The sequence below is a fragment of the Flavobacterium sp. C4GT6 genome, from assembly GCF_036347315.1.
Classification (GTDB): domain Bacteria; phylum Bacteroidota; class Bacteroidia; order Flavobacteriales; family Flavobacteriaceae; genus Flavobacterium.
The window spans coordinates 1-57,671 of sequence record NZ_JAZGZU010000005.1 but is presented as its reverse complement, the minus strand read 5'-3'; the positions used below and the strand labels follow the sequence as shown (position 1 = coordinate 57,671).

General features: G+C 39.0%; 36 protein-coding genes. 15 read left to right on the top strand and 21 right to left on the bottom strand.

The window, feature by feature from the left end:
• Positions 1-195: 195 nt before the first annotated feature.
• From mltG to dapF, 3 genes are read right to left on the bottom strand one after another with little or no spacing between them, the layout of a single operon-like run.
• A complete protein-coding gene (gene mltG, locus V3Z67_RS07875) occupies positions 196-1,233 on the bottom strand; it encodes an endolytic transglycosylase MltG (protein ID WP_330442785.1) in 1,038 nt (345 codons plus the stop codon).
• Positions 1,234-1,246: 13 nt separating this feature from the next.
• Positions 1,247-1,780: a GNAT family N-acetyltransferase gene (locus V3Z67_RS07870; protein WP_330442784.1), complete on the bottom strand. Its 534-nt coding sequence runs from the start codon at positions 1,778-1,780 to the stop codon at positions 1,247-1,249.
• Complete coding sequence (gene dapF, locus V3Z67_RS07865; protein WP_330442783.1) at positions 1,774-2,556, bottom strand: diaminopimelate epimerase; 783 nt, start codon at positions 2,554-2,556, stop codon at positions 1,774-1,776. The genes V3Z67_RS07870 and dapF overlap by 7 nt, the downstream gene beginning before the upstream one ends.
• A 114-nt stretch (positions 2,557-2,670) precedes the next feature.
• On the opposite strand from dapF, the gene V3Z67_RS07860 reads away from it, so the two are divergent.
• From V3Z67_RS07860 to V3Z67_RS07850, 3 genes are all read left to right on the top strand, one after another.
• A complete protein-coding gene (locus V3Z67_RS07860) occupies positions 2,671-4,065 on the top strand; it encodes a Do family serine endopeptidase (RefSeq protein WP_330442782.1) in 1,395 nt (464 codons plus the stop codon).
• A gap of 122 nt (positions 4,066-4,187) precedes the next feature.
• Positions 4,188-4,553, top strand: a complete 366-nt coding sequence (locus V3Z67_RS07855) for a hypothetical protein (protein WP_330442781.1) — start codon at positions 4,188-4,190, stop codon at positions 4,551-4,553.
• Positions 4,554-4,659: 106 nt separating this feature from the next.
• Positions 4,660-6,684 carry a T9SS type A sorting domain-containing protein gene (locus V3Z67_RS07850; RefSeq protein ID WP_330442780.1) on the top strand — a complete coding sequence of 675 codons (2,025 nt, stop codon included), beginning with the start codon at positions 4,660-4,662 and terminating at the stop codon, positions 6,682-6,684.
• Between the two features lie 54 nt (positions 6,685-6,738).
• Here the strand turns inward: V3Z67_RS07850 and V3Z67_RS07845 are convergent, their stop codons facing one another.
• Positions 6,739-8,796: a T9SS type A sorting domain-containing protein gene (locus V3Z67_RS07845; protein WP_330442779.1), complete on the bottom strand. Its 2,058-nt coding sequence runs from the start codon at positions 8,794-8,796 to the stop codon at positions 6,739-6,741.
• A gap of 343 nt (positions 8,797-9,139) precedes the next feature.
• Between V3Z67_RS07845 and V3Z67_RS07840 the strand changes: the two genes are divergently transcribed.
• Complete coding sequence (locus V3Z67_RS07840; protein ID WP_330442778.1) at positions 9,140-10,588, top strand: glyceraldehyde-3-phosphate dehydrogenase; 1,449 nt, start codon at positions 9,140-9,142, stop codon at positions 10,586-10,588.
• 150 nt (positions 10,589-10,738) lie between these two features.
• On the opposite strand, the gene V3Z67_RS07835 is transcribed toward V3Z67_RS07840, so the two are convergent.
• The 11 genes from V3Z67_RS07835 to V3Z67_RS07785 all read right to left on the bottom strand — a co-directional run bounded on the left by V3Z67_RS07835 (position 10,739) and on the right by V3Z67_RS07785 (position 33,929).
• The gene (locus V3Z67_RS07835) at positions 10,739-13,006 is read right to left on the bottom strand and encodes an aconitate hydratase (protein ID WP_330442777.1); all 2,268 of its coding nucleotides are present in this window, start codon (positions 13,004-13,006) and stop codon (positions 10,739-10,741) included.
• 282 nt (positions 13,007-13,288) lie between these two features.
• Positions 13,289-13,657, bottom strand: a complete 369-nt coding sequence (locus V3Z67_RS07830) for a hypothetical protein (protein WP_330442776.1) — start codon at positions 13,655-13,657, stop codon at positions 13,289-13,291.
• A gap of 152 nt (positions 13,658-13,809) precedes the next feature.
• Positions 13,810-14,763, bottom strand: a complete 954-nt coding sequence (locus V3Z67_RS07825; protein WP_330442775.1) for an AAA family ATPase — start codon at positions 14,761-14,763, stop codon at positions 13,810-13,812.
• Positions 14,764-14,861: 98 nt separating this feature from the next.
• On the bottom strand, positions 14,862-16,274 hold the full coding sequence (locus tag V3Z67_RS07820; protein ID WP_330442774.1) for a peptidylprolyl isomerase: 1,413 nt from the start codon (positions 16,272-16,274) through the stop codon (positions 14,862-14,864).
• The gene (locus tag V3Z67_RS07815; protein ID WP_330442773.1) at positions 16,258-17,109 is read right to left on the bottom strand and encodes a hypothetical protein; all 852 of its coding nucleotides are present in this window, start codon (positions 17,107-17,109) and stop codon (positions 16,258-16,260) included. The genes V3Z67_RS07820 and V3Z67_RS07815 overlap by 17 nt, the downstream gene beginning before the upstream one ends.
• The gene (locus tag V3Z67_RS07810; protein WP_330442772.1) at positions 17,109-19,088 is read right to left on the bottom strand and encodes a peptidylprolyl isomerase; all 1,980 of its coding nucleotides are present in this window, start codon (positions 19,086-19,088) and stop codon (positions 17,109-17,111) included. Before V3Z67_RS07810 ends, V3Z67_RS07815 begins: the two co-directional genes overlap by 1 nt.
• A 208-nt stretch (positions 19,089-19,296) precedes the next feature.
• Positions 19,297-21,240 carry an OmpA family protein gene (locus V3Z67_RS07805; protein WP_330442771.1) on the bottom strand — a complete coding sequence of 648 codons (1,944 nt, stop codon included), beginning with the start codon at positions 21,238-21,240 and terminating at the stop codon, positions 19,297-19,299.
• 12 nt (positions 21,241-21,252) lie between these two features.
• Positions 21,253-22,185, bottom strand: coding sequence for a PorP/SprF family type IX secretion system membrane protein (locus V3Z67_RS07800; RefSeq protein ID WP_330442770.1), 933 nt, complete (start codon positions 22,183-22,185; stop codon positions 21,253-21,255).
• 73 nt (positions 22,186-22,258) lie between these two features.
• Positions 22,259-28,840: an Ig-like domain-containing protein gene (locus V3Z67_RS07795; RefSeq protein WP_330442769.1), complete on the bottom strand. Its 6,582-nt coding sequence runs from the start codon at positions 28,838-28,840 to the stop codon at positions 22,259-22,261.
• A gap of 66 nt (positions 28,841-28,906) precedes the next feature.
• Positions 28,907-31,435, bottom strand: coding sequence for an immunoglobulin domain-containing protein (locus tag V3Z67_RS07790; RefSeq protein WP_330442768.1), 2,529 nt, complete (start codon positions 31,433-31,435; stop codon positions 28,907-28,909).
• 52 nt (positions 31,436-31,487) lie between these two features.
• Positions 31,488-33,929 carry an immunoglobulin domain-containing protein gene (locus V3Z67_RS07785; RefSeq protein ID WP_330442767.1) on the bottom strand — a complete coding sequence of 814 codons (2,442 nt, stop codon included), beginning with the start codon at positions 33,927-33,929 and terminating at the stop codon, positions 31,488-31,490.
• A gap of 211 nt (positions 33,930-34,140) precedes the next feature.
• Between V3Z67_RS07785 and V3Z67_RS07780 the strand changes: the two genes are divergently transcribed.
• The 4 genes from V3Z67_RS07780 to V3Z67_RS07765 all read left to right on the top strand — a co-directional run bounded on the left by V3Z67_RS07780 (position 34,141) and on the right by V3Z67_RS07765 (position 38,284).
• Positions 34,141-35,727 carry a peptide chain release factor 3 gene (locus tag V3Z67_RS07780; RefSeq protein WP_330442766.1) on the top strand — a complete coding sequence of 529 codons (1,587 nt, stop codon included), beginning with the start codon at positions 34,141-34,143 and terminating at the stop codon, positions 35,725-35,727.
• Between the two features lie 122 nt (positions 35,728-35,849).
• The gene (locus V3Z67_RS07775) at positions 35,850-36,677 is read left to right on the top strand and encodes a sensor histidine kinase (RefSeq protein WP_330442765.1); all 828 of its coding nucleotides are present in this window, start codon (positions 35,850-35,852) and stop codon (positions 36,675-36,677) included.
• A 5-nt stretch (positions 36,678-36,682) separates the two neighbouring features.
• Positions 36,683-37,351: a response regulator gene (locus tag V3Z67_RS07770; RefSeq protein WP_330442764.1), complete on the top strand. Its 669-nt coding sequence runs from the start codon at positions 36,683-36,685 to the stop codon at positions 37,349-37,351.
• Between the two features lie 459 nt (positions 37,352-37,810).
• Positions 37,811-38,284, top strand: coding sequence for a hypothetical protein (locus V3Z67_RS07765; protein ID WP_330442763.1), 474 nt, complete (start codon positions 37,811-37,813; stop codon positions 38,282-38,284).
• Between the two features lie 74 nt (positions 38,285-38,358).
• On the opposite strand, the gene V3Z67_RS07760 is transcribed toward V3Z67_RS07765, so the two are convergent.
• The gene (locus tag V3Z67_RS07760) at positions 38,359-39,810 is read right to left on the bottom strand and encodes an alpha-amylase family glycosyl hydrolase (protein WP_330442762.1); all 1,452 of its coding nucleotides are present in this window, start codon (positions 39,808-39,810) and stop codon (positions 38,359-38,361) included.
• 123 nt (positions 39,811-39,933) lie between these two features.
• Between V3Z67_RS07760 and udk the strand changes: the two genes are divergently transcribed.
• From udk to V3Z67_RS07725, 7 genes are all read left to right on the top strand, one after another.
• Complete coding sequence (gene udk, locus V3Z67_RS07755; RefSeq protein WP_330442761.1) at positions 39,934-40,542, top strand: uridine kinase; 609 nt, start codon at positions 39,934-39,936, stop codon at positions 40,540-40,542.
• Between the two features lie 65 nt (positions 40,543-40,607).
• Entirely contained in the window at positions 40,608-40,955 is a 348-nt protein-coding gene (locus V3Z67_RS07750) for an FtsB family cell division protein (RefSeq protein WP_052123490.1), read from the top strand.
• Positions 40,956-40,965: 10 nt separating this feature from the next.
• Entirely contained in the window at positions 40,966-42,348 is a 1,383-nt protein-coding gene (locus V3Z67_RS07745) for a methylmalonyl-CoA mutase subunit beta (RefSeq protein ID WP_330442760.1), read from the top strand.
• An 8-nt stretch (positions 42,349-42,356) separates the two neighbouring features.
• Positions 42,357-44,486: a methylmalonyl-CoA mutase gene (gene scpA, locus V3Z67_RS07740; RefSeq protein ID WP_330442759.1), complete on the top strand. Its 2,130-nt coding sequence runs from the start codon at positions 42,357-42,359 to the stop codon at positions 44,484-44,486.
• Positions 44,487-44,583: 97 nt separating this feature from the next.
• Positions 44,584-45,042, top strand: coding sequence for a YciI family protein (locus V3Z67_RS07735; protein WP_330442758.1), 459 nt, complete (start codon positions 44,584-44,586; stop codon positions 45,040-45,042).
• A gap of 11 nt (positions 45,043-45,053) precedes the next feature.
• Positions 45,054-45,680, top strand: coding sequence for a carbonic anhydrase (locus V3Z67_RS07730; protein ID WP_157483421.1), 627 nt, complete (start codon positions 45,054-45,056; stop codon positions 45,678-45,680).
• 55 nt (positions 45,681-45,735) lie between these two features.
• Positions 45,736-48,237, top strand: a complete 2,502-nt coding sequence (locus tag V3Z67_RS07725) for a cation-translocating P-type ATPase (RefSeq protein ID WP_330442757.1) — start codon at positions 45,736-45,738, stop codon at positions 48,235-48,237.
• A gap of 348 nt (positions 48,238-48,585) precedes the next feature.
• On the opposite strand, the gene V3Z67_RS07720 is transcribed toward V3Z67_RS07725, so the two are convergent.
• From V3Z67_RS07720 to V3Z67_RS07700, 5 genes are all read right to left on the bottom strand, one after another.
• Entirely contained in the window at positions 48,586-50,391 is a 1,806-nt protein-coding gene (locus V3Z67_RS07720) for an OmpA family protein (RefSeq protein ID WP_330442756.1), read from the bottom strand.
• 95 nt (positions 50,392-50,486) lie between these two features.
• Positions 50,487-51,377: a PorP/SprF family type IX secretion system membrane protein gene (locus tag V3Z67_RS07715; RefSeq protein ID WP_330442755.1), complete on the bottom strand. Its 891-nt coding sequence runs from the start codon at positions 51,375-51,377 to the stop codon at positions 50,487-50,489.
• Positions 51,378-51,435: 58 nt separating this feature from the next.
• Positions 51,436-52,671, bottom strand: coding sequence for a gliding motility-associated C-terminal domain-containing protein (locus V3Z67_RS07710; RefSeq protein WP_330442754.1), 1,236 nt, complete (start codon positions 52,669-52,671; stop codon positions 51,436-51,438).
• Positions 52,672-52,708: 37 nt separating this feature from the next.
• Positions 52,709-56,047, bottom strand: coding sequence for a hypothetical protein (locus V3Z67_RS07705; RefSeq protein WP_330442753.1), 3,339 nt, complete (start codon positions 56,045-56,047; stop codon positions 52,709-52,711).
• A gap of 56 nt (positions 56,048-56,103) precedes the next feature.
• The coding region (locus tag V3Z67_RS07700; protein WP_330442752.1) for a beta strand repeat-containing protein at positions 56,104-57,671 on the bottom strand (1,568 nt) is incomplete at its 5' end.

Genomic DNA, 57,671 nt, shown 5'->3' with positions numbered 1-57,671 from the left:
GCTTTAAATTTAACACTAGATTAGCAGGTTTGATTAAGACAGAATTTTCTGTAACACCTGCAAACACTGGTGTTGCGGAAAAACCACACCAAACTGCTCTTAAGAGAATATTTTTTTGATTTATTAATAATAATTAACCCCGAAAACGTTTTATTGCTTTCGGGGTTTTATGCTTTAAAATCGGTAAATGTATCGTTATTTAATTCCCATTTTATTTACCCATGCTACATATTTTTGCCTGTTTTTAGCATGTTGAGCCCCTGTAACGGCAAACTCATGATAACCAAAATTAGTTACACTGGCACAAAAATAAATGTAATTATGCTGCTCTGGGTTAAGCACTGCATCTATGGCAGATATATCGGGCATAGCAATAGGTCCCGGTGGTATACCGGCATACATATAGGTATTGTATGGCGAGTCCGTTTCAAGGTGTTTAAAATACACACGTTTAATTACCTGCTCATAATCGCCTGATTCTCTTTTTACTGCATAGATAACCGTAGGATCGGCCTCCAGTTTCATTCCTTTTTTCAGTCTGTTAAGGTAAACTCCCGCCACTCTTGGTCTTTCATCTACCTTTACAGTTTCCTTGTGCACTATAGATGCCAGTGCCGAAACTTCCAGTGGTGTAAGCCCTAAAGCCTCTGCTTTTGCAAGCCTATCTTTATTCCAAAACTTCCTGTATTCTTTTGCCATCCTTTCGCGAAACTTGCCCGGGCTAACATCCCAAAAGAATTCATAAGTATTAGGAATAAACATACTTAACGCATTGTCTTCATTAAAACCGTTATCCGCTAAAAACTTCTTATCGGTAAAAGCAGTGTATAAAGAAAGGCTGTCTGGCTCTATTTGTTGTGCTATCCTTCCTACCACATCAGAAAGTGTTTCCTGGTTGTTAAACGACAGTTTTACAGGAACTGGCTGGCGTAATGAGTTTATTATCTCATTACTGTTCATTCCTCTTCTAAAGAAAAACTTACCGGCTCTAACATTCCTTACATACGATTTTTTTTCGGCCACCATCCTAAAGCGCTCCATATCTTCAATATAAGGCTTTACAAGCGCTTCAACTTCTTCATAAGTAGAATTGGTTGGCACATATATCGCTACGCTGTTTTCAGAAAAAGCAGTATTAGGCGAAAAAATATCCTTGTAAATAGAATAGGCATATATACTGGCAGCAGTAACAGCCACAAGGGAGAATATCCCTATTATTTTTCTTAGTTTCAATTTAAATAGCTTATTATTGTTTGTTGTTTATTAACTGATAAAGAGCTTCGTCCTTATACTGGCCATGTATTTTGTTCCAGTCTTTTTTAACCCCTATCTGTTTGAAGCCAAAATTAGTAAAAAGAGAAATACTTGCCGTATTATCTGTACCAATATTTGCATACAACTGATGCAGTTGTAATTTACTGAATGCATAGTTAATAAGTAAGCCTAAAGCTTCCTTACCTACGCCTTTGTTTCGGTTTTCGGCATCGCGTATTATAATACCAATACCCGCCCTTTGGTTTACCGGATCAAAATCAAACAAATCTATAAGCCCCAAAGCTGTAAAGCCGTCTTTCTCACAAATTGCAAGCCTTAACTGTTTAGCCTCATAAATGTCCTGATGGGCATTTTCAAGATACTGTCGTATTAAAAAACGACTGTATGGTGTTTGGGTATTGCTTACTTCCCATATTTCCTCATCATTCTCAATACTGTATATAAACTCAAGGTCCTCTGGTTCGAGAGCCCTTAAAAATACCGTATCTCCCTGAAGTGTTACCATTCTATCTCTCCTTTAAATACAAATGTTGCAGGCCCTGTAAGGAACACATCACTAAAATGATCTCCCACATGTTTAAACGAAACCTTAAGCTCACCGCCTTCGGTATTAAGAGTTACTTCATTTGCACTTGTTTTTCCGGTTACATTCATGGCTATTGCTACTGCTGTTACTCCGGTTCCGCACGAAAGTGTTTCATCTTCCACTCCCCTTTCGTAAGTACGAACATCAAAAGTGTTTTCTCCGGCCGGACTAACAAAGTTTACATTAGATCCCTTATCACCATAAAGTCCGCTGTAACGAATGGATGAACCTACTTTCTTCACATCAAAAGCGTCAAGCCCTTCCACAATTTCCACATGGTGTGGTGATCCTGTATCCATAAATACATAATGCTCATATACCGACACCGAATTAACATCCTTCATTTGCAACGAAACAATACCTTCATCATTCACCGTTGCATAATGCAGACCATCGGTCGCTATAAAATTAGTTTCATCGTCAATTACACCCAGCATCTTTGCAAATGCTACCAGACACCTTCCGCCATTACCGCACATAGAGCTTTCATTTCCGTCGGAGTTATAATACACCATACGAAAATCAACATCTTTATCGTTCTCTAGTAAAATGAGACCATCGGCACCAATGCCAAATTTGCGGTCGCATAGTCTGGCAACGAGTTTGGTATCATTTTTGGGAAATAAATTATTGCGATTATCAATCATCACAAAGTCGTTACCGGTCCCTTGGTATTTGTAAAAGGTGTATTGCATTTTTACAGGTGTTTTGACAAAAATACGAATATTAACGACAACACGAAAGGCTGATTCTCGCTTATATAACACAATAAATTTTTACCACAAAAATTAAAAAAACTGTTAAGGATTATGAAAAGAATTTCAGGTTTATTCCTTGTGGCACTTTTAAGCGGTGCCATGACCTTAGGAGCTTACAAACTGGTATTTGAAGAAAATACACCGGTTGGTTCTGAATTATCTGTAGCTCCTTCGCAAACAAATTTTGCTAAAAATGTTAACTACCTGCCGGAAACAGGCGACTTTACCGCTGCGGCAGAAAAAGCTGTACACACCGTTGTTCACGTTAAGAACGTTTCTTACAGCAAAGCTCCGTCTAACCCCTATAGTTATTTCTTTGGCTACGATCAAAGAGAAGCACAACCACAGGTAGGCACAGGATCGGGCGTTATTATTACCGAAGACGGCTATATTGTTACCAATAACCACGTGGTTCAAAACGCCAGCGAACTGGAGGTAACACTAAACAACAACAAATCGTACAAAGCCAAACTAGTAGGAACCGACTCTAATATGGATATTGCCCTACTTAAAATTGATTCCGAAGAAAAACTGCCGTTTGCCACTTTCGGTAATTCAGATGATATTAAGGTGGGCGAATGGGTATTGGCTGTAGGTAACCCTTACAACCTTACCTCTACCGTTACTGCCGGTATTGTTTCGGCTAAGGCACGTAACCTTAGTAACGATGGCATACAGTCATTTATTCAAACCGATGCTGCCGTAAACCCGGGTAACAGTGGCGGTGCACTGGTAAATACCAGAGGGGAACTTGTAGGTATCAACACCATGATCTCGTCAATGACAGGATCGTATGTAGGGTACTCTTTTGCAGTACCTTCAAACATTACACGTAAAATTATTGAAGATATTATGGAGTACGGTAATGTACAACGTGGTGTGCTGGGTGTAAAAGGTGGTGAGCTGAACAGCTATGCTTCAAAAGAGCTTGGCGTTAGCGAAACTCAGGGCTTTTACATTAATGATGTTATTAAAGATTCGGGCGCTGATAAGGCCGGACTTAAAAAAGGCGACATTATTGTAGAGGTAGATAACCGCACTATTAACAGCTTTGCCGATTTAAACAACGCAATCGGCACAAAACGCCCTAATGATGTGGTTAATGTAGGCGTTCACCGTGACGGGGAGTTACTTACTCTTCCGGTTAAGCTTTCTAAAAACGACATTAACACCTTTAAATACAATGGCCTTGAGCTGGAAGATATAAGCAGTGGCGAAAAACAACAGTATAAAATAAACTATGGTGTTAAGGTTAAGGAAATTAATGACGAAAGCCTTATGCCTTACTACAACGAACTTAAAGACGGAATCATTTTAAGCATTGGTAACTACAAAGCAAAAGACATTGAAACCGTTTCTAAAATTCTTTCTTCTAAAAAAGCTAACGAAAGAGTTCGTGTAGAAATGATTACTAAAAGCGGCGAACTGGTTAGATTCCTTATTTAACCGTCTGCCCGCCAAATAAACAGAAGCCTCTGTTTTAACAGGGGCTTTTTATTTACTTAAATACAACCCTCACATAACACTAATCAAACACCACCTGAGTTAATTTTGGACAAACCAAAAACATGAAGAAAAAAGTACTCAGGAAAACAGAAACATTCCTTCACTTTCTAACAGCTGCCATAATACTTATTAAAGGTTATGATGAGCTAACGAAACACATTTTCTTTCCTGCTTTTATACTCCTTAGTTTCGGTCTTCTGGTTTTGGTAACATTGCTATTATGGCGTCCGCTTAGAATAAAACCAAAAGAAGCCCGAAGATCATGCTACTTTATAGAAGCCCCGGCACTACTGGTAATATCTTATGTTGTTTACCTTGAAGGACGACACACTGTTCCCTATATTTTTTTAATAGCAGCATTTCTCTATCCGGCTATGGGTTTTATATCTTCTAAAAAATGGAAGAAAATCAACAAACAGCACTTTTAGGTTTTTGTCATAAAAATTAAATCTTTCATCATAAAAATTCACTTTTACGCTAAAAGTTTAACATCATAGTTTATTTTTGCTTTAACTATTTAAAAACTACTAAACTATGATAAAAAAATATGCTGCTGCTTTATGCTGTTTTGCTGTGCTTGCCGTTTGCCATAATACAAATGCACAGGATAAAAAAAACAGGCAAAAAGCTTATTTTGGTAAAACCTTGCCGGCAGACACAAACGGACACATACCGTGTGTAGCAGACGAGTACCAAAACTACTTAAAGAAAACCCACCCTACCCTGCAATCGCGTGAGGAGTTTGAAATTAATATGGCTGCTAAAATTGAAGCTTCAAAAAATAATTTTCAGCTAAAAAACACCAATACAATAATCACATTACCTGTTGTTGTACACGTTATTCATAACGGAGATGCTGTAGGAACCGATGAAAACATAACAGATGACCAGGTAATTTCACAAATACAGGTACTTAACGAAGACTTCAGGAAAATGCTGGACACACCTGGTTATAACAATCATCCAGATGGTGCCGATATGGAAATAGAGTTTTGTCTGGCACAAAGAGACCCTGGAGGAAGCCCCTCCACAGGTATAGAACACATAAACCTTAGCAGGGCAAGCTGGGACAACTTTGAAGATATTGATTTAGTACTTAAAGCCGAAACCCAGTGGGACCCTGAGCGCTACCTTAATATCTGGGTTTGCAAAATGGGAGGAGAAATGAGTGGTATTGGCGGTTATGCTTACTATCCGGAACTATCAGGTCTTGAAGGCCTTGAAGGTTCTGAAGGGTTTGCTGAAATTGACGGAGTTATCCTTTCTTACCAATGCATGGGAAGCGAAGACCTTTACCACGAAGGTGATTATATTTTCGGGCGTGATAAAGGCAGAAGCGCTACTCACGAGGTAGGACATTTTTTTGGACTTATACATATATGGGGAAATGAAGACAGTTGTGATGCTACTGATTTTTGTGAAGACACCCCTCCTGTAGTTGGACTTCACTTCTCCTGTGCAGAAGTAGACACCTGTACAGAAGATTTAAAGAGTGACATGATTGAAAATCACATGGACTACACACTGGACGAGTGTAAAAATGTTTTCACTAACGATCAGAAAACACGAGTATGGACCGTACTTGAAAATTCACCAAGACGCATGTCACTCGCAACATCAAACAGCTGTGTTTACCCTGAAGATGTTGAGTTTGACGGCTCTCTTAATATAGACAATATAGAAATGGCATGTTCGAGCCCGTTTAGTGTTCAGCTAACATTAACCAACATAGGTAACACAACAATGACCGAAGCTACCATAAGCTACATTATTGATAACGGAGCAGTACAAACATACACCTGGACAGGTGAACTGGCTACAAGTGAATCTGAACAGGTTACCATAACCGGGTTAAATTCAACTGCCGGTTCTCACACCCTGTTTGCCGATGTTGCTACAGTTAATGGTAATGCCGATGTTTATGAATTTAACGACACCAAAAACAAAGACTTTGTTGTTGCAGACAACCAAAGCTATGCAACTGAAAGTGTAACTCTAACCCTTCAAAATGATATATGGGGAAGCGAAGTAAGCTGGGAACTTAAAAACGGAGAAGGTGATGTACTATATAGTGGCGGACCTTACGAAGATACCGATGAAATGCCGGGAGCCATTATGCAGTTATTTAATGTAAACATCAACGAGTGTTACCTGTTTACTATTAAAGATGCTTTTGGTGACGGTATTTGCTGTTTATCAGGAAACGGATACTACACTCTTACAACAGATGACAATACTGAAATCGCTTCAAACGGAGATTATGGTTTTGGAGAATCTGTTGGATTTACTATTACAGAAGAACTTAATCTAAATGATTTTGCTTTACAGGGAATAGGTATATACCCTAACCCTACAAGCGACAAACTTTATATCACATCAAAACAATCTCTTGATGCTGAATATACCATATACAATAACCTTGGGCAGGCAGTTAGCAATGACAGTATTTATATAAACGGACAAACCGAAATTAATATAGGTAGCTTGAGTATAGGTATATATTTTATTAAAATAACATCGGGCGAACAGACCAAAACATTTAAATTAATAAAACAATAAATACAAAAGGGACGCATTAGCGTCCCTTTCTCCTTAAACATTAATCAACTATATTTATTGCTTCACCACTTTAATGGTAGATGAAGCGTCTACAGTAATCACTTTAACCATATAAGTACCGGCTGTTAACTGAGACATATCTAACTGTACCTCATTTTGAGTGTACGATTTCTCAATTACCCTTTGCCCTACCAGGTTATACACCTCTATACCAGTAATAGTATTAGTGTAAGACATGTTAAGCACATTGCTTACCGGGTTAGGATAGTACTTAAATGTTCCAAAAGCAAAACTTTCGTTTCCTAAAATTACACCTACTGCAAACGGCGCACTTTCACAACCATCTACAGTTTGTGTTATATAATATGTTGCATTAGCATCTACAATAGTATCTCCAGCAAGAGCATTTTCTCCAGCAAGAGCATCTTCTTCAGAAGCATACCAGTTAACCACAGCACCTTCTTCAACTGTAACTTCAATTTCAGCTAAAGTTGGATAAACTAACAAATCCGGATCTACATCAAATGATTGTTCCGATACACCTGTAGGTGCAGAAACAACAGTAACCATAACCATAACAGCAGTTCTCATTTCACTTTCACAACCACCATCAGGCACTTGTGCCGCATAATAAGTAGCACCATCAACAAGAACATCTGTTTCAGTAAGCATATCACCATCTTCAGCAGCGTTATACCATACTACAGTATCACCTTCCGCCATTAGGTCTGCTACCACGGCTGATGAACAGAAATACTGTACAACATCAGCAACAGGTGCTTCGGTATCACATGTAATATTAAGTAAGTAATCCTCAATTTGCCCGTAACCATCTCCATCTTCACTTGAGCAAGGATCTGAAGTATAAGCATCATAAGATTTAAAAACTCTCATAACAGTTATTCCGGTCATTGCATCTGCAGGGATTGCAATAGTCCCGGTAACCTGCTGTCCGTCTTCACCTGTAGAAGTATCTAAAAATCCTATTTCAAAACTTTCTCCTTCATCATTAAGATTTCCGTTATGATTAAAATCAATAAAAACAGTTAAGTAGTTTTCATAAGACCCGTTTGTATTACCCTCTACAACAACAGTATACTCTTCCCCTAAAGAAACTTCTCCGGGAGCCATACCTGTAAAGTCTTCCATACCCGGACTACTTGTGTCTAATGAGGATGAGTTTTCTATACCTGCAAATTCTACATAAGTTATAGGCTCTGTACCACTATCAAAATCTACATCGCAATAACATGGCATACCTGTTTGTACAACCTGTACAGGAGTGCTGGCTGTAAATTCGGCACTACTGTCGCAGGTAACAACTGCCCGATACCATGTATCCTGTGTTTGAGTAGCTGTATAAGTTGACATATCACCTCCTTCAGCCACATTAGTAAATGTTTCGCCATCAGTAGATGATTGCCACTGATAACTTAATCCTGAAACTGAATAAGCAGGAGAAAGCGATAGGCTAATATCAGCAGTACTGCATGCTTCAACTATTGAAGAAACAGTTTCTACTACGGCAGGAGCACCCGTACATTCCATATCAGCCTGAATTGCTGTTACATCATCTATTATAATTATAACATCAATATATTCATCAGGCCCCGGCACTGCTCCGGGTTCAGCATAAATTCTTAAATATACTTCTCCTGCAGGTGGTGTAAAAGTAACTGTTCTTGTAGCACAGCTACCGGAAACAACGTGATTTGAAGGGTTAACCGTTTCTACTAATGTCCAGGGACCTGTAGCAGACGAACCATACTCTAACGTGAAACTCCCCCATGCAGGAGAGTTAGGTAATGCCCCCTCTGTATCCCAGTCTAATAATTTATAACTATAACTTAAGGTAACTTCAAGTCCGTTAGAATTCCCAATAGATGGTGAAATAGTCTCTGCCGGATAAGCATCTTCTCCATCATAAACATAAAAATTACCATACAGGTTTGCGTCACCTGAGCATACATACCACCAGTCTTCTTCAAAATCTCCGTTCCAATCGGAATCAAAATCTTCAAAACCCTGAGAGTAATTTATCTGTGCATTAGACACAGTAACTCCAAAACAAATAAATAAAATGTAAAAAATTAAGCGTAGGTGTGTTTTCATATTAATTATTTTAATGTTAGCAACTAAATATACTACAAAAAACAATTAAAAAGTTATGAAAAACTCATTATTAGGTAATTAGCATTCATTTTTCACATTTTGACATAAAATTCTCACTAACATAAAATTATTTTTTAACTATTACTTAACACAAACCAGTCAAATACATCGTTTTCGTAACAATAGTTATAGTATAATATTTATAATTTCAATAATTATCATCGTTTTAACTCAATTATTGATTTTTTAAAAATAAATAAAAAACATTGAAAAAAATTTTTACGAAAACGTTTGAAATATATATTTTTGCAATCAAATAACACACTAAACTATTTCTATCTTCATGAACAATAATGTTTTATACGAGAAAGAATTATCCTTCCAGGCGGACAGACGCAGGGCGGGTGTAGAATTTATTAAAATCGTTAGCGACCTATGGTATGACAAGTCGATTGAACTGGTTCTTTTCAGAAATCAACTTATTGACCGTAACGTTAGCGACATTATTAACCTTCATGAATATGCCGGAGAGTTTGTACAGAAACCAATAAATATTTTTGACTCTGTTGAGATAGCTAGAGCTATCCAGTCGTTAGACCTTCCTCCATCACGTATAGACATTGGTAAACTTACTTACGAGTACCACATTGAAGACAACAAGTATAACGATGCAAAAGCATTTGTTATAGACAAACTAAAAGACGCTAAACAAAGTAAAAACATCCAGCCTAAAGATGTTGTTCTTTATGGTTTTGGTCGTATTGGTCGTCTTTTAGCAAGAGAAATGATGTCTAAAATAGGTAAAGGAAACCAACTTCGCCTAAGAGCCATTGTTACCAGAGATAAAAACGATGCCGTACTTTTAGAAAAGAGAGCTTCTCTTTTACGTTGTGACTCTATCCATGGTGATTTTCAGGGATCAGTTATTGCAGACCCCGAAAACAATGCCCTTATCATTAACGGTACTACCGTTCACATGATTACGGCAAACGCTCCTGAAGATATTGATTATACAGAATATGGTATTGAAAATGCATTAGTGATTGATAACACAGGTGCATTTACAACCGAAGAGGCTCTAAAACGCCACTTAACATCTAAAGGAACAGATAAAGTATTATTAACTGCTCCCGGTAAAGGTGTTCCAAACATTGTATATGGTGTTAACCAAAACGAGTACAACCCTGAAGAAGTAGATATTTACTCTGCCGCTTCATGTACTACTAACGCCATTACTCCTATCCTTAAAGCTGTAGAAGACACTTTAGGTGTAGTAAAAGGTCACCTTGAAACGATTCATGCTTATACTAACGACCAAAATCTTGTAGACAACATGCACAAGAAATACCGTCGTGGCAGAGCTGCTGCCCTTAACATGGTAATTACAGAAACAGGCGCAGGTAGCGCTGTTGCAAAAGCATTACCATCGCTTGCAGGAAAGCTTACATCAAACGCTATTCGTGTACCGGTACCAAACGGGTCACTTGTAGTACTTAACCTTGAGGTTGAAAAACCAACATCGGTTGAAGAGATTAACAATACAATGAAACATTATGCTCTTGAAGGACAACTTGTAGAGCAAATTAAATATTCTTTAAACAACGAACTTGTTTCGTCTGATATTGTTGGGACTTCTGCCCCTTCAATTTACGACAGCAATGCAACAATTGTATCTGCAGACGGCAAGAACGTTGTATTATATGTATGGTATGATAACGAATACGGTTACAGCCACCAGGTAATTCGCCTGGCTAAGTACATAGCTCAAGTAAGGAGGTACACTTATTATTAATAGATGCGGACAGCTGCGGAAACGCAACTGGAAAAGCCGACCCAAAAGGTCGGTTTTTTTTATGTCTATATTTTTTAAAACATTCAAATCAGTACATAAAAAAACTCCCGTGCAATGCACGGGAGTTTTATATTTATATTAACCTATCGATTAAGCGTTTGAAGCTGCAGCAATAAGGTTAAGAGCAGAACCAGCTATAAACCAGCCAATTTGACCTTCATTGTAAGAGTGGTTAGCCATAATTACATCTTTAGATCCGTCTTTGTGAACCACCTCAAGAGTAAGTTGCTTGTTAGGAGCAAACTCTTTAAGATCTACAAAGTTGAAAGTATCACCTTCCTGGATTTTATCATAATCTGCCTCGTTAGCAAAAGTTAACGCAAGCATACCTTGTTTTTTAAGGTTAGTTTCGTGAATACGAGCAAATGACTTTACAAGTACCGCTCTAACACCAAGGTGTCTTGGCTCCATTGCAGCGTGCTCACGTGAAGAACCTTCACCATAGTTGTGATCACCCACTACTACTGTAGGAACATTTGCTGCTTTATAAGCACGTTGTACTGCAGGTACAGCGTCATACTCACCAGTTAGTTCGTTTTTAACTGAGTTTGTTTTCATATTGAAAGCATTCACAGCACCAATTAACATATTGTTAGAAATGTTATCAAGGTGACCACGGAAACGTAACCAAGGACCAGCCATAGAAATGTGGTCTGTAGTACATTTACCAAATGCTTTGATAAGAAGTTTTGCACCAGTGATATTCTCACCATCCCATGGTTTGAACGGAGCAAGAAGCTCTAAACGCTCTGAAGTAGGGCTTACAATAACCTCTACACCACTACCATCTTCAGACGGAGCTTGATAACCAGGATCTTCAGCATCAAATCCTTTTGGAGGAAGCTCATTACCTGTTGGCTCATCAAGCATTACCTCTTCACCGTCTTCGTTGATTAACTTATCAGTTAATGGGTTAAACCCAAGGTCACCTGCAATAGCAAGAGCAGTTACAAGTTCGGGAGAACCAACAAATGCTAATGTGTTAGGGTTACCATCGGCACGCTTAGAGAAGTTTCTGTTAAACGAGTGAACAATAGTATTTCTTTCTTCTTTCTCAGCACCTTCACGATCCCACATACCAATACATGGTCCGCAGGCATTAGCGAATACAGTAGCACCAATCTTATCAAAAGTATCAATAAATCCGTCACGCTCTATAGTGTAGCGAACTACCTCAGAACCCGGAGTGATTGTAAACTTAGCTTTAGTTTTAAGTTTCTTTTCAGCAACCTGCTTAGCAAGAGAAGCCGAACGTGAAATATCTTCGTAAGAAGAGTTAGTACAAGAACCTATAAGTCCTACCTGTACTTGTAAAGGCCAGTCGTTTTTCTCTGCCTCTTCTCTCATTTTAGAGATAGGAGTAGCTAAATCCGGAGTGAAAGGACCGTTTAAGTGTGGTTCAAGCTCAGAAAGGTTAATTTCAATTACCTCATCAAAGTACTGCTCCGGGTTAGCATAAACCTCTGCATCAGCAGTAAGGTAATCTGCAACTGTAGCAGCAGCATCAGCAACATCAGCTCGGTTTGTAGCTCTCAGGTAACGGTCCATAGACTCATCATAACCAAATGTAGAAGTAGTAGCACCTACCTCAGCACCCATGTTACAAATAGTACCTTTACCGGTACAAGACATAGCCTTAGCACCTTCACCAAAATATTCTATAACAGCACCTGTACCACCTTTTACAGTAAGGATACCGGCAACTTTTAAGATAACGTCTTTAGGCGCAGTCCAACCAGATAATTTACCGGTTAACTTAACACCAATTAATTTAGGGAATTTAAGCTCCCATGCCATACCAGACATAACGTCTACAGCATCAGCACCACCTACACCAATGGCAAGCATACCTAAACCACCTGCATTTACAGTGTGAGAATCGGTACCAATCATCATACCTCCAGGGAATGCATAGTTTTCTAAAACAACCTGGTGAATAATACCGGCTCCCGGTTTCCAGAAACCAATACCATATTTATCTGATACAGATGATAAAAAGTCAAAAACCTCATTACTTTGCTCTTTAGCACGTTTTAAATCGGTTTTTGCATCAATTTTAGCCTGGATAAGGTGATCACAGTGTACAGTTGTTGGAACTGCTACTTTATTTTTTCCTGCATGCATGAACTGAAGCAAAGCCATTTGTGCAGTAGCATCCTGACAGGCAACTCTGTCTGGGGCAAAATCTACATAGTCCTTACCTCTTGCAAAAGCCTGTGAAGGCACGCCTTCCCACAGGTGGGAATATAAAATCTTTTCAGAAAGTGTAAGAGGACGACCTACAAGATCACGTGCTTTATCTACACGCTCTGCCATGTTCTCATACACCTTTTTGATCATTTCAATATCAAAAGCCATAATAAGTATATTAATGTTCGTTTGTAAAAAGTGTGTAAATTTACTGATTATTGCAGCAATTAAAAAATTTTTATTGATTGATTAATTTGCAGCAATTATTATTTATAAACATTCTATAATACTGCACATATCTCAATAAAATTAAGAAGTTAACCCAAATATTTAAGAATTCTTAATTTTTTCACTCTATATTGATAATTCCTAAAAAAACAATCCTAATCCATAAAAAAAAGCCACTCTCTGCACAGGAGAATGGCTTTTTATAAGCTAAATAAAACTTTATTAATAAGTTATAGTCAACTCGTTTTCATTAAATTTTGTCTCTGCTACGGCATACTTATAAACCATTCCTATTGCAGCTATAAATGCTATACCAAATAAAACTGTTCCCGACACAAAATGTGTTACAGAACCTGTTTCACGGTAGTTTTCAAAAACATTTACCAACATATATACAGAAAACAAAGTAAGCACATTACCATACACAAGTCCTAATACTTTATGCTTGTAAAAAATTTGCAAAAAGACAAGCCAGGTAATTAAAAGGGCAACATAATTATTATAACTGTTAGCATAATAATCATTAATAATCGTAAAAGCTCCTAATCCTATGTAATAGAATTCAGGAAATGTTCCTAATAGTTTTTTCATAATTTATACAGATGCACTGTAAATATAAAACATATAACGTGACTATTCTATATCAATTATAAAAAAACAAAAACTATTTATTAACAATTTGATAACATTTTTTAACTTTTAAAGAATTTCCGACAAAACCACCTTAAATAAAAAAAGCTGTTTTAAAACAGCTTTTTAATTATCATTTCTTCGGTAATACCTTCGGCATCTGCCTTGTAATTTTTTATAATTCTATGCCTCAAAATACCTGTTGCAACAGCCCGCACATCTTCTATATCGGGAGAGTATTTTCCGTTTAAAGCCGAATGTGTTTTTGCTGCCAGTATAAGGTTTTGTGAAGCCCTTGGCCCTGCTCCCCAATCTAGGTAGTTATTAACATAATCATCTGCCATACCACTACCCGGCCTTGTTTTACCTACCAGTCGAACGGCATACTCAATAACATTATCTGCCACAGGTATCCTCCTGATAAGGTGTTGGAAATCTAAAATTTCCTGAGCCGTAAATAATGAATTTATCTGCTGTGTAGTATCAGTCGTAGTACTTTTAACAACCTGAACCTCCTCCTCAAATGTAGGATAGTCCAGTTTTATGGCAAACATAAAACGGTCTAACTGCGCCTCAGGTAACGGATAAGTTCCCTCCTGCTCAATAGGGTTTTGGGTTGCCAGTACAAAATAAGGCAGTGACAGTTGATAATGATGTCCCGCAACAGTTACCGCTTTTTCCTGCATCGCTTCTAATAGAGCTGCCTGAGTTTTAGGCGGTGTACGATTTATCTCATCGGCCAATATAATATTAGAGAAAATAGGCCCTTTAATAAATTTAAACTGTCTGTTTTCGTCAAGTATTTCACTTCCTAAAATGTCTGACGGCATTAAATCAGGAGTAAACTGTATACGTTTAAACTCTAACCCTAAGGCTTGGGAAATTGTATTAACCATAAGGGTTTTTGCCAACCCCGGCACCCCTACTAGAAGAGCGTGACCTCCGGCAAAAATGCTAAGTACAATTTGGTTAACTACCTCTTCCTGGCCTACAATTATTTTTGCAATTTCCTTTTTTAGCTCAGCTTGTTTCTGAACCAAATTTTGTATCGCTGCTACGTCTGACATAATTGGTTAATGGTTTCGAATTAAAAATGGGAACTCCCTTACTCCAAACTTAAAAATATTTTTAAAGTAAACCTAAAATTCCCACAGAATAAGATTACTTATTTTTTAACCCAGTGATTAGCAAACTTACAATCCTGATACTCTTTTGCAACCTTTATGTATGTTTCCTTAATTTTTTCTTCAGACCATTCTCCAATTACCCCAATTTGTTTTTCCTTAAGTGCCAGTTCTTTAATTTTCAGATAATCCTGAGCAAAATCGGCTTTATGTTCAGGGTAACGTGTAGCAACAGTCATTATTTTGAAAACTTTACCGGTTCTCGGGTCATCTTCAAGCAACGGTTGTGTTATCTCACCTTCTTTTAAATCGTATACCGCACTGTAAAGCTCTGACGGAAGTTTTGTAAGTTCAAAACGGGTTTCAAGAGTTCTTGGGTTCATTAAAAGTCCGCCACTGTTTCTGGTTTCTTTTTCATCTGACTCCGACTTTGCAGCATCTTCAAATGTAATTTCTCCGCTTAAAATTCTTTCTCTTATATTCTCGATTTTCTTTTTTGCGGCTGCTTCCGCTTCTTTAGAAACCTTAGGCTTCATAAGAATATGTCTTACATCAATTTCCTGACCTCTGATTTTCTCAACATAAATAAGGTGGTAACCAAATTCAGTTTCTACCGGATCTGATATTTCACCTTCATCTAAACTAAAGGCAGCATCTTTAAACTCTTTTACAAAAGCCGTTTTTCTGGTCATTTTATAAAAACCTCCCGATGATCTTGATCCCGGATCTTCAGAATAAAGCACGGCCTTACTATAAAAACTTGCTCCTCCTTCAACTTCAGTCTTTATCTCCTTTAAACGATCAATAACCTTTTGTTTTTCTTCCTGAGATATTTCAGGCTTTACTACAATTTGAGCAATCTCAACCTCGGCACCAAACTGAGGTATTTCATCTCCTTTAAATTTAGAGAAGAATATCTTTACCTCTTCAGGAGTTACCTCTACCTCATCAATAATCTTTTTCTGCATTTGCTCTGTAAGCTTCTGATTTTTGATCATTTCAAAAAGCTCTTCCTTAAATGACGGGAGATCTCTTTTTTTGAAATACTCAACCATACGCTGCTCAGAACCTAACTGCTCTACAAAGTAGTCTATTTGTTGTTGCATTCTTTCGTTAACCTCAACATCACTTACAATAATACTATCCTGTATAGCATGGTGAGCATATAGCTTATCTTCCATAAGTTTACCCAGCAGCTCGCAACGGGTAATATCTTTAACAGATACTTCCTGAGCCTGAAGTTCCTTATACATCATATCGATATCAGAATCAAGCACTACAAAATCACCAACAACAGCCACAATACCATCTACCTTTAACTTTCCTGTTGGAGCTTTTGGCTTTACTGTGTCCTGCACAGGCTCATCTTTAATTATTTCCTGAGCGCTCACACTTCCAAAAACCATACAGCTGGTTACAAGAAATAAAGCCAGTTTGCTATTTATAAATTTCATAGTCTTTATTTTTAATCGCATCATCCGTTATATCTTTTTCGAATTTCTTTATTAACTCAAACTTCCTACCGTTTATTATAAGCTGCTCTAAAGTTGGCCTTATATATTCATACGGGGAAATCTCATTTTTACCTAACACCTTTGAAACCTTTACCAAATATACATCTGTAGAATCAGGGTACTGATAAGACATATTACTGCTTATATATGTATCCCTGTTCTCGGGAGTTATAAAGGGTAGCTTTCTATACACCTGGTTCATATCTACCCAGGTTGTATCGTTAAAAGCGTAACTTTTAAATTGTATTGCTATATCACTTAACGCTTTTATATCTGCTTTCTTATTACTGGAAAACTTTTCCTTTACCGATGCAAATTTAGGATGATCCTTTAATAAGTGTATGTATTTAAGTTTAACAAGTGTACCGGTAGTCCTGAAATTTTCTTTATTGGCATCATAGTATGCCTTAAGCTCTGTATCTGCCACTACAGTATCTACACTCCTTTTTACCAGCTCTTCTATATACGCTTTTGTGTATAAATCAATTTTATACTGCCTTACCAGTTCGTTAAACTCTTCCTGTTTTTCTGCACCAAGATTGAGTTCTGCTGCATTATAAAGCAGTTTTTGGGTTGCCCATCTGTCAATATAGCTTTTCACAATAGCCAAACTATCTTCTTTTGAGGTTCCTGCCGGTACGAGCTTACTAATTTCCTCTTCATACAAATAGGAATCGTTAACCCTTGCAACAGCATGTGGCTTTGCCTCTTTTTGAAAATAATTACAGGATACGGCTAACCCTGCCAGTAAAAACAATACTGCTTTTTTAATCATTACTGGTTAAGCTGTTTTTTTATATTTTCAAAAACATCTTTATTTACCTTAACGGTAAACTCTTTTTTAAGAGTATCTACCCAAGTGCTTTCAAGATATTGCTGATAATCGTTTACCACACGCCCTCTGCATTCATCAAGTGCTTTAGTAGTTGCCGGCAGTACTTTATTCACATTAATAACATAATAGTAATCACCTTTACTAACCACATCACTTATCCCTGTTTCCCATTTATCAAGAACTGGCAACATTTCATCATTTTGAGCAAACACACCCGATCTTTCTATTACATTTATTTTACCGTTTGTATTAAGCTCTTCTTTTATAAAAGCAATGTCTTTACCTTTTTTAAGAAGTTTTCTTGCTTTTTCAATAGTCTTTTTATCTGTAGAAGAAATAACCTCTGCATCAACCCTGTTACCCCATCTGTACTCATCAAGATGAGCGTTGTAATAGTTTTTAAGGCCTACTGTATCTTTTTTAGCTTTATCCCATATCTCTTTCTCCATTAAATCGAACAGCAACAGTCCGTCTTTATACTCCTGCATTACACCTGCAAACTCCGGAAATTCATTTTCCAGATTTTCGTCATAATACTCGTTTAACTTTTCATTACTGAACTTTTCAAACAAAATAGACACAAGTCTGTTAAGCGGTTTGGCTTTAATACCTCCCTTTTGCTCTTTATTGATGTACTCCAGAAAATCCCATGCCTTTATTTCTTTATCGTTATTTATAGTCAATAAAGTTTTATTAAAGTTATCGGCACTTTCAGGTAGTTTCCATGCAGTAACATAGTAAGAATCGTTTACAGCTGTAAGCACCTTTGAATACATTTTCTTATCGGTATCCATAGGGTATTTTTTCTTAAGCTTTTCAGTCATCGCTTCTGCAATAACAGATGAACGGTCATCTTTAGCTACTCTTGCCTCTAAATCCTCTTTACTTTCTTCAAAAGTAAGTAATGGAAATTTTTTAACCAGCTTAACAATATGCCAACCGTATTGTGTTTCAAAAGGCTCGGTATAATCACCTGGTACCTCTAATGCAAACGCTCTGTTCTCAAACTCTTCCGAGCTTAATGATCCTGAGCTGAACTTTTCAAGCACACCACCTTTTGTAGCTGTATAACCATCCTGAGAAAACTGTTTAGCCAGTTCGCCAAAATCTTCTCCCTGTTTTAACTTTTGGTATATCTCCTCGGCACGGGTTTTTACTTTTGCCTTTTCTTCTTCAGAGGCATTGTCTTTAGATTTAAGCAACATTATATGGGCTACTATAATATCGCCCCTGTTTTGCCTAACATCTTCAACTTTTATAATATGATAACCAAAACGGCTTCTTATAGGCATTGACACCTCTCCCTTCGGAGTAGTATAGGCTCCTGTTTCAAACGGATAAACCATTCTGAAAGCAGAGAAATAGCCTAGTTCACCTTTATCGGTTTTTGCTGCAGGAATATCTTCAGAATATTGTTGTGCCAGCTTACCAAAATCTTCTCCGGCAAGAGCCTTAGCTCTTATTTCCATTGCTTTGTTATATACCCTTAAAGTATCTGCAGGTAAAGCATTTTCATCCAGTTTGAATAAAATATGCGAGGCCTTTACTTCTTTTTGAAGTCTGTTATAAGCTTCCTGAACCAGTTCATCTGTCACCTCTTTATCGAGATGATAGTTTTTAGAAAGCTGCTCACGGTAGTTTTTAAGTTCCAACTGATACTTCCTGTTATCCTGAAGCCCCAGTTCGTAAGCCCTGTTTACTTTAAGCTTATAACCAATAAAAAGATTAAGGTAGTTATCTAAGTCTTTTTGCGAGTCGTCTTTTACCAAATCAAGGTTTTTATTATAAACCCTCACAAACTCGTCTGTATAATAAGGATTTTCATTTATGGTAAACAACACCTCTTTTTTTGTTTGTTGGGCAAACGAAAGTGCCGATACACACAGTGAAATCCCAAGAAAAACCTTTTTTAATTTCATTATTAAATAGTTTGTAACACTGTAATACGGTTAAGTAAACGCAACGGAGATAAAAAAATTATGCTTCGTTGCTTTTTTGCAACCAACAAAAATAACAATTCGCGAACATTTAACAACATTATTTGTGTTAATCCGCCAAAAACAAACAAGGGCACCCCACATAAGGGTGCCCTACCATCAAAATCAACTTAAACAACTTAAGCTAAAATCACTTCTTCACTATAATAAAATCTGACCTTCTGTTTATTGCGTGCTCTTCTTCAGAACACTTTACCCCATTGCTGCATTTGTTTTTAAGCTGCGACTCACCATATCCTTTCACACTCTCTATCCTTGACGGGTCGATACCATGCTCAGTGATATATTTGTAAGTAGACTGCGCCCTGTTTTCAGACAGCGTCATGTTATATGCATCCTTACCTCTGGAATCGGTATGCGACTCAATTTTAATAACAATTGCAGGGAAATTTTTCATAATGTACACCACCTTATCAAGTTCTTCTGCCGCCTGTGAGGTAATATCCCATTTGTCGTAATCAAAGTAAATAGGATTGATATCTACCTTTTCCACGTTGTCTTCTTTCTTAACAAGATCTTCGTAGTTGTTAAGTTCAAAGTTCACGTCTTTAGTTTCATGGTTAGGTGTTTTATCTGTTTCCAGTTCCTTTTCTGCCTTGGTATGGTTAGGTTTTGAAGCCTCTACCTTTATTTTTGAACCACACGGAACCTCAACGCTATAAGTACCGTCTTCCTTGGTTTTAACCGATGCTATCTCATCACCAAATTCATCATACACCTTAATATCGGCCTGATTAATTGGCACTTTATATTTGGCATTAGTCACAATACCCGATACTGTTTGTATACAAACCGGTTCCTGCCTTGTAAAGTAATAAATATCATCATCGCCCATTCCGCCTTTGCGGCTGGAAGAAAAGTATCCGTATTTTTTATCCTTATCAATAATAAAGGCAAAATCATCCACATTACTGTTTACCTGATTCCCCAGGTTTTTAGGTGCGTCAAATTCGGTTCTGCCTGTCATTTTACTTTCAAACACATCCAGACCTCCAAGTCCGTAATGCCCGTCTGAAGAGAAATATAAAATACTATCGTTAATAAACGGGAACATCTCCCTACCACTGGTATTTATTTTATTGCCAAGATTTTTAGGCTCTCCCAGTTTACCGTCGTCAAAAATCTGAGCTACATAAATATCGGCATCACCATAGCCACCGGGCATATCTGACACGAAGAACAACCATTTACCATCGGCACTTACCGCCGGGTGACCCACCGAATATTTTTTATTATCAAAAGGAAGTTTTTCTGTTGCAGATAGCTTCTCGCCGTCTATAGTCCCTTTAATAATCTCAAAATTGCCTGTACCTTCATCGTCTGTAATTAGCTTATCATTCGACTTAACAATATTTGCCGAATAATAAACCGTTTTCAAATCGGGCATAAACGATATGGTAGCATTATGATACTGTGTTTGCTCTTTAGGCAGAAACTTCTGGATATTAAACAGCGAACCGTCTTCCGCATTCCTGTCGGCTACATAAAGCTCCAGGTAAGGCTGCTCGTTCCATGAATAGGTTTTCCCTCCTACTTTTGTGGTATCCCTACTGGATGAAAACACAATCTGGCCACCGTAAAACGCCGTACCAAAATCGGCCATATCACTATTAGAGCCTAAATTACTTACCGTGTAATTAGACGGCTGACTGTTAATACTGTCAAGATATTTTCTCTGACTGATAAACCTGTCAATCATCGCCTGATCGCCTTTTTGCTCCAGTCTTTTCTTTAACAGCTCATCGGCTTTATTATAATCTTCGGTAGCTCTTAGGGTTTGTATATACCTGTTAAAATGGGTTTCATCCATATTATCGGCTAAAACACTGTAAAGCTTGGTATACCATCTTAAGGCACTACCATTATTACTTGTATAGTAATAAGCATCAGCAACATTCATTATGGTTTGGGTACCGGGAGCAGATTCTTCCTCAAGATATTTCTCATAGGCTTTTGCTGCTTCTACATAAGCTAAATCTTCAAAAAGCCTGTCGGCCTTTTTAAGCTGTCTCTGTTGTGCAAATCCTGATGCTATGCAAAATAGTAAACTGTATAAAAATAGTTTTCTCATCATAATCTTTATCTTTTAGAAAAACCTTGGAGATTTAACACGTTTGTTTTTAGGTAATACATCAAATCGTAGTATTACTTCGTGAGATCCGTCGTTGTACTTATTAAAATCGGTTACAGTATAATCATATGAATATCCTGCAAAAATCGAGTTCGTTATCTGGAAGCCCACAAGTGCACTTACCGAATCGTCCCATCTGTATGAAGCACCTAAAGTAAGTTTTTCATAGAGTAAGAAGTTAGCCGAAACATCTACCGTTACAGGTGCTCCTGAAACCACCTTACCTAAAACAGCCGGTTTGAATTTTAAATTATCTGAAAGGTCAAACACATAACCACCCATTATATAATAATGTAGCCTGTCTGACACGGTTGACTCCTGAACATCATCATAATAATCAGACCTGATGAAACTTGGTACAGAAAGTCCTGCATAAAACTTCTCGGTATAATAATAAACCCCTGCACCAATGGTAGGTGTTGTTTTATTATTGATGTTCGTATTAAGTAACGGGTCGTTTTGCTGGTAGTAAATACCCTTAGACCAGTCAATATCCATTAGCCTTACACCTGCTTTTAAACCAAATGAAAGGTTAGCATCATACCCCACAGGGATAATGTAGGCAAAATTAGCATTAGCAAAAAACTCCTGAGAAGGCCCCAGCCTGTCATTCACAACACTTAAGCCTAACCCCATTCTTTCGTTAAACACCGGAGAGTGTAAAGTAAACGCCTGAGTTGTAGGAGCACCGTCCAGCCCTACCCATTGTGAGCGGTGCTGCAACACTCCCTGAAAATGCCCTACCGTACCTGTATAAGCAGGATTAACGGTTAGCGTGTTATACATGTACTGGGTATATTGAGCTTCCTGCTGTGCATTTACAGCAAACGCTGTAAAGAGTAGCCCGAACAGGAAATATCTTTTTATAAATTTTGGTGTGATTTTCATACTTAAATATATTTTGTTAATTGATAATTGAGAGTGGCAGCGCCGCTGCCACTCTTTTTATCTAAACCATTATTTATCTCATTATATACAACCAGCCTGTTTTCACTGCATCCTCTACTTCAAGAATATAGTAGTAAGTACCTACCGGTAGCTTTTCTCCTCTTCTTACAGTACCATCCTGGTTTGCCGTACCATCCCAGTCGTTTTGATAACCAGACGTTTTATATACCGGCGAACCATACCTGTTGTACACCGAAAGCGTATTGTTTGGATAGTACTCTATACAATCTATCCTGAAGGTGTCGTTAGCACCGTCTCCGTTTGGTGTAAACTCGTTATATACTGTTAAGCACGACGGTTCTACCCAGGCTATAGCCTCATTATTATCTGCTTGGCTGTCTATAGGGTTGGATCCAACTATGAAGGCTATATTGTTATAATCACCTCCAAACAGTATCTGAGTAACTACCTGCAGCACTGCCGATTCTCCCGGTCCAAGTGACGGTATAATCCATATACCGCTTACCTCATTATAAGTACCCTGTGTTACTGTAGAATCAACATAATCATAACCGCTTGGCAGCTGCTCGCTTACCTCAAGATCAGTAAAGGTACTGTCACCCTCATTTGTCACTGTAATGGTAAAAATAACATTTTCACCGATAAGCGGATTAAAATTGTTTACCGATTTGGATATCGTTAAATCAGAACAGCTTACCACAATTACATCAAGTGAACCTTCTGTAGTTCCGGCACATCCGTTAGCATCTGTATAAGAAACACTTATGTTCCCAGGACCAAGATCCAGCCATATTACCGTAGCGGTATTATCTGTTGCAGTACCTCCTTCTACAATTACACCTCCGTCAACTGTCCATACATAGTCGGTCATTCCGTCTTCGGTAGTATAAACCATTTCTGTACCATAACACGTTCTAAGGTCTGGATTAGATATTGTAGCTGTAGTATTACCATTTATATTAACCGTAACAGCCAGTCTTACCAAACTTTCACAACCACCGTTTATAACAGAAGCATAATATACACCTCCGTCTACAAGCTCGGTATCATCCGGTAGTGGTGCTCCTCCTGCTGGAGATGAGTACCAAATCACTCCCGTTTGGTTCACCTGAAGATCGGCTACTGTTGGCATATCACCCGCACAGAAATCCTGAGTGGTATCTGTAGTAGTTGGGGTAATACCATCGTTTACATTAACTGTTATAGCAAGCCTGTTCACACTTTCACAACCTGATGTATTTACATAGGCAGCATAGTAGGTCATACCGTCTACTAATACTGTTGAAGCATCAAGCGGATCTCCACCTGTCATAGAAGCATAGAAAATAGTTCCTGCAGGCGAAACCTGAATATCGGCTATTGTTGGCATATCTGCCCCACAGAAATCCTGAGTTGTATTTGTAGTTGTTGGTGTAACACCTTCATCTACCGTTACTGTAACGGCTAATCGTATTAAGCTCTCACAACCTGCTATCGACTGTACCGATGCATAGTAAGTAGCTCCCGAAACCAGAACCGTTGCAGCATCTACCATGTTACCACCTGTTGGAGCATTATACCATGTAACTCCGGTTTCGTTTACCTGAATATCGGCTACTGTTGGCATATCTACTGCACAGAAGTTTTGAGTAACATCATCTGTTGTAGGTGTTTCACCACTATCTACTGTTACTGTTACCGCTAACCTTACCGAGCTTTCACATCCGCTAGCATCGGTTATACCGGCGTAATAGGTCATACCGTTTACAAGCGCTGCCGTATCCAGTATTTGTGTACCTCCTGTAGCTGCCGTGTACCAAATTACTCCGGTTTCATTCACCTGAATATCGGCCACCGTTGGCATATCTACTGCACAGAATGTTTGCGCATCACTGTTGGTCGTTGGCGTAGTACCATTGCTCAGAGTAACAGTAATTGCTAACCTTACAGCACTTGCGCAACCACTAACAGGGTCAATCATACTTGCGTAATAAGTCATCCCGTCTACCAGTTCGGTTCCTGCTACAATTGCAGTACCTCCCGTTGGAGTGTTGTAGAATGTAATACCCGTTTGATTTACCTGTATATCATCTATAGTAGGGTTATCCGCACTACAGAATGTCTGATCTGTTTCTGTAGTTGTTGGCGTCATACCATCGTTTACATTTACTGTAACCGCTAGTCGTACCGAACTTTCACAACCAGAAACAGGGTCGGTTAGGCTACCGTAGTACGTCATACCATCGGTCAATGCCGTTGTATCCGCCAACAGGTTACCTCCTGTTGCAACATCATACCAAACCACTCCGGTTTCGTTCATCTGAATATCAGCTACTGTTGGCATATCAACCTGACAGAAATTCTGAGTTGTATTTGTGGTAGTTGGCGTAGGTGCATCGGTTACATTTACTGTAATAGCTAATCGTACCGAACTTTCACAACCAGAAACAGGGTCGGTTAGGCTCGCGTAGTACACCATTCCATCTATGAGCGATGCCGTGTTCGCGACCACAGTGCCTCCGGTTGGGGAATCATACCAAACAACTCCAGTTTCATTTACCTGTATATCGGCCACTGTAGGTTCGTTCACCACACAGAAGCTTTGGTTTATATTATTTGTAGTTGGTGTAGCAGCATCATTCACATTTACTGTTACTTCCAATCGTACTGAACTCTCACATCCACTAACCGCATCGATTAAGCTGGCGTAGTACATACCGCTTACTAAGGCTTCGATATTTGGTATTATGTTACCGCCTGTTGCAGTATCATACCAAACTACTCCGGCTTCGTTAACCTGAATATCGGCTACTGTTGGCATATCTGCCTCACAGAAGTTTTGAGTAGCATTTGCTGTAGTTGGTGTTGGAGCATCGTTTACATTTACTGTAACTGCTAATCGTACCGAACTTTCACAACCAGAAACAGGATCTGTCAAACTTGCATAGTATACACTACCATCTGTTAGAGCTGTTGTAGCAGCAAGCATGTTACCGCCTGTTGCGACATCATACCAAACTACTACTGCCTCGTTCACCTGAATGTCGGCTACTGTTGGCATATCTGCCTGACAGAAGTCCTGAGTAGCGTTTGTAGTCGTTGGCGTTGCAGCATCGTTTACATTTACTGTAATAGCTAATCGTACCGAACTTTCACAACCACTAACCGTATCGATTAAGCTGGCGTAGTACATACCATTTACTAACGCTTCAGTATTTGCTATTACGTTACCACCTGTAGCAGCATCATACCAAACTACTCCTGCCTCGTTCACCTGAATGTCGGCTACTGTTGGCATATCTGCCTGACAGAAGTTTTGAGTAGTATTATTTGTAGTTGGCGTTGGTGCATCATTCACATTTACGGTTACTGCTAATCGTACCGAACTTTCACATCTGCTTACCGCATCGGTTAAGCTGGCGTAGTACATTCCGCTCGCTAAGGCTTCTGTATTTGCTATTACGTTACCACCTGTTGCAGCATCATACCAAACTACTCCGGCTTCGTTCACCTGAATATCAGCTACTGTTGGCATATCTGCTTCACAGAAGTTTTGAGTAGCATTTGCTGTAGTTGGTGTTGGCGCATCATTTACATTTACTGTAACGGCTAATCGTACCGAACTTTCACACCCGCTTACTGCATCGGTTAAGCTGGCATAGTAAACACTTCCATCTGTAAGAGCTGTAGTTGCAGCCAGCATGTTACCGCCTGTTGCAGCATCATACCAAACTACTCCGGTTTCGTTTACCTGAATATCGGATACCGTTGGCATATCAACCTGACAGAAGTCCTGAGTAGTATTTGTGGTAGTTGGTGTAGGCGCATCGTTTACATTTACTGTAACGGCTAATCGTACCGAACTCTCACAACCACTTATCGCATCTACCAATGTCGCATAGTAAACAGATCCGTCTAATAATAGGTCCGTATCTACAAATGCAGTACCTCCCGTTGCAGCATCATACCAAACTACTCCTGCCTCGTTCACCTGAATATCGGCTATTGTAGGCATATCCACCTGACAGAAATCCTGAGTAGCATTTGTAGTAGTTGGTGTTGGCGCGTCGTTTACATTTACTGTAACGGCTAATCTAACCGAACTTTCACAACCAGAAACAGGATCTGTCAAACTTGCATAGTATACACTACCATCTGTTAGAGCTGTTGTAGCAGCAAGCATGTTACCGCCTGTTGCGGCATCATACCAAACTACTCCTGCCTCGTTAACCTGAATATCGGCTACTGTTGGCATATCAACCTGACAGAAGTCCTGAGTAGCGTTTGTAGTCGTTGGCGTTGCAGCATCGTTTACATTTACTGTTACAGCTAATCTAACCGAGCTTTCACAGCCTGTTACCGCATCTACCAATGCCGCATAGTAAACAGATCCGTCTACCAATAGATCTGTATCTACAAATGCAGTACCTCCCGTTGCAGCATCATACCAAACTACTCCGGTTTCATTTACCTGAATATCGGCAACTGTTGGGGTATCAACCACACAGAAGTCCTGGGTGGCATTTGTTGTAGTTGGTGTAGCAGCATCGTTTACATTTACTGTAATTTCCAGCCTGTTTGCACTTTCACAGTTGTTAACCGTTTCAAACTGGGCTGCATAATATATTCCTCCATCTACAAGAGAGGTTGTATCTGCAAGTAGCACACCACCTGTAGCGGCATCATACCATCTTATATTTACCTCATTTACCTGAATATCTGCAAGAGTTGGTGCATCCACCACACAGAAATCCTGAACTGCATTATTTGTAGTAGGTGTAGCTACCGGATTTATTAAACACGGATCACATATTGTACCTGTGTTATCATAATTATCATTGTAGTAGTCGTCTAATATGAAAACATCAGCAAAGTAGTTATTAAAATCACCGCTTGCCATACCAGGATCGGTTGACTGAGGATCGGTGTCATTATTAAACAACCTTATACCATCGGCACAACAGGTACTGTTTGGCAATACAAATGTGAATAACAGTAATTCGTTACCAGCTACAAAGTCGAAAACTGAACCATCTGTTGCGATAGCGTGATAATCGTTTGCAGAATCTGCTGCCGGGGCATATACCTGAGAAGCATCCAGCCATACACCTCCGTTAACCGAAGTTATCACTAAAACCTCATCGTCTACAGAAGCCGGTAAAACAACCGCTATCTGGCTACCTGCTGCCACAAAGAAATCACTTGCCGAGAAGTTAGGCATAGCATATACTTCGTAAGTACAGGTTGAAGGGTCAAACCTTACTGTAAAATCTATTGAAGGGTCTACCGTACAAGCCGGACTTGTGGGGTTAGGATCACAAGGATTTAGAGGATTACTGCCTCCTGTAACCTCATCACCGTCATTAATACCATCACCGTCACTATCCGGATTTGTAGGGCTTGTTCCTATTGAAGCTTCCTGAGAATTTGTTAGTCCGTCACTATCCTGATCACAAGGACCGGCTGCCATACTAGGGTCACAAGGATTTAACGGATCTGTTCCGTTTGTTACCTCATCTCCATCGGTAATACCATCTCCATCGGTATCTGCCAACATAGGGTTAGTTCCTAAAAGGACTTCGTCGGCATTGGTAAGACCATCTCCATCCCTATCACATAACGTACTGTTAAGGTTAGGGCTACACGGATCCAGCGGATCGGTACCATTTGTTACCTCGCTACCATCATTAATACCATCTCCATCGGTATCTGGATTCGTTGGATCTGTTCCATATACTGTTTCCTGAGTATTATTAAGATTATCACCTTCCTGATCACAGGCTCCGGCAGATGAATCGGGTACACAAGGATTTGTGTCATCGGGATCAGTCCCGAAAGGAGAACCGTCACCATCGGCATCTGTTGGACAACCTCCTGTTGGCACAGGGCTACAAGGATCTAAGGGGTTACTCCCTCCTGTTACCTCATCACCGTCGTTTACACCATCACCATCGGTATCGGGAAGAGTTGGATCTGTACCTATAAGAGCCTCTTCAGAATTGTTAAGTCCGTCACCATCCTGATCACAGGTGGCAAAGTTAGCATTAGGTACACAAGGATCATTATCATCAGGGTCGGTTCCTTCCGCTACCCCGTCACCATCATTATCTACTATTCCACACGATGTACCTGAATTATTGTAGTTTACACCATAGTAGTCCTGAAGGTCAAAAACATTACCTACATAGTTACCGAAATCGGCACCATTCATTCCGGTATCAGACGGACCCGGATCTAACGTATTGTTATACAGCCTAACATCGTTTACACAGCCCATAGCTAATGTAAACCTGAAAAGCAGTAATTCGTTATTAGCCACAAGATCTACGGTAGAACCGTTTGTGGCTACACCATGGTAATCACTGGCTGAGTCTGCTCCCGGAGCATACACCTGCGAGTTGTCTGACCATGGTCCTCCGTCTACAGTTGTGATTGAAAGTGCACCGTCATTAACTGTAGCAGGAACTACTACCGTTATCTGGCTACCACCCGCGAGAAAGAAATTGGCCTGAGTAAAATCAGGGCGGGCATACACTTCATACATGTTCGTTGCCGAAACGTATTTAAGGGTAAGATCTATTTGCTGCGAATGCAAATATTGTGTGGAAAACAATATTCCTCCGAGCAATAATATTTTAAGTAGAAAACTTCTCATATGCAATTGGTATATAATTAGAAATAAATTGTGCGTAAAGTGGAATTCCTCTCCCGGTATTCCACTTTATTGGGGGATCTGCTCTATCATGTTATTATAGTTGTTTAAATTTCCTGTATTTAGCGGGTATGTTAATACTGAATTTTGCATTACCTGTCTTTCATTTCCAACACCGTCATACTTAACTGTACCGTCCATATTTATATCTCCCGACAGGTAACCTTCCGAATTAAAGTTTAATACCTGACCTGTATTTCCGGGGTCTGAAAGCACTTGGCTTCCCATGGTTTGCCTGTCGTTATTTACTCCGTCATACTTAATCTTGTTATCGTAGTTTGCATTTCCAGCAAATAGTGCCTTACCTGTATAACCTGTCATATCCACATCATACATTGCCACATTATCAGGGCTAGTTGATAAATGATAGGTATTGGCATCACTAAGAGAAGTAAAGTCTATAGAAGCTAATCCCATAGAAGCTGTAATAGGGTTTGCGGTCATGGCTCCAAAATGATTGCGATGTTTTACCGCCACATAAAATGTTTCCGGTACTGAGCTAATTCTTAAAGCTCCACCTGTGGCAGCATCTACCACATCACCATCTCTTTGTACCAAAGCCGACATTGTTTTAATTACCTCTGTATCATCTAATGGGTTTCTTATCTCAATAAACACCCAGTCTACCACTGCGTCACCTGTTCCGTCATTAGCGGCAAGAACAGTAGAGTTTGTAGTTTCATCTCCGGTATTATTCACATGGGTAAATCTTGCGTTAAGAGTACTGCTGTAAGGCTGTTCTTCAGGAATATGTCCTCCTGTCCTTAAATCATCACGCATAAGCCCATCAGTAGTGCCCGATAATGCTCCATGAAGCATCATTTTTATATTAAGTGTAATATCACAATTTGTGGTTAAGGTTACCGCCACAGCAAAACGCGATGTACTCACACAACCATTTTCGGTTATCTCACCATAATATGTTGTACTGGTTACAAGCGCATCTGTACTTGCATAGGCCGTACCGCCACTTACCTGATTGTACCAGGTTGTACTACCTTCATTAGTTACTAAATCAGCAACTGTAGGTGAGTCATATCCGCAAAAAGATTGTGATGCGCTACCTGTTGGAGCTGCCGTACTGTAAACATTTACAGTAACAGCAAGCCTTGACGTACTCACACAGCCGTTTGCGGTTATTTCTCCGTAATAAGTAGTACCGTCGCTAAGAGCATCAGTACCTGCATAAGCTATACCGCCACTTGCCTGATTATACCAAGTAACACTACCTTCATTAGTTACTAAATCAGCAACTGTTGGTGTATCCTGTGAACAGAAGTTTTGAGTAGCATCTCCCGTTGGCGCTGCTATAGTATATACATTTGCCGTAACTGCAAGCCTTGACGTACTCACACAACCGTTTGTAGTTATTTCTCCGTAATATGTAGTTCCGTCATTAAGGGCATCAGTACTTATGTAAGCTGTACCCCCACTTGCCTGATTATACCAAGTAACATTACCTTGATTAGTTACTAAATCGGCTATTGTAGGACTGTCCTGAGAACAGAAGTTTTGGGTAGCATCTCCCGTTGGCGCTGCTGTAGTATATACATTTGCCGTAACTGCAAGCCTTGACGTACTCACACAACCGTTTGCTGTTATCTCTCCGTAGTAAATTGTTCCGTCATTAAGGGCATCAGTACTTATGTAAGCTGTACCCCCACTTGCCTGATTATACCAGGTTGTACTACCTTCATTAGTTACTAAATCAGCAACTGTTGGTGTATCCTGTGAACAGAAGTTTTGGATAGCATCTCCCGTTGGCGCTGCTGTAGTATTTAAAGTAACCGTTACTGCCAATCGGCTTGAGCTTACACAACTTCCCGGTTCCAGTGCTCCATAGTAAGTAGTGCCACTTACTAAGTTATCTGTACCGGTATAAGCCGTACCTCCTGAAGACTGATCGTACCAAACCACATCGGCTTCATTAGTTACTAAACTTGACACTGTTGGACTATCAATAGTACAAAAAGCCTGAGCAGCATCTCCCGTTGGAGCCGGTATGCTTATAGTATTATTATAGTTACCATTGTAGTAATCAGTAAATAAAAGAGCATCTGCAAAATAGTTATTAAAATCTCCTCCACCCATGCCGGAATCGGTTGATTGCGGATCGGTTGCATTATCAAACAACCTTACTCCCGGTGCACAACAGGCACTGTTAGGAAGTTCAAAACTAAACATCAGTAACTCTACTCCTGAAGTAAAACTAACAACCCCACCGTTTGCCGATACTCCGTGAAAATCACTGGATGTATCTGCTGCAGGGGCATATATTTGGGAACTATCAGCCCAGCCGTAAGTATTTGCTTCAATATCCAGCGTGGTATCATCAACACTGGCAGGCACCACAATAGAGATTTGACTGCCTCCCGCAAATATAAAGGCAGGATTAGTAAAATCAGGTGTGGCATATACTCCATACGTACAGGAAGTCTCGTCGAACTTAATAGTAAATTCGACGTTTTGTCCATAAAAATATGTAGTGCTTATTAGCATTGTAAAAAGTATTATTATTCTTAGTTTCAAAATTTTCATAGCATGCAATGGGTTAGGTTAGGGAATGACGATGAAAAAATTTAGCCCATTATTATTGAGGTATCTGTTCTATCATACCGTTGTAATTACTCAGTCCGTTGGTATTTAAAGGATAGGTTAGAATTATATTCTGAATTATAACCCTTTCATTATTTGCTCCGTCATAAATCACCTTACCATCCATATTTACATCTCCTGAGAAATATCCGGTTGCACTTGAAAAGTTTAGTACCTGATTGGTATTTGATTCGTGTGTAAGTACCTGGCTGGCCAATACCTGTCTGTCGTTTGCCGTACCATCATATTTCACATGATCATCATAATTAGCATTTCCTGTATAAAGTGCCTTAACACTGTTTACTGTCACCATTGCATTACTCCCTGTAAATCCTGAAAGGCTGTATAAATCGGCATCTGCTATAGTTGTAAAATCTATAGTCACTTCACTATTTAATACTGTAAGTGCATTTAATCCCATAGCTCCAAAGTGGTTTCTGTGTTTAACCGAGATATAGAAGGTTTCCGGCAAGCCGCTAACTACAAGCGGACCTCCGTCTGAAGCTATAACATCACCGTCTCTTTGCAGAAGTGCCGATACGGTTTTGAATACATTAGTAGGTGTATCTCTTATTTCAATAAAAACCCAGTCAACTATGGCATCTGATGTTCCTGCATTTGTATTGATTATAGTATTTGTTGTTGTTTCGCTACCTCCGCCTACATGAGTAAATCTTGCATCCATTGAATTATCATACGGCTGATTTACCGGTATAAGTCCCTGAGTTCGTAAATCATCTCTCATTACTGCCGTTCCGGTACCATAAAGAGCCCCCTGTAAAAGCACTTTTACATTAAGCGTTACATCACACAAATCATCCAGAGTTACTGTAATAGCAAATCTTGTTGCACTCTCACAACCTGTAATTGCATCCTGAATGGCTGCATAATAAATAGTACCGTCTGTTAAAGCATCGGTGTCAAGATATTGATTACCTGCCGTGTCGGCATCATAGAACACAACGTTAGGCTCGTTTACTACTAAGTCCCCAACAGTTGCACTACCATAGGAACAGAATGACTGAGCAGCATCACCTGTAGGAGTAGCTACACTATTCACTGTAACATCTACCGCTATTCTTAACGATTCTTCCGGACAGCCTATTCTTGCTGCTGCCACATAATAAGTAACATCTGTCGTAAGCGTTGGTGTAGTAAACGGATCTCCCGAAGCTACTGTAGCAAGTAAGTTACCGTCTTCTTCGGCATCATACCATCTTAATTCGTTTGACACATCTGTATCGGCAATTAAATCTATAGTACTGCCTTCGCATCCCTGAGCGTCCAATGTATCGGGGTCTGTTATTTCAGGCCTTGCCGCTGTTCTCACAACACCAAAGAAGTCAAGGTTTTGAGACACCGATAATCCTACTACCGACTCGAAGGTTAATGTTATCCTGTCTATAGGCGCTCCCGGGGTTAAAGGTATTGAAGTGATTTCACCTCCGTTAAGGCTTAGTAAGTTTAGAGTTAAAAGTGTGGAAAGACTTACATCCTGTACCAAAGTAGCTCCGTTATACGACTGTACACTTATACTGTTTGCAACGTTTGCATCAAGCAACGTTTGTGTTAATCTTATTTGCATGGTAAACTCATCACTTGACACTGACTCTCCTTCAAAATAAACGGTTTGCTCAATGGAAGATCCAACTCCTACTACTCCCATACTTAGTGTAGAAAAAGTACCTTCATCAGAATCTATAGCAAATTCAGGGTTCTCAACTCCGGCACCTCCAAGATTTATTAAATCAAGTGTTAGACCCGATCCACTATAAGAAGTAAAAGCCGCCGTGCCACAGTTTGCAGGATCTTCAACATAATAGGCATCATACACAAACATATCTTTTTCAATACCTAATCCAAGTAATGAAACTCCCGATCTGTTTATTATTCTTATCCTGTCGTAAGCAGCAGTAGGTGTAACCCTTATAAAATAATCACCGTTGGGATCGGTTACAATAGTAAGTTGATCTGTAGCAAATTCTCCTCCGTCCTGACTATCACCCTGTACTATAATGGTACTGCCATTTCTGGCCTGAACAGTAAATTCCTGACTACCGGTTAATACCAGTCCAAGAACATCTGCCAATAACCCTCCAAGACTACCACCCAAAAGTGCGTTAAGTAAATCATCTTCCGTTTGTATTTTAACGTAAGATGTAGTGTTTGCCGGAAGCGTACTTGGAAACTGTAGTTCAATATATCCGTTATACGCTCCTAAGCCTAATAAGCCTGAATTAGTTTTCACATTGGCAAAAGTTGCCAGGTTGCCATCATATGCATTTGCCGGGTTATCCACGTGAGACGCGTTTGATATAGTAGCCGCATTGGCATATACCCTCGTTTGTGCCTGTGTTTCCTGAGAAAGCGAAAAAAGCGCAAAAACAAAGAAAAAAGTGAGGGTTTTTAATTGGTTTGGGGTAATATTTAATATCATAAAATATTAGTATTAATTCAACAATATTCCTAAAAACTGACATTAAATTACCCACATTATCAGCAATCAAAGAGATGTGTTATTAATATCGCAAAATCATCGACGAACTGCATGATTTTATCGACGAAATGCAAAGTGTTTTAATTCTGTTTTTTGCGTATAAAAGCTATTTTTGCAGTGTAGATTTTAATGAAATTCGAGGTAAACGATAATGAGCTTTAAAACAGAGATTGAGAGAAGACGGACTTTTGGAATTATTTCACACCCCGATGCGGGTAAAACAACACTTACCGAAAAGCTTCTTCTTTTTGGTGGTGCTATACAGGAAGCCGGAGCCGTAAAAAGTAACAAGATTAAAAAAGGCGCAACCAGCGACTTTATGGAAATTGAAAGACAAAGAGGTATATCTGTTGCTACCTCTGTTTTGGCATTTAACTACAAAGACAAAAAAATAAACATTCTTGACACCCCGGGTCACAAGGATTTTGCCGAAGACACCTTTAGAACACTTACCGCTGTAGACAGCGTTATTGTTGTGATTGACGTTGCAAAAGGGGTTGAGGAACAAACGGAAAAACTGGTTGAGGTTTGCCGAATGAGGAATATCCCTATGTTGGTTTTCATTAACAAACTTGACCGTGAAGGTAAAGATGCATTTGACCTTATGGACGAAGTGGAACAAAAACTGGGATTAACCGTTACACCACTTAGTTTCCCTATTGGTATGGGATACGATTTCCAGGGGATATACAACATTTGGGAAAAAAACATCAACCTTTTTAGCGGAGACAGCCGTAAAAACATAGAAGAAACAATTGCCTTTTCAGACATAAACAACCCTGAACTTGAAAAAATTGTAGGAGAAGCTCCTGCAACAAGGCTTAGGGAAGAACTCGAACTTATTGATGAGGTATATCCATCGTTCGACAGGCAGGCTTACCTTGAAGGTAAACTACAGCCTGTATTTTTTGGTTCGGCATTAAACAACTTTGGTGTTAGGGAACTTTTAGATTGCTTTATAGAAATCGCTCCGTCACCTAGGGCTAAAGATTCTGACACGAGAACGGTTAGTGCAAATGAAGAGAAATTCTCTGGCTTTGTATTTAAAATACATGCCAACATGGATCCTAAACACAGGGACAGGCTTGCATTTATTAAAATTGTTTCTGGTACATTTGAAAGAAATAAACCGTACCTTCATGTACGATTAGATAAAAAATTAAAATTCTCAAGTCCTAATGCATTTTTTGCCGAGAAAAAAGAGATTGTAGATATTTCTTACCCTGGTGATATTGTAGGACTTCATGATACAGGAAACTTTAAGATTGGTGACACCCTTACTGAAGGCGAAATAATGAACTTTAAAGGGATACCAAGCTTCTCTCCTGAGCACTTTAGGTATATTAATAATGCCGACCCAATGAAAGCAAAACAGCTGGAAAAAGGTATTGACCAGCTAATGGACGAAGGGGTAGCACAGTTATTTACACTAGAGATGAACAATCGTAAAGTAATTGGTACTGTAGGTGCACTTCAGTATGAGGTTATACAGTACAGACTAGAGCACGAATATGGTGCAAAATGTTCTTATGAGAACTTCCCGGCGTTTAAAGCGTGTTGGGTAAAGCCGGAAGACTCCAAGAATGAAGAATTTGCCGAATTTAAAAGGATTAAACAGAAGTTTCTTGCCAAAGATAAGTACGGGCAACTCGTATTTTTGGCAGACTCTGATTTCTCCATTCAAATGACACAGCAAAAATACCCAACTGTTAAGTTGTTCTTTACATCTGAATTTTGATTGACTTATTACAAAAAAACTAGCTAAAATCACTGTAATAAAGACCCGTATAGAGATACGGGTGAATTAATAAAAATGGCAGTCTGACCTTAAAGCCATTATTAATTTAATTCAATCATTAGATGATTAAGCAATTTATGCAAACAGCCAACGAGGCTGTTTCACACCTTACCGAACATCATTTATGGGTAAAAACAGCCCTATGGGATTTTTATACCCATATACCACCGTTTCATAGCACAGTACCTGTACTGTCATTTCAGTACCCAATAGCCAAAATATTGCTTATAGCTGTAATTTTTATGACTATCCTGATTATTTCGCTTTTTTCACTTTTTAAGAATAAGCTCAAAAAACATAAAATAATGTCGGGGTATGAAACTGAAACAAAACTGGCTAAAAAAGTTCATGACGAAATAGCAAATGAGCTATACAACATACTTTGCTATGTCTCTGTAAAAGACCTGAACAACCCCGAATATAAAGAAAGGTTACTTTCTGACCTCGACTTTATTTATAACAAAAGCAGAAACCTTTCCAGGGAAATAAACAATATTGATACCGGAAACGGTTACAAAAAACAGCTTAAACTGATGCTTAACGAGTATCAAACCCCCGAAGTTAATATTATCATAAAAGACATTGAAAGCATTAACTGGATTAAAGTATGTGAGTCAAAAAAAATAGCTGCCTACAGAGCCTTACAGGAATTAATGATAAACATGAGGAAACACAGCAGTGCCTCTGTAGTAGTCATACAATTCAGGCATAAAGGAAGCAGGATATCCATTAGTTACTCTGATAACGGAAAAGGATTAACAAATAACCCAAATAGTACCAAAAATGGACTGTTGAATGTGGAAAACCGTATGGTTTCTATAAATGGTAAAGTTATTTTTGAACCAAAGCCAGGCAAGGGACTAAGCCTGACATTAAGTTACCCCTCATGACCTTTATGTTCAAAAAAATCCTAATAATAGAAGATATAGACAGTGTAAACCTTGGGATTAGTACAGCCCTCAAGGAAAAATACAATGTTAACATAACCAGTTCCAAATATTGTGACGAGGCTTTTTTAAAAATCAAGAAAGGGATTATTGAAGAAGCTCCTTACGATTTGGTAATTACCGACCTTTCGTTTATTGAAGATCACAGGGAATCTAAAATAACAACCGGCGAGCAACTTATTAAAAGTATTAAGAACGAACAGCCGGACATAAACATCATTGTTTACTCTATAGAAAACAGGCCTTACAGAATTAAGCAGCTTTTTGATGAATATAAAATAAACTCTTATGTCACAAAAGGTCGTGAAAGCACACTGGAACTTATAGAGGCAATAGATGCGCTTTCCAAAAAACAAAGTATATACATCTCTCCAAAATTAGGACAGATACTAAAGGATGACGTTTTCTTTGAGATAGAAGACTTTGACATAGAACTGATACGTAATTTATCACAAGGGCTTACTCAGGATGAAATAAGTTACCTGCTAAAAAAACAGGGAAAATCACCATCCAGTATAAGCAGCATTGAAAAAAGAATAAATAAATTAAAAATATTTTTCAAGGCTAAAAACACCATTCATTTGGTGGCTATATCTAAAGATTTAGGTATTATTTAAAAAATAAATATTTAAATAGCATATAGATATCTAAACCGTTGTATAAAACTTAAAAAAAGAAAATTAAACTTATGGAAAACCGTAAGGTGATTAATTACGTAAATAGTATTTTTGAGTAGAAACAAGCTATTTATTCATATTTTTTTTATGAAAAAAAGAACGTATTATCATATTTATTTAAAAAAATAAATTTTAAAAAAGAGTACGTCAAAAATATAAAGAATACACACTTCTCACTATAAACGACCCAAAAAGAGAATTAACCAGAGGCAGTAATTGCTCTCTATAAGAGTGCTGTGCTAAATTTTAGCCATGATATGTTTATGATTGTATCTAAAAACATGAAGGAAGCAACTGGATATAGTTCAACAAATTTGGACTGTATATTTATGCGTGTATTTGAAATGGCTAACAATCGCCTCTGTACTTTGTTATGTAATCACCAAAACAATTTCCACTATGAAGTACATTATTATCAAAGGGTCCCGAAGCTCTGGCAAGGCTGAGACCATTAATGCTGTTTGCAAAAAACTCAAGCCTGAATCTATACGAAGGCTGTATTTTCATGAAACCGGCAGAACATTTATGGAACCCGTCCCCTCATCTGCCGACATTAGTGACGGAACCTATCTGGTAACTGTAAGAAAAAAGAATATCTTAATGGTTTCCAATTGCCCCACTGAGCAACGTAAAAAAATTTCTCATATAATGGATTCGGTTATGGGACTTAATATCAAACCTCACCTAGCCATTATTGCCATGAGAGGCTTAGAGAAACTAAAAGACTATTCGACTGCCAAAGAGCTGGAATGCTATGGCAAATGTATTTATGAAACTAAAATATGGCGTATCCCTTCCAATCAGTTCAGCCTAACAGATGAATGGAACAAAAGGGTATCCTATTTAACCGCTATAACCCTGCATAATATTTGACTACCTACTTTACTTTGAAAAACAGAAAGCCTCCCTTAAGGGAGGCTTTCGTTTTTTATATTAAAATCTAATCATTAGTTAAATCTCCAAACGGCTATAGCATAAGGCGGTAATGTAGTAACCCTACCCCCTCTTTTAAAGTTCCATAATTCATCACCTACAAGCATCCTGGTATTATTAAGTTTTAAATTCATTTGCTGTTCAATGTAAACCGATTGTCTTTCACCGGAAAGGTTCACAACTACAAGTACCTTTTCGTTTTCAAACACCCTTAAAAAAGATATCGCATTTTCGTTAGTATTTGTAAGTGGTATATAATCACCCAATGCAAGTGCAGGCTGTAAGTTTTTGTTCCTGATTATTTCCCTGAAAAAATTACAGGATGAAGCCTTATCTCTTATCTGCTCATCAACAGGTACTTTATTCATTACCATTTGTTTTGACTCGGCCAAAGGATTAAACCATATAGCATTGCCGGATACCGAATCTTTAACCGACCAGTTAATAGCTTCCGTCCCTCCCAGCTCATCAATTTGAACACTACCTGTTTCCTGTCCGTAATAAATTGACGGCATACCTCCTAACAGTAAATTAAGAGCCGAAACCATCTTAGTTTGCCTGTCATCTGTAATTCTAATTGTTGAAAATCGTCCAACATAATTATCATCAGTAAACACAGCTATTCTTTTAGTTGCCGGCATACTATCCTTACGGGTTAGAGAAAGTGCAGCCGTTTCAATCCTCTCTTTATCAAAAGACATTAATGCAGTATTTAAATTGACATCAAAAACCACATCAAACCCTACATTATAAAAATCAGAAGGCTGTGCTTTATCATCGGCAGGATAAGCCATAACAGTAACGTCTGCCCTAAAATCTTTTATTCCTTTTATCACCGGAACCCAAAATTCCCTTAACAGGTTTTTCTGCCCTTCAAATTCATCGGCCACGTTACTAAACCTCAAACCATCAGCACCGGCATAATAAATAGGGCTATTGGTTGGATTAATCCAGTATTCCAGCATTTTCAGTATTTCTCCCCTAACCTTAGCTTCTTTAAAGTTCACTGCATAAGCCTTGGCATTTTCTCCGGTTAGCGATACATAATTTGTATTCCTATCCTGTAACAGACAGTTTTTACATTCTTCTTTTTTAGCAAACCAGTCATGCTTTTCGGTAACGTAACGCAAGTCAAAATCAAGATACACCTTCATTTTCCTACGATGCGCTTCCTGTATCAAATCCCTGTAACCTTTAAAGGCTCCATAGGTAGCATCTACCTTACCCCAGTTAGATGCATAATAATTCATAACATCTTCTGCCTCATAAATTGGAGTTAACAAAATAGTGTTTATTCCCAGCCATTGCAGGTAATCCAGCTTTTGCCTTACCCCTTCCAAATCGCCATAGCCATCTTTATTGGTATCATAAAAACTCCTCGGGTAAACCTGATAGATTACTTCTCTCTGAGCAAAAGCCCCAAAAGCAACAAACAGACAAAGTGTTAGTAATAGTTTTCTTAGCATAACAATAGTTTTGTTCCAAATATAATATTATTTGACCATGCCTTAAACGTAAATACATTTCCAAATCTAAAAACACGGGGTTATTTTGTTATTTTTGCAAAGTCACAAGGAAAACTGATTGTTATGCTAATTATTGGGATTGCAGGTGGTACAGGAAGCGGAAAAACAACTGTAGTACACCAGATAATGAACGAACTTCCGCTTACAGAAGTAGGCATTATTTCTCAGGATTCCTATTACAGGGAAACCTCAAACCTTAGCTATAACGAAAGGGCAAAAATTAATTTTGACCACCCAAGGTCAATTGATTTTGAACTCCTTACCCAGCATCTTAAAGAACTTAAGGAAGGTAAAACTATTGAGCAGCCCGTATACTCTTTTGTTACACACAACCGTACGGGAGACACCATAATAACACACCCCAGAAAGGTAATGATTGTAGAAGGTATACTTATACTTTCTGACCCGAAACTGCGGGAAATGTTCGATATTAAAGTATATGTTCATGCCGATGCCGACGAAAGACTTATTAGAAGGCTAAAACGCGACATTGCCGAACGTGGCCGTAATATGGAAGAAGTACTAAACAGATATCAAACTACCCTTAAACCAATGCACGAACAATTTATTGAACCTACAAAAGCTTATGCCGATATTATCATTCCGCATGACAGGTATAATACCGTTGCTATTGATGTGGTAAGAGCAGTAATCAACCAACGTATACTTTAAAGGTAATTCGCTGAATAATTTGCAAAAAAAACCATTACTTTGTAAAGTAAATTATCAATGTACTAATGAAAAAACCATTTGGCAAATTAATCACCCGTTACCCTTTCCTTAAATTCTTAGGAAACAAATACGTTTTGGTGCTTATTGGTTTAGCTGTTTGGCTTATGTTCCTTGATAATTATTCCTACTTTGAAAACAGGACTATTAATAAAGAATTAGAGGAACTGGAGGAAAACAAGGCATACTACATTCAGGAAATAAAAAAGGACAGCGCCAGTATTAAGCAACTTAATAATCCTGACCAGACCGAAAAATATGCACGCGAAAAGTATTACATGAAGCGTGAGAATGAAGATATATATATCATAGAATTTGAAGATAACGTGCCCGATGAGGACACGAAATCTCTTTAAAATGGTACGCATGAGCGAAAATTTATTTAATGAATTTGAACCTGTATCGTCCAAACAATGGAAACAACAGATACAGTATGAGCTGAAAGGAGCCGATTACAACGAAACTCTTATTTGGGAAAGCCCGGAAGGGATTAAGGTAAAACCGTTTTACCATATTGATGAGTTTGAAAAACCATTACAGGTTACAACCCACACCTCACAGTTTAAAATTTGCCAGAATATATTTGTTCATGATCTGGACAAATCAATAGCACGTGCAAAAGAAACACTTAACCGTGGTGCCGAAAGTATCCGTTTTACCATCCCTAATGAGCAGGTAGATGTAGAGAAGCTGGTTAACAGCCTACCTTTACAAAGCGTTCCGGTTTACTTTTATTTGAATTTCCTTTCAATCGATTTCTTAAAAAAACTGGACAGCATTGCTAAAGCTAAAAATGCTTCCTTCTTTGTACAGTTAGATCCTATAGGTCAACTGACTAAAGACGGAAACTGGTTCACAAATCTTGAAAAAGACTTCGAGGCCTTAAACACCATAGCCATTGCCTGTACTAATATACATTTCTTAAGTGTAGACAGCAGTGTGTACCAAAATGCAGGAGCTAATATTGTACAACAAATAGCCTATGCCCTTGGTCATGCTAACGAATACTTTAACCGTGTTGCTACTATAAGTAAACCTATAGTATTACAAGTGGCTGTAGGGACAAATTACTTTTTTGAAATTGCCAAGCTACGCGCCATGAGGCTTTTATTTAACCTCATCGCTAAAGAATACGACCACAACCTGGAGTGTCATATAATCGCAGCACCAACTAAGCGTAATAAAACACTTTACGACTATAACGTAAATATGCTTCGCACTACTACAGAGTGTATGAGTGCAATACTGGGTGGTGCCGATACAGTTTTCAATCTGGCTTATGATGTGTTATACCATAAAGACAATGAGTTTGGCGACAGGATATCACGCAATCAGCTATTAGTACTAAAACACGAAAGTTACTTTGATAAGGTAAACAACCCGGCAGACGGAGCTTATTATATAGAAGAGCTTACGCATCAACTGGCAGAAAAAGCCTTAGCCCTGTTTAAAGATATTGAAGCCGCAGGCGGATTCCTTACTCAGTTGAAAGAAGGTATCATTCAGCGTAAAATACAGGAAAGCGCAGCAAAAGAACAGGAACTTTTTGACAACGGTAAAGAGGTACTGTTAGGAACCAACAAATACCCTAACAAAGACGACAGGATGAGTCATGACTTAGAACTTTATCCTTTTGTTAAAAGCAACCCGAGAAAAACACTTATTACCCCTATTATAGAAAAGCGCCTTGCCGAAAAAGCAGAACAGCAAAGGCTGGAAGATGAAAAAAGTAACACAGGTGCAGAATAACAGGTAACATGAGAAAGAATTTACAACACATACAGCTTGATACAAACAGCACCCCTAAACCGATAGAGCAAAAAAGTAATTTTGTTACCGCCGAAGGTGTTAATGTAAAAGAAACATACAGTAAAGAAGATATTGAGAACCTGGAGCATTTAGGCTTTGGTGCAGGTTTTGCGCCTAACCTTCGCGGACCATACAGTACAATGTACGTGCGCCGCCCGTGGACCATTCGTCAGTATGCAGGTTTCTCTACTGCCCAAGAAAGTAATGCCTTTTATCGCCGTAACCTTGCCGCAGGGCAAAAAGGATTATCGGTAGCGTTTGACCTTGCCACACACAGAGGGTACGACAGTGACCACGAGCGTGTAGTAGGCGACGTAGGTAAAGCAGGGGTTGCCATTGACAGTGTAGAGGATATGAAAATACTTTTCGACCAGATTCCGCTGGGCGAAATGTCGGTTTCCATGACTATGAACGGAGCTGTACTTCCTATCATGGCGTTTTACATTGTAGCAGCCGAAGAGCAGGGCGTTAAGCCTGAACTACTTTCGGGAACCATACAAAATGACATCCTTAAGGAGTTTATGGTTAGAAATACATACATCTACCCCCCTGCTCCTTCCATGAAAATTATTGCCGATATATTTGAATATACCAGCCAGAAGATGCCAAAATTCAACTCTATCAGTATCTCCGGTTACCACATGCAGGAAGCCGGTGCCACTGCCGATATTGAGTTGGCCTACACCCTTGCAGACGGACTGGAATACATCCGTACAGGGATAGCAGCAGGTATGGAAATTGATAAGTTTGCTCCGCGCCTTTCGTTCTTCTGGGCTATAGGCATGAACCATTTTATGGAAATTGCCAAAATGCGTGCAGGCCGTATGTTATGGGCTAAATTACTAAAACAGTTTAACCCACAAAGTGAAAAATCACTGGCATTACGTACGCACTGCCAAACTAGCGGATGGAGTTTAACCGAACAGGATCCATTTAACAATGTGGCACGTACAGCTATCGAAGCTGCCGCAGCAGCATTTGGAGGAACACAATCCCTTCACACCAATGCACTGGATGAGGCCATAGCACTACCTACCGATTTTTCGGCACGTATTGCACGTAACACACAGATATTCCTTCAGGAAGAAACCAAAATAACCAAAACGGTAGACCCGTGGGCCGGAAGCTACTATGTAGAAAGCCTGACAGCAGAAATCGCCGAAAAAGCCTGGGCTTTAATCGAAGAGGTTGAAGAACTTGGTGGTATGACCAAAGCTATTGAGGCAGGTATACCTAAACTTCGTATTGAGGAGGCTGCTGCCAGAAAACAGGCTCGTATTGATAGCGGACAGGATATTATAGTTGGTGTAAACAAATACAGGCTGGAGAAAGAAGATCCGCTTCACATTCTTGAGGTAGATAACCAAACTGTACGCCGTCAGCAAATTGAACGTCTTGACAGCATTAAGGCCAGCCGTGACAATCAAAAAGTTACCGAATGCCTTGAGAAACTTACTGCATCGGCAAAATCAGGCGGGGGTAACCTGCTTGAACTTGCTGTAGATGCAGCACGTCACAGGGCTACCCTGGGTGAAATAAGTGATGCACTGGAAACAGTTTTCGGACGATATAAAGCACAAATCAAATCATTTAGCGGAGTGTACAGCAAAGAGATTAAAAACGACGAGAGCTTTGAAAAAGCAAAACAGCTTGCAGATGAATTTGCTAAGCTGGAAGGCCGACGCCCAAGGATAATGATTGCAAAAATGGGTCAGGATGGGCACGACCGTGGTGCTAAAGTAGTAGCAACAGGTTATGCCGATGTTGGTTTTGATGTAGACATTGGACCATTATTCCAAACTCCTGCCGAAGCAGCAAAACAGGCTGTAGAGAACGACGTTCATATTTTAGGAGTTTCATCGCTTGCCGCAGGTCACAAAACGTTAGTTCCACAGGTGATTGCCGAACTTAAAAAATACGGACGTGAAGATATTATGGTAATTGTAGGCGGGGTTATCCCGGCTCAGGATTACGAGTACCTGTTTGATGCGGGGGCAGTTGCCGTGTTTGGACCGGGAACAAAAATCAGCGAGGCAGCTATCAAAATACTGGAAGTACTCATTAAAGGATTTGAATAGTCTCAATAAAAATAAAACTCCGTTGCCTAAATCAACGGAGTTTTTTTTATGTATTTGTAGTAACTTTACCTGTCAAACAACTGCTAAAACCACTAGTATGAAAAAGCATTTACTCTTATTAATGCTCCTCCCGTTAGGTTTTGCCGCCATGGCACAAACCGAAAACCCTAATTATGATAAGGAACTTGCCGAATCACTGGGTGCCGATGATTATGGCATGAAGCAATATGTTTTTGTTATCCTGAAAACAGGCTCTAACAAGGTGGAAGACCAAGCTAAGCTTAACGAGCTGTTTAGGGGTCACATGGTAAATATAGAGCGCCTTGCCAGTGCGGGCAAACTGGTAGTAGCAGGTCCTTTTATGAAAAACGACAAAGGCTACAGGGGTATTTTCATCTTTAATGTAAAAACTATAGAAGAAGCTGAAGCCTTACTGGAATCTGACCCTGCTGTAAAAGAAAAACTGTTTGAAGCCGAAATGACCCAATGGTATGGATCAGCAGCATTAGGTGAATACCTTAAAACACACGAGAAAATAGAAAAAAAGAAACCCTGATAACTTGATTTATGGATATTAAAAAAGTATTTGACAACAACAAAGAGTGGATCGCCAAACAACTTAAAAACAGTCCGTCTTACTTTGACAGTTTAGCCAAAGGACAGTCGCCTGAAATCCTGTACATAGGATGTGCTGACAGCCGTGTAACTGCCGAAGAGATTATGGGACTTGAACCAGGTGATGTTTTTGTACACCGTAACATTGCTAATATGGTACCTAACAGTGACCTTAATGTGATGTCTGTTATCAACTATGCTGTTGATTTCCTTAAGGTAAATCACGTGGTGGTATGTGGGCATTACAACTGTGGTGGTGTTAAAGCTGCAATGGAGTCGGCCGACTTAGGGATACTAAATCCGTGGTTAAGAAATGTTCGTGATGTATACCGTTTACATAAGGCAGAACTTAACGCCATTGAAGACGAAGACAAACGTTATGACAGACTTGTTGAGCTTAACGTACAGGAGCAGTGTATCAACGTGATTAAAACTGCCGAGGTACAAAGAGCAATCAATAATCGTAACCTTACAGTACACGGTTGGATTTTTGACCTTAGAACAGGTAACCTTGTAGATTTGAAAATCGACTTCCAGTCTATCACAAAAGGTATTGCAGACATCTATAGAATTACCTAAAGATTAACATAGCTACGCCCGAAGTTTAGTATATTTACCTACTAATACTTGTTTGATGGAACAAAAGTACTTCGGACTCAAAGGACTTACTACCCAGGAAGTAGAACAGTCCAGAGAAAAACACGGCAGCAATGCTATAGACTTCAAAAAAGAAAACAGGATAATCATGGCGCTCAAAGATCTTGTCAAAGAGCCCATGATTATTTTATTACTGGTAGCCGCTGCCATATACTTTATTAGCGGTGATATAGGCGATGGTATATTTATGGCTGCCTCCATACTGCTTGTAGCCACCATTTCGCTCTATCAGGAATCACGAAGCCGCAACGCGCTCGAAAAACTTAAAAGCTATACCCGCCCCCATTGCAAAGTGATACGTAATGGCGAAGAACAAACCATAAATAACGAAGAACTTGTTATTGATGACCTTATGATTGTAGAAGAAGGTTCATCGGTAGCTGCAGACGGCGTTATTGTACGGGCCAATGACTTCTCGGTAAACGAATCGGTCATAACGGGAGAATCATTCCCTGTCTCAAAAGACCAAAACAAAGAGGATAAAGAAGTATATAGCGGTACAATTGTAGTATCGGGACTTGCCGTAGCACGCGTTATAGCCATAGGCTTAGGCACCCGACTGGGACAGATAGGCAAAAGCCTGGAGGACATCAGCAATGAGAAAACCCCACTGGAAAGACAGATAGCCAATTTTGTAAAGAAAATGGTAATACTTGGCGCTGTTGTTTTTATTGCGGTTTGGGTATTTAATTATATCAACTCGGGCAACATTATAGACAGTCTTTTAAAATCGCTTACACTTGCAATGAGTATACTGCCGGAAGAAATACCGGTAGCCTTCACAACCTTTATGGCACTTGGTGCATGGCGCCTAATGAAGGCCGGGATAATCGTTAAACAGATGAAAACGGTTGAAACCCTGGGGAGTGCCACCGTAATATGTACCGATAAAACAGGGACGATAACCGAGAATAAAATGACGCTGGCACGTGTTGCCGCCTTTCCTAACCTTGCAATAAACAACCCAGTAGAGGACAATCTGAACCCAGATGATAAAGAACTAATCTCATATGCCATGTGGGCCAGCGAACCTATTCCGTTTGACCCTATGGAAACGGCGCTGCATGAAGCATACGTTAAACTTGGGGAAGATAAAAGGCCTGACTTTAAAATGGTGCACGAGTATCCGCTTGGCGGTAAACCTCCTATGATGACCCATATTTTTGAAGACAGTAACGGTAACCGCATTATTGCTGCCAAAGGTGCACCCGAGGCTATGATGGAAGTATCGGGACTTACAAACGTTGAAAAAGAGAAAGTAAACAATACCATAGCTCAACTGGCAGAAAACGGTTTTAGGGTACTGGGAGTGGGACATACAGTTTTTGACGGAAACAATTTCCCGGAACACCAGCAGGATTTCAAATTCAGCTTTAATGGTATTGTAGCCTTTTATGATCCGCCAAAAGAGAATATATCCTCTGTATTCCAATCGTTTTATGATGCAGGAATTGAGGTTAAAATAGTAACAGGAGATAATGCACTTACTACGGCTTCTATAGCCAGGCAGGTTGGCTTTAAAGATTATGACAAAACCCTTAGCGGTGACGAACTTATGAGACTTACTGACGAGGAACTGAAAGATAAGGTAATGCATACCGCTATTTTTACCCGAATGTTCCCTGAAGCCAAACTCAAAATAATTAATGCACTTAAAGCCTGCAATCAGGTAGTAGCCATGACAGGTGATGGGGTGAATGATGGTCCTGCACTCAAAACGGCACACATAGGTATAGCCATGGGGAAAAAAGGAACTGAGATTGCCAAAGAGGCTGCCTCCCTAATCCTACCCGATGATAATCTTGCCAGAATGGTAGATGCCATTGCTATGGGAAGAAAAATATATACCAACCTGAAAAAGGCGATACAGTATATTATTTCCATACATATCCCTATCATACTAACAGTGTTTATACCGCTGGCGGCAGGCTGGATATATCCAAACATTTTTACTCCTGTACATGTTATATTCCTTGAGCTTATAATGGGGCCTACCTGTTCTATTATTTATGAGAATGAGCCTATGGAAAAGAATACTATGAGCCATAAACCAAGACCATTTACAGCCACCTTCTTTAATTTAGGGGAACTTTTAACCAGTATTATACAGGGACTGGCTATTACCGCAGGAACTATTGGTATTTACCTGTATGCCGTTTCACTTAACCTAACCGAGTCACACGTACGTACTATGGTATTTGTTACCCTTATATCGGCTAATATATTCCTTACACTGGTAAACCGTTCGTTTTATTATTCGGTTATTACTTCTTTTGGATATAGGAATAGGCTAATCCCACTAATAATAGGAATTACGGTATTGCTTACCTTTTTATTATTGTATATAGATCCGTTTGTAATGTTCTTTGAATTTAGTACTCCTTCCCTATGGTTACTGGGAGTAAGCATACTTGCAGGATTTGTATCGGTAATATGGTTTGAAGTTGTAAAATGGGTAAAACGGCTGAGAAATAAATAAGGAAAACAGTATAAAAATAAAAAAGCCCTGTTATAAACAGGGCTTTAAAGGAGGCGTGTTAGTATAGAAGTTTATCCCCACTATTAAAACTATAAAATACCTTTTGCACTCCTTGTGCGACAACTGTTCCTTAATAATTTTGCTACATCAAAGTTTATCCCCACTATTGAAAACTGTTAATGCAACTTGCCAAAACCATTTAAAAGGTTCAATTGTCACGGTTTTCGGCTGCTTTTGGCTTCCCCACTAAATTAAAGCTTCCAAGCATAACCGAATATTTTTACTGAAGCAACCGGCAGCATACAAGTTTATCCCCACAAACAAATTTTATGCCGCCTCACTACAGTTTTACATTCCTGATATTATAAATTCACACCTTCTGTTAAGCCTGTGCTGTTCCTCACTACAAATCACACCATCAGGACACTTGCTTAACAACTGTGTTTCTCCATACCCCCTACCGCTTACACGTGAAGAATCTATACCATGATTAACGATATAGGCTATAATAGAGTTAGCTCTTTTGTCTGATAGTACCTGATTGTATTTTCTGGAAGCTCTTGAATCTGTATGCGTTCTTACATCCAGATGTGCATCTGGGTTTTGTTGTAAGTAAGCGACCAGTTTATTAAGGTCTTTCTCAGCTTCAGGTTTAACATTGTACTTACCTAAATCAAAATAGATATACTCTATATTAAATACTTTAGCAAGGTCAGTACTCTTATTAGGGTCAATAACAACCTTTTTCTTCTCTATTACAGGCTGTATAGTAAATATCTGTTTACACATTACCTCAAAAGAATAGTTACCGTTTTCATCTGAAACACCTTCCGTCACTACTTCTCCATCTTCATTAAGTACCTGTATCTTGGTATTAGCAAGCACTTCTCCTGTAAACTCTTTAGTAAGTAAACCTTCAAGTTTCTCCCTACAGTCAGGATCTATAATCTCTACTTCCTTATAGCTGTAAACGTCATCATTACCACCTCTGTTTGTTGTAAAGAAACCTCCCGAAGATTCTGCATCAAATATCAGTGCAAAATCATCCCTTTCACTATTAATAGGTCTCCCCATATTAAAAGCTCTTACATAATTCCCGTCGGGCTCTCTTTTGCTCATAAAGATGTCAAGTCCGCCAAGTCCTGGATGCCCTTCAGATGCAAAATACAGATCATCAAACTCTGACACAAAAGGGAATGTTTCACGTCCTTCGGTGTTAATACCCGGACCAAGGTTTTCGGCCATACCAAACGTTCCGTTACCATTTACACTTACCCTGTATATATCAGACATACCAAAGGTTCCCGGCATGTTTGAAGCAAAGTAAAGCGTCCCTTCATCTGCACTTAAGGCAGGATGCGCACAACTGTAATCATTACTATTAAAAGGCAGTTCGGTTACATCGGTCCATTCGGTGCCGTTAAAAGTAGCCTTGTAAATTTTTAATAATATACCGTTATGGTCATCCTTTTGAACCTTACCCTCATTATAGTTGTTACGCGTAAAATATACTGTATTACCATCTTTGGTAAAAACAGGAGTTGACTCGTGATACTGTGTATCAAGATTAAGAGAAAACTTTTCTACTACATCTTTAAGGCTGTCGTCTTCTTTAATAGATGTTATGTACAAGCCGGTAAACGATTCGTTAGTCCACCTGTCTACTTTTTTACGTTTCTTTTTACCGTCCAGAGTATCTCTTGATGATGCAAAAACAATTTTATCTTTCCCGAAAAAAGCAGTACCATAGTCCGAAAACTTAGTATTAATTTTCATTTTCTCAATAGTATACTTATCAGAGTTCTTATCAATCTCTTTTCGGTAATCTTTATTTTCCAAAAACATTTGTGTCCTGATGTCGTCATTGCTCATATTGGCAAATTCCTGCATCTTTTCATCTGCCTGATCTATCTTACCTACAAACTTTAGGGTTTGCGCATAGCGGTAATAATACTCGGGATCTACTTTTTTACCAAGGCTAAAAAGCTTGTTATACCATTGGTAGGCATAATCCAGCTCCCCTCTAAAGTAATAACAGTCTCCGGTTTTCTCAAAAAGCTCTATGGACCTGAAGCCGGTATTAGCTACTTCAAGATAAATTTCAAGTGCATCGCTGTAAGCATAATTCTCAAACTCTATATTTGCCTGTTTCATTTCCCTTCTGGGAATTTGAGCAAAAGCGAGGTTACAGCTAAACAGCAGTAAGATTAAAAGTCTTGTATATTTTATTTTTATAATCTCCATAAATTCTAAAAGAATCGTGGGTTAGCTACTCTTTCATGTTTCTTAACAAGCTCAAAACGCAGGTATATCTCGTGTGAACCCGAATTGTAATCGGCCAGTTTTGTGGTTTCCATATCATAGGTATACCCCAGGAAAAAATCTTTAGTTACCTGGAAACCTATCAAGGCGCTCAGTGCGGCATCCCAACGGTATCCCATACCCACCGTAAACTGCTCGTTATATAAAAAGTTTGCCGAGACATCTACCTGTAAAGGCGAACCTTTTGTAGCCTTAACCATAGTTGCAGGCTTAAACTTTAGGTTGTAAGACAGGTCAAAAACATGTCCTCCTATAAAATAATAGTGCATCCTATCGGTAGCTACCGATGTTGAATTGTGCTCATAGTGTTTTGTTTCCAGAAACTTTGGAACCGAAATTCCCACATAAGTATCATCTGAATAAAGGAAAACCCCTGCACCAATATTTGGTGAGAACTTGTTATCAATATTGTTTTGAAACCTTGGGTCTGCCGGATCAAAAATATTAAGCTTAGTAAAATCGATATTCAATAAGTCGGCAGTAGCCTTTAATCCAAAAGCTAACTGGTAATTGTATGATACATCAATAGTATATGAAAAATCTACTGATATGGCATTATCATCCATAGGACCTATTTTATCGTTAGTAAACGAAAGTCCCATACCTATTTTCTCGCCTACTGGTGAGTTAATAGACGCCGTAGCAGTTGTTGGCGCACCATCAAGTCCTACCCACTGGGCACGGTAAATACCAAATATGCTGGTTTGCCCTCTGGACCCCGCATAGGCCGGGTTTACATTAATGGTATTATACATGTATTGTGTATACTGCGGATCCTGTTGTGCATTTGCAAAACCACTTGACAGTAGCATCAACATACATACAATTTGCTGTTTAAAATTTATTAGCTTCATTTTATTATCCCTCTTCATTACTCTATTCTGTACTTATGTATAAATAACCTGTTTTCTTAACTGTTCTCCCTTGATTAGGATACTGTATTACATAAAAGTAAGTACCTGCAGGCAGTTTATCTTTTTGGGTAACGGTAGCTCTACCAGACGATACTCCGTCAAAAACATTTCCGTGGCTGTCATACTCGGCTGTTTCAAATACCATTACACCCCATCGGTTAAAAATTTGTACTGTGTTACCCGGGTGAGCAGTAATTCCCTCTATATAGAAGTAATCATTTTGTCCGTCACCATCAGGTGTTACACCGTTGTAAATAATAATATCTTCTGTAGGAAGGTATCCTCTTCTTAGCCTTCCCAGTGTAAACACACCATAGCCTGACACATGTACCGGAGTGGTAACTGTCCTGTCAAACATATCCTGAATACCTCCTTCGTCAACCCACATTTGGGAATCTTCATCCCATCTCACTACTCTTATAGCCTCTGTAGGCTCTACTAAAAGTTCAGATGGTGTTGTGGTGAACTCATCCCAGCTAAGGGTTACTAAAACATCGGCTTCGCCTTCAGTTCTTTCAATAGTCCAGTATTCTCTTCCGTCAATAAGTTCTATTTCCTGTGCTCTGTTCTCATGCGGATAAAGCGCATTAGAATCTTCCATATAATATTTAGCCGTAAAGCTGTCTGAAATTTCTTCAGGAGCAGAAATAGCAGCATACCTGTAGTATTGCCCATCCCCAATAGGATAAGTGAAGTTGTTGTATCCCGTTTTAATCACGTGGCCATCAACAAAACTATCATCACTGGTATTGGTGTGTGTTGCTTCATTCTCAAATATGATTATTCCCCCAAATACATCATTCTGAACAATTCCGTTATAAAAATCGGCATTACCGCTTATCGAAATATCCCCATACAAACGAAAAGCAGGCTGCTGGTTAGAATTGTAAAACAACACATTGTTAAAATCGGCTGGTATGCTGCCGGTTATATTCTGCTGAGTGTATCCTTCAAACCTTGTATATCCGGCATAAGACGGATTAAAGGTTGTAATACCATTATTATTAAAGTTGCCCTTAAGCAATACTTCTCCATTATTTTCATACTCTCCCAAGTCTGTATTATCAAAATCAGACTCTACGGAAACGAGCGTACCCGGACTAACATAAAGGATACCTTTATTTACGGTTTGCCCGGTTTGAGCTAAAACAACTCCTGAAAATAACAGGAACATGTATGTTAAGTTTATTTTTTTCATTTTATTAATTTAAACAGTTATTAGGGGGCTATCTGTTCTAATTACTTTTTACCCTTTGATAAATCATTGGATTGGTTATAACCTTACAGTTTCTTGTGGTTATAGCCACTACATTACTTGTCGACGACTCACAGGCTAAGCCCGATGTTGCTATCGTTATCCTTCGGTAATATTTTGATGCCGTTAAAACTCCCGGCTGGTATGTTGAAGCTGTTGCACCTGCAATGGTTGTCCATCCGGTAGATCCGTCGTCAGATGATTCCCATCTGTAAGTAACACTACCGGTACCTGTACCATCTACAGATGATGTGATTAATGCAGGAGCAGTATCTGTACATATACTTTGGTTACCGTCAATAGTACCTGCTGTTACTACAGCATTTACCGTAATCTTTACGCTTGATGTAGCAGATGATTCACAAGCCGTACCCGAAGTAGCTATAGTTATCCTCCTGTAATATCTGGTTGCAGTTAACGCGCCTGGCTGATAAGTAGCATTGCTCGCTCCCGAAATCGTAGTCCAACCTGAAGTTCCGTTTGCAGATGACTCCCAACGGTAGGTTACAGTACCTGTACCCGTACCATTTGTTACAGATGTAAGCTGTGCAGGAGTATCACCATTACATATGGTTTGGTCACTACCTATACTCCCTGCTGTTACCTGACTGTTTACTGTTATTACTACTGTATTAGAAGGAGATGATTCGCAGGTTACACCTCCTGATGTTGATCTTGTAATCCTCCTGAAATAAGTAGTAGCGGTTAATACTCCCGGCTGGTAGTTATTTGATGTACCACCCGTTGCTGTCCAACCTGTACTTCCGTTTGCAGATGATTCCCAACGATAAGTTATTGTTCCCGGGTCGGCTGATACACTTCCTGTAAGCAATGAAGGTGTAGCACCATAACATATTGTTTGGTTGCTGCCTATACTTCCTGAGCTAATAGCGTTTCTAACCGTTATCTGAATAACATTAGTTTGTCCCGATTCACAGTTTTTACCATTTGATGCTGCAAGGGTCGTTCTTCTGTAATATCTCGTAGCTGTTAAGGCTCCCGGCTGATAGGTTGCTCCTGTAGCACCCGATATAACTGTCCATCCACTGGTTCCGTTTGTAGAATATTCCCATCTGTAAGTTACTGTTCCAGTACCGGTACCCGATGTTACATTGCTTATTGCAGATGGTGTAGCCCCATTACAAATAGTTTGTGCATTACCTATTTCACCTGCTGTTGGAGCAGCTATAACAATTACATTAATACTTGCTAGCGGACCTTCACACTGACCGTTAAACTGGCTTACATAGAAAGTATACGTACCTGATGAACTGGTATTAGGTGTAAAAGGTGTGCTGGATGCAAAACCACCAGGTACCGTATACCATTTTAATGTGTATGAACTATTTGTTTTTGTAGCTGTTAATTGTGATGCCGTTTCTCCCTGACAGTAATAAATAGGAGAACTAACTGTAGGAGCTACAGGATTTAATGTTATATCTACCGTATCAGTATTATTCGTTTGATTCCCACTAGTCTCAATTACTGCATTAGAACTCGAAATTACATAACCATAAGATGTTTCTGTTACCTGCTGATCATAAACTACAGAAGCAGAATTTGTATAAGCTGTATTAACGCCACTAATAGTATATGTAATAGGATATTCATATACTTCACCCGTAGTTAGACTTCCCTGCGCTTCGCCATTATCACCAATACTGTAGGTATAAGTAGTATATCCCTGCGAAGGAGTATTATTACTTTGATAACGATGCCAACCGTTATACTGTGCTGGTGTTTGAGTAAAAGTATATCCCGGAGGAACAACTTCTGTAACCCTAATCCTTTTTGCTGTATAAGTTCTGCTCCACCATGGCCCACTTGAGGTATAAGAATAATTTATTGTATTTTGTCCTACGTTAGCTACCTGTAATGTGAATGTATTACCACTTACAGGATCCAAACAAGGGCTATTTACAGTTTTGTTAATCACAACATCCAAGCCTTCGGCATATACAGGAGTACTAATTTGTTTACTATTATTACTTACATCTTCATCATATAATAAAGGAGTAATCTCAACAAAGTTATTTAGAACATTGCCTTGTGGAACCGAATATAATCGTCCTGTAACATATATTTTACCAATATTACCTGGTGCTAAATCAAACGTTCCGGTTATCTCATTTGAATTTAATGTATTTATATCAGGTAGTGTTATTGAGGTAAAACCATCAGTAGTGATAGAAGTAATATCAAAATCATCTGTCGATATTAAATTACCGTCACCATCAGTCAGTCTATCTAAAAAATCTACATTAAGCGCAGCAAAATCAGTATCATTATATACTTCAATCGTATAGGTTACCTGATTAGCACCACCTGTATTAACGGTTCTTAAAAAATCTTTATTGGCTCTTTTATCTACTCTAAGGTTCCCTGGAGTTGTTACCAATAGGTTCCTTATTTCATGATAGTTAACACCACCACCCGTAGAAGCTCCAAAACCAAGCTTTAATAATGGTGGCGGTGCATCGGTTGTAGTATAATTAATTAAGTCCTCAAAAGCAGCTGTAGGAGATTTTTTCCATCTTACTATTATCTGATAATAAACCCCATTAGAATTCAAAGGCAATATTTCAATTTGAACCCTTCTGTAAAAAGTACCATCATCAGGTCTATTATCAACTCTTGTGTTATAATCAATCTCATTTCTGTTCCTTATAGCATCATTACCACCGCTACGGTTACCTAATTCAACGTGATCGAGATAGATGTTAGTAGTAGCACCATTATTAGTGGTAGGCCCCCTTAATACTACTGCATTAGGTCGCTCACCAGGACCACCAACTCTTCCTTCTGTAGGATTAGAAAAGTTACCATAGGCATCAAAACCAACACCTACATAACCTCCTGCAAGTCCGTTACCTCCGTTAGGTGCATAACCTAACGATCCTCCTAAACCACCTATCTGGAACGGTACCGACGCATCAAAAAGATAAACCCCTAAACCATCTGCTCCCCTGTAATTATCATTTACATCTCGCCACATTTTATACTCAAAATCCACCAAAACACCTTCTGTTGAAGGAAATGAATTATTGATATAAGCATAGCCTCTTTGATTGGCATCTGAAGTTGTTAACCTTAACCATCCCTGATTAACCGGGTCATCTATACCTGATGTAAGATAAGCTGTACCAGCCGACCCTCCGGGACCACCAATTATGACATTAGGATTACCACTTCCTCTAAAGTCTTCTGATATGGCAAACTGGGCATACGCCTTATTTACCGAAAAGAAAACAACAGTCAGGAGAAGAAATGCTATCCTAAAAGAGTTATGGTTAAATATTTTTTTATCTTGATTTCGCATGATTTCTTATTGCTAAACCATGCATGCGGATTAAATACACCCGCATGCAGGTTAGTTTATTTTACTACAAAAACAATATTCATGTAAGATGCCTCTGTACCCGACCCTATAATATCGTAGGTAAGTACACCGTTAGCACCAATACTCACATTGGCAAATACCGTAGTATCATAATATGTGATATAGTAGTACATATCTGTAGCCTGAGGTAAAATTGGCACTGCTGCCGGTGCTCCTGCACTCGCTACAAACGTTCCACTTGGAGTTCCTGTATTTAATGAACCTCCTGTAGTAGTATTTGGTACAAATTGCTGGTTTGCAAACTGCCCCTTATATTCCAGGTATAGGTTTCTTTTTAGGTTAGTTCCGTTAACCGATGTATCAAATATTACCGCCGGCATATAGAAGAACTTAGGAGTCATACTTGTAGGAGTCGCTGTCCATTGTACATTACCATCAGTATCTGTTGTAAGGCTCATATTATCTCCTCCTGATTGAATATCAGCGGTTGAAACCGTACCATCCTGAATCTTAGCAGATGTTACTGCATTATCGGCAATAGCAAGCGTCACATTGTTAAGTACCGCATTAGTACCACCTGTAACATCAAGATCAGTAGAGGTTATACTACCGTCACCTGTAATTGTAGAAGGATCTACTTCAAGAGCTCCCGATGCATTTTGTATTAATCCGTTACCTGCAACGTTTCCATTAATCTTATCTGCTGTTACCGAATCATTTGCTAAATCCTGAGACTGTATCGTACCATCAACTATTTTAGAAGATGTTACCGAGTTGTCTGCAAGCTTAGCCGTAGTAACCGTATTGTTCGCTAAATCATTAGTTTGAACAGCACCATCAATAATCATGTTAGAGTTAATCACATTGTTATTAATAGCTAAAGTCACATTATTTAATGTTGCGTAGTTACCACCCTGTACATCCAGATGAGAAGAAGTTATACTTCCGTCACCTGTAAGAGCCGACACATTCACTTCTAAAGCTCCCGATGCATTTTGTATTAATCCGTTACCTGCAACGTTTCCATTAATCTTATCTGCTGTTACCGAATCATTTGCTAAATCCTGAGACTGTATCGTACCATCAACTATTTTAGAAGATGTTACCGAGTTGTCTGCAAGCTTAGCCGTAGTAACCACATTGTTGGCTAAATCATTAGTTTGAACAGCACCGTCAATAATCATGTTAGAGTTAATCACATTGTTATTAATACTAAGCGTTACATCTTTAAATGTTGAATTAGTTCCGTTACCTACTACTAAATGAGAAGATGTTATACCACCCGGTCCATTATAACCAGAGAAGTTTGTTGAAACTACATAAGGGTTAGCTACTGTACCTGCACCGGTTACTGCAATCCCCGAACCTGCGGTTGTAACACCTCCTACACCATCTTCTCCATCATTACCCGCTATACCCTGTGGACCTGTTAGATCCGTTGTAGTAAAAGAGGTGCCGTTATCAAAATTAAATGTATAAGTACCGTCATTGTTATTCGTTACTGAAGTAATACCGTTTCCGTCTTCTCCGTCAACACCATCTGCTCCTGCTGGACCCGTTAGATCGGCTGTAGTGAAAGAGGTACCGTTATCAAAATTAAATG

Bases quoted from the DNA above. Each gene is read 5' to 3' on its own strand.
- V3Z67_RS07870 (WP_330442784.1), bottom strand. From the start codon at position 1,780: ATGGTAACACTTCAGGGAGATACGGTATTTTTAAGGGCTCTCGAACCA.
- dapF (WP_330442783.1), bottom strand. From the start codon at position 2,556: ATGCAATACACCTTTTACAAATACCAAGGGACCGGTAACGACTTTGTG.
- V3Z67_RS07860 (WP_330442782.1), top strand. From the start codon at position 2,671: ATGAAAAGAATTTCAGGTTTATTCCTTGTGGCACTTTTAAGCGGTGCC.
- V3Z67_RS07855 (WP_330442781.1), top strand. From the start codon at position 4,188: ATGAAGAAAAAAGTACTCAGGAAAACAGAAACATTCCTTCACTTTCTA.
- V3Z67_RS07850 (WP_330442780.1), top strand. From the start codon at position 4,660: ATGATAAAAAAATATGCTGCTGCTTTATGCTGTTTTGCTGTGCTTGCC.
- V3Z67_RS07845 (WP_330442779.1), bottom strand. From the start codon at position 8,796: ATGAAAACACACCTACGCTTAATTTTTTACATTTTATTTATTTGTTTT.
- V3Z67_RS07840 (WP_330442778.1), top strand. From the start codon at position 9,140: ATGAACAATAATGTTTTATACGAGAAAGAATTATCCTTCCAGGCGGAC.
- V3Z67_RS07835 (WP_330442777.1), bottom strand. From the start codon at position 13,006: ATGGCTTTTGATATTGAAATGATCAAAAAGGTGTATGAGAACATGGCA.
- V3Z67_RS07830 (WP_330442776.1), bottom strand. From the start codon at position 13,657: ATGAAAAAACTATTAGGAACATTTCCTGAATTCTATTACATAGGATTA.
- V3Z67_RS07825 (WP_330442775.1), bottom strand. From the start codon at position 14,763: ATGTCAGACGTAGCAGCGATACAAAATTTGGTTCAGAAACAAGCTGAG.
- V3Z67_RS07820 (WP_330442774.1), bottom strand. From the start codon at position 16,274: ATGAAATTTATAAATAGCAAACTGGCTTTATTTCTTGTAACCAGCTGT.
- V3Z67_RS07815 (WP_330442773.1), bottom strand. From the start codon at position 17,109: ATGATTAAAAAAGCAGTATTGTTTTTACTGGCAGGGTTAGCCGTATCC.
- V3Z67_RS07810 (WP_330442772.1), bottom strand. From the start codon at position 19,088: ATGAAATTAAAAAAGGTTTTTCTTGGGATTTCACTGTGTGTATCGGCA.
- V3Z67_RS07805 (WP_330442771.1), bottom strand. From the start codon at position 21,240: ATGATGAGAAAACTATTTTTATACAGTTTACTATTTTGCATAGCATCA.
- V3Z67_RS07800 (WP_330442770.1), bottom strand. From the start codon at position 22,185: ATGAAAATCACACCAAAATTTATAAAAAGATATTTCCTGTTCGGGCTA.
- V3Z67_RS07795 (WP_330442769.1), bottom strand. From the start codon at position 28,840: ATGAGAAGTTTTCTACTTAAAATATTATTGCTCGGAGGAATATTGTTT.
- V3Z67_RS07790 (WP_330442768.1), bottom strand. From the start codon at position 31,435: ATGAAAATTTTGAAACTAAGAATAATAATACTTTTTACAATGCTAATA.
- V3Z67_RS07785 (WP_330442767.1), bottom strand. From the start codon at position 33,929: ATGATATTAAATATTACCCCAAACCAATTAAAAACCCTCACTTTTTTC.
- V3Z67_RS07780 (WP_330442766.1), top strand. From the start codon at position 34,141: ATGAGCTTTAAAACAGAGATTGAGAGAAGACGGACTTTTGGAATTATT.
- V3Z67_RS07775 (WP_330442765.1), top strand. From the start codon at position 35,850: ATGATTAAGCAATTTATGCAAACAGCCAACGAGGCTGTTTCACACCTT.
- V3Z67_RS07770 (WP_330442764.1), top strand. From the start codon at position 36,683: ATGTTCAAAAAAATCCTAATAATAGAAGATATAGACAGTGTAAACCTT.
- V3Z67_RS07765 (WP_330442763.1), top strand. From the start codon at position 37,811: ATGAAGTACATTATTATCAAAGGGTCCCGAAGCTCTGGCAAGGCTGAG.
- V3Z67_RS07760 (WP_330442762.1), bottom strand. From the start codon at position 39,810: ATGCTAAGAAAACTATTACTAACACTTTGTCTGTTTGTTGCTTTTGGG.
- udk (WP_330442761.1), top strand. From the start codon at position 39,934: ATGCTAATTATTGGGATTGCAGGTGGTACAGGAAGCGGAAAAACAACT.
- V3Z67_RS07750 (WP_052123490.1), top strand. From the start codon at position 40,608: ATGAAAAAACCATTTGGCAAATTAATCACCCGTTACCCTTTCCTTAAA.
- V3Z67_RS07745 (WP_330442760.1), top strand. From the start codon at position 40,966: ATGAGCGAAAATTTATTTAATGAATTTGAACCTGTATCGTCCAAACAA.
- scpA (WP_330442759.1), top strand. From the start codon at position 42,357: ATGAGAAAGAATTTACAACACATACAGCTTGATACAAACAGCACCCCT.
- V3Z67_RS07735 (WP_330442758.1), top strand. From the start codon at position 44,584: ATGAAAAAGCATTTACTCTTATTAATGCTCCTCCCGTTAGGTTTTGCC.
- V3Z67_RS07730 (WP_157483421.1), top strand. From the start codon at position 45,054: ATGGATATTAAAAAAGTATTTGACAACAACAAAGAGTGGATCGCCAAA.
- V3Z67_RS07725 (WP_330442757.1), top strand. From the start codon at position 45,736: ATGGAACAAAAGTACTTCGGACTCAAAGGACTTACTACCCAGGAAGTA.
- V3Z67_RS07720 (WP_330442756.1), bottom strand. From the start codon at position 50,391: ATGAAACAGGCAAATATAGAGTTTGAGAATTATGCTTACAGCGATGCA.
- V3Z67_RS07715 (WP_330442755.1), bottom strand. From the start codon at position 51,377: ATGTTGATGCTACTGTCAAGTGGTTTTGCAAATGCACAACAGGATCCG.
- V3Z67_RS07710 (WP_330442754.1), bottom strand. From the start codon at position 52,671: ATGAAAAAAATAAACTTAACATACATGTTCCTGTTATTTTCAGGAGTT.
- V3Z67_RS07705 (WP_330442753.1), bottom strand. From the start codon at position 56,047: ATGCGAAATCAAGATAAAAAAATATTTAACCATAACTCTTTTAGGATA.